Annotated in this window: 57 protein-coding genes (2 of these 57 running past the window's edge); 31 read left to right on the top strand and 26 right to left on the bottom strand. The window is 62.5% G+C overall.

All coding sequences use genetic code 11. The annotated features are described in order from the left end of the window. The 11 genes from AC4GY7_RS09530 to AC4GY7_RS09480 all read left to right on the top strand — a co-directional run. Positions 1 to 549: the final stretch of a PAS domain S-box protein gene (locus tag AC4GY7_RS09530; RefSeq protein WP_491113250.1), read on the top strand. The gene continues 963 nt to the left of window position 1, outside the view; only the last 549 of its 1,512 coding nucleotides appear in the window; its start codon lies off the left edge, out of view; the stop codon is at positions 547 to 549. 142 nt (positions 550 to 691) lie between these two features. Next, positions 692 to 841 (top strand): hypothetical protein, encoded by a 150-nt coding sequence (locus tag AC4GY7_RS09525; RefSeq protein ID WP_491113248.1) that lies wholly within the window; start codon positions 692 to 694, stop codon positions 839 to 841. Positions 842 to 858: 17 nt separating this feature from the next. Continuing rightward, positions 859 to 1,314, top strand: a complete 456-nt coding sequence (locus AC4GY7_RS09520) for a PA2169 family four-helix-bundle protein (protein WP_491113246.1) — start codon at positions 859 to 861, stop codon at positions 1,312 to 1,314. A 48-nt stretch (positions 1,315 to 1,362) separates the two neighbouring features. Then, on the top strand, positions 1,363 to 1,713 hold the full coding sequence (locus AC4GY7_RS09515) for a hypothetical protein (RefSeq protein ID WP_491113244.1): 351 nt from the start codon (positions 1,363 to 1,365) through the stop codon (positions 1,711 to 1,713). After that, a complete protein-coding gene (locus AC4GY7_RS09510; RefSeq protein ID WP_491113242.1) occupies positions 1,710 to 2,975 on the top strand; it encodes a YihY/virulence factor BrkB family protein in 1,266 nt (421 codons plus the stop codon). The genes AC4GY7_RS09515 and AC4GY7_RS09510 overlap by 4 nt, the downstream gene beginning before the upstream one ends. A gap of 31 nt (positions 2,976 to 3,006) precedes the next feature. Then, positions 3,007 to 4,890 (top strand): AI-2E family transporter, encoded by a 1,884-nt coding sequence (locus AC4GY7_RS09505; RefSeq protein ID WP_491113240.1) that lies wholly within the window; start codon positions 3,007 to 3,009, stop codon positions 4,888 to 4,890. 50 nt (positions 4,891 to 4,940) lie between these two features. After that, positions 4,941 to 5,264 (top strand): hypothetical protein, encoded by a 324-nt coding sequence (locus AC4GY7_RS09500; protein WP_491113238.1) that lies wholly within the window; start codon positions 4,941 to 4,943, stop codon positions 5,262 to 5,264. 153 nt (positions 5,265 to 5,417) lie between these two features. Beyond that, positions 5,418 to 5,660, top strand: a complete 243-nt coding sequence (locus AC4GY7_RS09495) for an alpha/beta fold hydrolase (RefSeq protein WP_491113236.1) — start codon at positions 5,418 to 5,420, stop codon at positions 5,658 to 5,660. A gap of 212 nt (positions 5,661 to 5,872) precedes the next feature. Continuing rightward, entirely contained in the window at positions 5,873 to 7,927 is a 2,055-nt protein-coding gene (locus tag AC4GY7_RS09490) for a hybrid sensor histidine kinase/response regulator (RefSeq protein WP_491113234.1), read from the top strand. 137 nt (positions 7,928 to 8,064) lie between these two features. After that, entirely contained in the window at positions 8,065 to 10,395 is a 2,331-nt protein-coding gene (locus tag AC4GY7_RS09485) for a PAS domain-containing protein (protein WP_491113232.1), read from the top strand. A 16-nt stretch (positions 10,396 to 10,411) separates the two neighbouring features. Beyond that, positions 10,412 to 10,822, top strand: a complete 411-nt coding sequence (locus AC4GY7_RS09480) for a response regulator (protein ID WP_491113230.1) — start codon at positions 10,412 to 10,414, stop codon at positions 10,820 to 10,822. A 212-nt stretch (positions 10,823 to 11,034) separates the two neighbouring features. On the opposite strand, the gene AC4GY7_RS09475 is transcribed toward AC4GY7_RS09480, so the two are convergent. The 3 genes from AC4GY7_RS09475 to AC4GY7_RS09465 all read right to left on the bottom strand — a co-directional run bounded on the left by AC4GY7_RS09475 (position 11,035) and on the right by AC4GY7_RS09465 (position 13,600). Next, positions 11,035 to 11,613, bottom strand: a complete 579-nt coding sequence (locus AC4GY7_RS09475) for a sigma-70 family RNA polymerase sigma factor (protein ID WP_491113228.1) — start codon at positions 11,611 to 11,613, stop codon at positions 11,035 to 11,037. Between the two features lie 214 nt (positions 11,614 to 11,827). Then, positions 11,828 to 12,952, bottom strand: a complete 1,125-nt coding sequence (locus AC4GY7_RS09470; RefSeq protein WP_491113227.1) for a catalase family protein — start codon at positions 12,950 to 12,952, stop codon at positions 11,828 to 11,830. A gap of 249 nt (positions 12,953 to 13,201) precedes the next feature. Next, positions 13,202 to 13,600: a VOC family protein gene (locus AC4GY7_RS09465; protein WP_491113226.1), complete on the bottom strand. Its 399-nt coding sequence runs from the start codon at positions 13,598 to 13,600 to the stop codon at positions 13,202 to 13,204. A gap of 103 nt (positions 13,601 to 13,703) precedes the next feature. Here AC4GY7_RS09465 and AC4GY7_RS09460 point away from each other — a divergent pair, with 103 nt between their 5' ends. Next, positions 13,704 to 13,811: a hypothetical protein gene (locus AC4GY7_RS09460; RefSeq protein ID WP_491113225.1), complete on the top strand. Its 108-nt coding sequence runs from the start codon at positions 13,704 to 13,706 to the stop codon at positions 13,809 to 13,811. A 131-nt stretch (positions 13,812 to 13,942) separates the two neighbouring features. Here the strand turns inward: AC4GY7_RS09460 and AC4GY7_RS09455 are convergent, their stop codons facing one another. Further along, positions 13,943 to 15,661, bottom strand: a complete 1,719-nt coding sequence (locus AC4GY7_RS09455) for an ATP-binding protein (protein WP_491113223.1) — start codon at positions 15,659 to 15,661, stop codon at positions 13,943 to 13,945. Positions 15,662 to 15,963: 302 nt separating this feature from the next. On the opposite strand from AC4GY7_RS09455, the gene AC4GY7_RS09450 reads away from it, so the two are divergent. Further along, complete coding sequence (locus AC4GY7_RS09450) at positions 15,964 to 17,337, top strand: transposase (protein WP_491113221.1); 1,374 nt, start codon at positions 15,964 to 15,966, stop codon at positions 17,335 to 17,337. Between the two features lie 23 nt (positions 17,338 to 17,360). Here the strand turns inward: AC4GY7_RS09450 and AC4GY7_RS09445 are convergent, their stop codons facing one another. After that, positions 17,361 to 18,005 (bottom strand): recombinase family protein, encoded by a 645-nt coding sequence (locus AC4GY7_RS09445; RefSeq protein ID WP_491113736.1) that lies wholly within the window; start codon positions 18,003 to 18,005, stop codon positions 17,361 to 17,363. A 266-nt stretch (positions 18,006 to 18,271) separates the two neighbouring features. Between AC4GY7_RS09445 and AC4GY7_RS09440 the strand changes: the two genes are divergently transcribed. Further along, on the top strand, positions 18,272 to 20,923 hold the full coding sequence (locus AC4GY7_RS09440) for a TonB-dependent receptor plug domain-containing protein (RefSeq protein ID WP_491113219.1): 2,652 nt from the start codon (positions 18,272 to 18,274) through the stop codon (positions 20,921 to 20,923). Positions 20,924 to 21,010: 87 nt separating this feature from the next. Here AC4GY7_RS09440 and argH read toward each other — a convergent pair whose 3' ends face one another. From argH to AC4GY7_RS09415, 5 genes are all read right to left on the bottom strand, one after another. Next, positions 21,011 to 22,567: an argininosuccinate lyase gene (gene argH / locus AC4GY7_RS09435; protein ID WP_491113217.1), complete on the bottom strand. Its 1,557-nt coding sequence runs from the start codon at positions 22,565 to 22,567 to the stop codon at positions 21,011 to 21,013. Between the two features lie 139 nt (positions 22,568 to 22,706). Continuing rightward, positions 22,707 to 23,639, bottom strand: a complete 933-nt coding sequence (locus AC4GY7_RS09430; protein ID WP_491113215.1) for an EthD domain-containing protein — start codon at positions 23,637 to 23,639, stop codon at positions 22,707 to 22,709. 25 nt (positions 23,640 to 23,664) lie between these two features. Continuing rightward, complete coding sequence (locus AC4GY7_RS09425) at positions 23,665 to 24,360, bottom strand: DUF1349 domain-containing protein (protein ID WP_491113213.1); 696 nt, start codon at positions 24,358 to 24,360, stop codon at positions 23,665 to 23,667. After that, positions 24,357 to 25,547 (bottom strand): MFS transporter, encoded by a 1,191-nt coding sequence (locus AC4GY7_RS09420; RefSeq protein WP_491113211.1) that lies wholly within the window; start codon positions 25,545 to 25,547, stop codon positions 24,357 to 24,359. Before AC4GY7_RS09420 ends, AC4GY7_RS09425 begins: the two co-directional genes overlap by 4 nt. Continuing rightward, positions 25,544 to 25,933, bottom strand: a complete 390-nt coding sequence (locus AC4GY7_RS09415; protein ID WP_491113209.1) for a hypothetical protein — start codon at positions 25,931 to 25,933, stop codon at positions 25,544 to 25,546. The genes AC4GY7_RS09420 and AC4GY7_RS09415 overlap by 4 nt, the downstream gene beginning before the upstream one ends. Between AC4GY7_RS09415 and AC4GY7_RS09410 the strand changes: the two genes are divergently transcribed. Continuing rightward, entirely contained in the window at positions 25,932 to 26,522 is a 591-nt protein-coding gene (locus AC4GY7_RS09410) for a TetR/AcrR family transcriptional regulator (protein ID WP_491113207.1), read from the top strand. The genes AC4GY7_RS09415 and AC4GY7_RS09410 overlap by 2 nt on opposite strands. Before the next feature lie 126 nt (positions 26,523 to 26,648). On the opposite strand, the gene AC4GY7_RS09405 is transcribed toward AC4GY7_RS09410, so the two are convergent. Then, positions 26,649 to 27,026 (bottom strand): winged helix-turn-helix transcriptional regulator, encoded by a 378-nt coding sequence (locus tag AC4GY7_RS09405; protein ID WP_491113734.1) that lies wholly within the window; start codon positions 27,024 to 27,026, stop codon positions 26,649 to 26,651. A 102-nt stretch (positions 27,027 to 27,128) separates the two neighbouring features. Between AC4GY7_RS09405 and AC4GY7_RS09400 the strand changes: the two genes are divergently transcribed. Next, positions 27,129 to 28,013 (top strand): MBL fold metallo-hydrolase, encoded by an 885-nt coding sequence (locus AC4GY7_RS09400; protein WP_491113205.1) that lies wholly within the window; start codon positions 27,129 to 27,131, stop codon positions 28,011 to 28,013. Here AC4GY7_RS09400 and AC4GY7_RS09395 read toward each other — a convergent pair. Next, entirely contained in the window at positions 28,004 to 28,942 is a 939-nt protein-coding gene (locus AC4GY7_RS09395; RefSeq protein ID WP_491113203.1) for a LysR family transcriptional regulator, read from the bottom strand. The two genes, AC4GY7_RS09400 and AC4GY7_RS09395, sit on opposite strands and share 10 nt — an antisense overlap. Before the next feature lie 106 nt (positions 28,943 to 29,048). On the opposite strand from AC4GY7_RS09395, the gene AC4GY7_RS09390 reads away from it, so the two are divergent. The 5 genes from AC4GY7_RS09390 (at position 29,049) to AC4GY7_RS09370 (ending at position 33,229) form a co-directional block, all read left to right on the top strand. After that, on the top strand, positions 29,049 to 29,792 hold the full coding sequence (locus AC4GY7_RS09390; protein WP_491113201.1) for an SDR family NAD(P)-dependent oxidoreductase: 744 nt from the start codon (positions 29,049 to 29,051) through the stop codon (positions 29,790 to 29,792). An 11-nt stretch (positions 29,793 to 29,803) separates the two neighbouring features. Continuing rightward, entirely contained in the window at positions 29,804 to 30,646 is an 843-nt protein-coding gene (locus AC4GY7_RS09385; RefSeq protein WP_491113199.1) for an alpha/beta fold hydrolase, read from the top strand. A 113-nt stretch (positions 30,647 to 30,759) separates the two neighbouring features. Then, entirely contained in the window at positions 30,760 to 31,650 is an 891-nt protein-coding gene (locus tag AC4GY7_RS09380) for an alpha/beta fold hydrolase (RefSeq protein WP_491113197.1), read from the top strand. 149 nt (positions 31,651 to 31,799) lie between these two features. Next, positions 31,800 to 32,852, top strand: coding sequence for a sensor histidine kinase (locus AC4GY7_RS09375; RefSeq protein WP_491113195.1), 1,053 nt, complete (start codon positions 31,800 to 31,802; stop codon positions 32,850 to 32,852). An 11-nt stretch (positions 32,853 to 32,863) separates the two neighbouring features. Further along, on the top strand, positions 32,864 to 33,229 hold the full coding sequence (locus AC4GY7_RS09370) for a response regulator (RefSeq protein WP_491113193.1): 366 nt from the start codon (positions 32,864 to 32,866) through the stop codon (positions 33,227 to 33,229). A gap of 3 nt (positions 33,230 to 33,232) precedes the next feature. Here AC4GY7_RS09370 and AC4GY7_RS09365 read toward each other — a convergent pair whose 3' ends face one another. From AC4GY7_RS09365 to AC4GY7_RS09345, 5 genes are all read right to left on the bottom strand, one after another. After that, entirely contained in the window at positions 33,233 to 35,698 is a 2,466-nt protein-coding gene (locus AC4GY7_RS09365) for a PAS domain-containing hybrid sensor histidine kinase/response regulator (RefSeq protein ID WP_491113191.1), read from the bottom strand. A gap of 268 nt (positions 35,699 to 35,966) precedes the next feature. Then, entirely contained in the window at positions 35,967 to 36,809 is an 843-nt protein-coding gene (locus AC4GY7_RS09360) for an Abi family protein (protein ID WP_491113189.1), read from the bottom strand. 779 nt (positions 36,810 to 37,588) lie between these two features. Then, positions 37,589 to 38,152, bottom strand: a complete 564-nt coding sequence (locus AC4GY7_RS09355) for a recombinase family protein (protein ID WP_491113187.1) — start codon at positions 38,150 to 38,152, stop codon at positions 37,589 to 37,591. Between the two features lie 123 nt (positions 38,153 to 38,275). Next, on the bottom strand, positions 38,276 to 38,974 hold the full coding sequence (locus tag AC4GY7_RS09350) for a VC0807 family protein (RefSeq protein WP_491113185.1): 699 nt from the start codon (positions 38,972 to 38,974) through the stop codon (positions 38,276 to 38,278). Beyond that, the gene (locus AC4GY7_RS09345) at positions 38,971 to 40,392 is read right to left on the bottom strand and encodes an 8'-apo-carotenoid 13,14-cleaving dioxygenase (RefSeq protein ID WP_491113183.1); all 1,422 of its coding nucleotides are present in this window, start codon (positions 40,390 to 40,392) and stop codon (positions 38,971 to 38,973) included. The genes AC4GY7_RS09350 and AC4GY7_RS09345 overlap by 4 nt, the downstream gene beginning before the upstream one ends. Before the next feature lie 42 nt (positions 40,393 to 40,434). Here AC4GY7_RS09345 and AC4GY7_RS09340 point away from each other — a divergent pair, with 42 nt between their 5' ends. Continuing rightward, a complete protein-coding gene (locus AC4GY7_RS09340) occupies positions 40,435 to 40,971 on the top strand; it encodes a TetR/AcrR family transcriptional regulator (protein WP_491113182.1) in 537 nt (178 codons plus the stop codon). Positions 40,972 to 41,113: 142 nt separating this feature from the next. Here the strand turns inward: AC4GY7_RS09340 and AC4GY7_RS09335 are convergent, their stop codons facing one another. Beyond that, on the bottom strand, positions 41,114 to 41,875 hold the full coding sequence (locus tag AC4GY7_RS09335; RefSeq protein ID WP_491113180.1) for a CPBP family intramembrane glutamic endopeptidase: 762 nt from the start codon (positions 41,873 to 41,875) through the stop codon (positions 41,114 to 41,116). Positions 41,876 to 41,984: 109 nt separating this feature from the next. Here AC4GY7_RS09335 and AC4GY7_RS09330 point away from each other — a divergent pair, with 109 nt between their 5' ends. Together AC4GY7_RS09330 and AC4GY7_RS09325 are read left to right on the top strand one after the other, a co-directional pair. Continuing rightward, on the top strand, positions 41,985 to 42,437 hold the full coding sequence (locus AC4GY7_RS09330; protein WP_491113178.1) for a hypothetical protein: 453 nt from the start codon (positions 41,985 to 41,987) through the stop codon (positions 42,435 to 42,437). Further along, positions 42,427 to 42,729 (top strand): transcriptional regulator, encoded by a 303-nt coding sequence (locus AC4GY7_RS09325; RefSeq protein WP_163956667.1) that lies wholly within the window; start codon positions 42,427 to 42,429, stop codon positions 42,727 to 42,729. The genes AC4GY7_RS09330 and AC4GY7_RS09325 overlap by 11 nt, the downstream gene beginning before the upstream one ends. 412 nt (positions 42,730 to 43,141) lie before the next feature. Here the strand turns inward: AC4GY7_RS09325 and AC4GY7_RS09320 are convergent, their stop codons facing one another. Beyond that, entirely contained in the window at positions 43,142 to 43,312 is a 171-nt protein-coding gene (locus tag AC4GY7_RS09320) for a hypothetical protein (protein WP_491113176.1), read from the bottom strand. A gap of 119 nt (positions 43,313 to 43,431) precedes the next feature. On the opposite strand from AC4GY7_RS09320, the gene AC4GY7_RS09315 reads away from it, so the two are divergent. Both AC4GY7_RS09315 and AC4GY7_RS09310 read left to right on the top strand, forming a co-directional pair. Then, on the top strand, positions 43,432 to 43,830 hold the full coding sequence (locus tag AC4GY7_RS09315) for a hypothetical protein (protein ID WP_491113174.1): 399 nt from the start codon (positions 43,432 to 43,434) through the stop codon (positions 43,828 to 43,830). A 198-nt stretch (positions 43,831 to 44,028) separates the two neighbouring features. Further along, a complete protein-coding gene (locus AC4GY7_RS09310) occupies positions 44,029 to 45,504 on the top strand; it encodes a diguanylate cyclase domain-containing protein (protein ID WP_491113172.1) in 1,476 nt (491 codons plus the stop codon). A gap of 8 nt (positions 45,505 to 45,512) precedes the next feature. Here the strand turns inward: AC4GY7_RS09310 and AC4GY7_RS09305 are convergent, their stop codons facing one another. After that, positions 45,513 to 45,881 (bottom strand): hypothetical protein, encoded by a 369-nt coding sequence (locus tag AC4GY7_RS09305; RefSeq protein ID WP_491113170.1) that lies wholly within the window; start codon positions 45,879 to 45,881, stop codon positions 45,513 to 45,515. A gap of 273 nt (positions 45,882 to 46,154) precedes the next feature. On the opposite strand from AC4GY7_RS09305, the gene AC4GY7_RS09300 reads away from it, so the two are divergent. From AC4GY7_RS09300 to AC4GY7_RS09290, 3 genes are all read left to right on the top strand, one after another. Next, positions 46,155 to 46,298 (top strand): hypothetical protein, encoded by a 144-nt coding sequence (locus AC4GY7_RS09300; protein ID WP_491113168.1) that lies wholly within the window; start codon positions 46,155 to 46,157, stop codon positions 46,296 to 46,298. Between the two features lie 180 nt (positions 46,299 to 46,478). Continuing rightward, entirely contained in the window at positions 46,479 to 46,739 is a 261-nt protein-coding gene (locus tag AC4GY7_RS09295; protein ID WP_491113166.1) for a hypothetical protein, read from the top strand. A gap of 57 nt (positions 46,740 to 46,796) precedes the next feature. Next, positions 46,797 to 46,940, top strand: a complete 144-nt coding sequence (locus AC4GY7_RS09290; protein ID WP_491113164.1) for a hypothetical protein — start codon at positions 46,797 to 46,799, stop codon at positions 46,938 to 46,940. Between the two features lie 90 nt (positions 46,941 to 47,030). Here AC4GY7_RS09290 and AC4GY7_RS09285 read toward each other — a convergent pair whose 3' ends face one another. Beyond that, positions 47,031 to 49,091 carry a putative bifunctional diguanylate cyclase/phosphodiesterase gene (locus AC4GY7_RS09285; protein WP_491113162.1) on the bottom strand — a complete coding sequence of 687 codons (2,061 nt, stop codon included), beginning with the start codon at positions 49,089 to 49,091 and terminating at the stop codon, positions 47,031 to 47,033. After that, a complete protein-coding gene (locus AC4GY7_RS09280; protein ID WP_491113159.1) occupies positions 49,088 to 49,597 on the bottom strand; it encodes a GAF domain-containing protein in 510 nt (169 codons plus the stop codon). Before AC4GY7_RS09280 ends, AC4GY7_RS09285 begins: the two co-directional genes overlap by 4 nt. Before the next feature lie 136 nt (positions 49,598 to 49,733). Between AC4GY7_RS09280 and AC4GY7_RS09275 the strand changes: the two genes are divergently transcribed. Next, positions 49,734 to 50,993: a methyl-accepting chemotaxis protein gene (locus AC4GY7_RS09275; RefSeq protein ID WP_491113157.1), complete on the top strand. Its 1,260-nt coding sequence runs from the start codon at positions 49,734 to 49,736 to the stop codon at positions 50,991 to 50,993. Positions 50,994 to 51,417: 424 nt separating this feature from the next. Here AC4GY7_RS09275 and AC4GY7_RS09270 read toward each other — a convergent pair whose 3' ends face one another. Next, entirely contained in the window at positions 51,418 to 52,431 is a 1,014-nt protein-coding gene (locus AC4GY7_RS09270; protein WP_491113155.1) for a GGDEF domain-containing protein, read from the bottom strand. Positions 52,432 to 52,756: 325 nt separating this feature from the next. Continuing rightward, a complete protein-coding gene (locus AC4GY7_RS09265; RefSeq protein ID WP_491113153.1) occupies positions 52,757 to 54,061 on the bottom strand; it encodes a cyclic di-GMP phosphodiesterase in 1,305 nt (434 codons plus the stop codon). 417 nt (positions 54,062 to 54,478) lie between these two features. On the opposite strand from AC4GY7_RS09265, the gene AC4GY7_RS09260 reads away from it, so the two are divergent. Next, positions 54,479 to 55,042: a hypothetical protein gene (locus AC4GY7_RS09260; RefSeq protein WP_491113151.1), complete on the top strand. Its 564-nt coding sequence runs from the start codon at positions 54,479 to 54,481 to the stop codon at positions 55,040 to 55,042. Between the two features lie 9 nt (positions 55,043 to 55,051). Here the strand turns inward: AC4GY7_RS09260 and AC4GY7_RS09255 are convergent, their stop codons facing one another. Together AC4GY7_RS09255 and AC4GY7_RS09250 are read right to left on the bottom strand one after the other, a co-directional pair. After that, a complete protein-coding gene (locus AC4GY7_RS09255; protein WP_491113732.1) occupies positions 55,052 to 55,762 on the bottom strand; it encodes a Crp/Fnr family transcriptional regulator in 711 nt (236 codons plus the stop codon). A gap of 83 nt (positions 55,763 to 55,845) precedes the next feature. After that, positions 55,846 to 56,352 carry the 3' portion of a Crp/Fnr family transcriptional regulator gene (locus AC4GY7_RS09250; RefSeq protein ID WP_491113149.1) on the bottom strand. 183 nt of this gene lie beyond the right edge of the window, so 507 of the gene's 690 nt are visible here — the last part of the coding sequence; its start codon lies off the right edge, out of view — the gene reads right to left on this strand; its stop codon occupies positions 55,846 to 55,848.

Here is a 56,352-nt window from a genome sequence, read left to right as displayed (position 1 = left end):
ATCATGCTGTGGGACACGGCCGCGACCCGGCGCCGGCTCGAGGAACAGGTCGAGACGACCGGCAGCTTTCGCAACGTCGACGCCAAGGTGCGAACCTGTGACGGCGGTTTGCTCGACTGCTTAGTTTCCGCCGCGACCGTCGACATGGCTGGTGACGCCAGCGTGCTCTGGGTCATTCAGGACATCACCGAGCGCCGCCAAACGGAGCTCGAGCTGGTCACCGCGATCGAGACGGTGATGGCCGACGCGAGCTGGTTCAGCCGCAACGTCGTCGAGAAGCTCGCCAACCTGCGCGCACAGCAGTCGGGTGCTCCGACCAAGGAGATCACCGAGCTGACCGCCCGCGAGAAGGAGGTGCTGAGCCTTGTCTGCCAGGGCGAGGACGACGCCACGATCGCCGAGACGCTGGTTATGTCGCGCACCACCGTGCGCAACCACGTTGCGCGCATCTACGGCAAGATCGGGGTCAACAAGCGCGGCGCGGCGATCGTCTGGGCGCGCGAACGCGGGTTGGCTAAGGCGCCAGTCAGGCCGGCGCGGCGAACCTGACCGGCATTTCGGCCGACTGATGCAGATGGCCCGCCTCGCCTGAAGCACCTGTTTCTTTCGGCGTGCTCCACCGTTTCCTAGCTTCAGTCATGTGGGATCGGGCGCGTATCTGCCCGGTCCCGCACCTTCAGGAGCCGATGCGATGCCCGATCAGCCGCCCAAGTCCGACGCCGACCGCACGCGCGGCTCGATCAAGGAAGCGATCGGCAAGATCACCGGCGACCGCAAGGCGATCCGCGAAGGCGCGGCCGAGAAGATCGCGGCCGCACCCGACACCCCCACAGTTCCATGAACACAGGAGCCTATCCCATGGCCGACACCAAGCACGACATCAGCGTACTCAACGGCCTGATCGCTACCACCCTCGACAGCGTCGACGGCTATACCGAAGCCGCCCAGGATGCCGACAACAATCGTTTCGGCGCGATGTTCACGGCGCGCGCCGGTGAGCGCCAGCAGGTCGCCCGCCAACTCCAGAGCGTCGTCACCAGCCTTGGCGGCAACGCGGAAGACGACGGTACGGTCCTGGCTAAGGCCCATCGCATGTTCACCGGGCTGCGCAACAGCATCAGCGGCGGTGACACGGTCGTCGTCGACGAGGTCGAGCGCGGCGAAGATCACATCAAGGCGAAGTTCGAGGATGCCATGCAGGACCGTGATCTATCGCAGTCGACACGCAATGCCATCGAGCAGGCCTATGCCTCGGTCCGCGCAGGTCACGACCAGATGCGCGACCTGAAGCACAGCCTCCACGGCTCCAACTGATCGGCTCGGGGCGGCTATGGCCGCCCCGACCTCACGAGGCGACACGATATGAAACGCACTCTCCTCTCCGCAACCGCGGTGCTATCGCTTGCCGCCTGCGACGGCCCTGCCGAGAAGGCGGGCAAGGAGCGCGATCAGGCTGCCGCCGCGGCAGCGGGCCAGCCCTACAAGGGCGAGGGATCGAACGAGAAGCTGGGCGAAGCCCAGGACCGCGCCAACAAGGCCGCGAACGACGCACGCGATGCGCAGGCCGACGAACTGAAGCAGCAGGGCAAGGCGATCCGCGAGGAAGCCGATGGCCGTGCCGACAAGCTCGAAGTGCAGGCGAAGCGGATCCGCGACGAGGTGGACAAGCGCGCCGACGTCTACGACGATCGCGCCAAGGCGGTCCGCCAGTGAACACTGCCGCGACCGTGGCACTCGACAACGGCGGGGCCGTGCCCCGTGCCGGGCGCGGTCGCCTCGCGCACCAGTTCTGGGAGATCCCCAAGGCCGGGTGGCGCGACATCGCGGTGCGTACCTGGCAGGAGACTAACGACGACAACATAAGCCTGCTCGCCGCAGGGGTCGCGTTCTACAGCTTCCTTGCCTTCGTGCCGATGCTGGCGGCGATCGTGCTCATATATGGGATTGTTGCCAATCCTGCTGACGTCGCAGGCCATCTTGACACGCTGACGCGCATCCTGCCGACCGACGCCGCCAAGATCGTAGCCGACCAGATGAAGAGCATGACCGAGACCCCGCCCACCCGCTCCACGGTCGGTCTGGTGATCGCCATCCTGCTCGCGATCTACGGCGCGATGCGCGGCGCGACCTCGGTGATCGGCGCGCTGAACGTCACCTACGATGAGCACGAGACGCGCAACTTCTTTCGCACCACCGGGCTCTCGTTCGCGTTCACGCTGGGCGCGGTTCTGGTGGCAATCGTAGCCATGCTCGCGATCAGCGCCATGAGCCTAATCGGCACGGTTATTCATCTGCCCGCCTTCGCGGCACCGCTCGTCACCGGCGGTCTCTGGTTCAGCACAGCGCTGGTCGCGAGCGCGCTCGTCGCCGTGGTCTATCGCTACGGCCCCGACCGCGAAGATGCTCGCTGGACGTGGCTCACCCCCGGCGCGGTGTTCGCCAGTGTCGTGGCGCTACTCGCGACCTTCCTGTTCGGGCTCTATGTCAGTCATTTCGCTGGCTACAATGCGACCTACGGCGCGCTCGGTGCCGTCGTGTCGTTTCTGATGTGGCTCTACGTCACCGCCTTCGTGGTGCTGCTCGGCGCCGAGCTCAATGCCGAGATAGAACGCCAGACTGCCCAGGATACCACCACCGGACCGGAAACGCAGATGGGCGAACGCGGTGCGACCATGGCGGACACGACCGCTGCGGGAGGCGAAACGCCTGCGAAGCTCGACAAGGCCGATGCCGCCTTAGCGACGGACGGTGTGCCGGTCCCCGGCAAGCCTTCGCTCGCGGCACCGGTGGTCGCCGGCATCGCCGCGTCGCGGATCAGCCGCCACGTCGGCGACGTGCCGCTCGGCGTCGTATCGATGACCCTGATCTCGACCGGGCTCACGCTTATCGGCCAGCGCGGCTCCGCGACACGCGGATTGCTATGTCTCGCGGGCGGTGGTCTGCTGACCTGGCGCGCTCACGTCCGTGCCCGCTGACACACATATCAAGACGAAAGCGCCCATCCCCATGAGCAATCTCGACAGTGTCGCCGGCTACAAGGATGTCGTTACCGGCAGCCGCGAGGCTCCCGAGGACACCCCCGGTGCCGCGCAAGTCAGGTCCGCCTCCGCGCCTGAACTGAAGACGCTCGCCGCGGTTGCGGTCGGTACGCTTGTCATCGCCGCGCTCTATTTTGGGCAGGAGGTGCTGATCCCGATCACGCTGGCGGTCATGCTGTCGTTCGTGCTGTCACCGGTGGTCAACTTCCTCCAGCGGCTGCGGCTGTGGCGCGCGCCAGCGGTTATCATCACCGTGCTCGCCGCACTCGGCGTGCTCGGTTTGGTCGGCACCCTCATCGGCAGCCAGGCCGCCTCGCTTACCGCCAATGCGCCGCAATACGCACAGACGATCGAAGCCAAGGTGCAGGGCGTCCAAGGCTTCGCGGTCGCGCGTCTTGCCTCCATCACCAAGCAGCTCAGCGGCAAACCCGCTCCGAGCGCCGCGCCGACACCGGCGAATGGCGCGGGCCTTGACGCTCGGCGATCCTCCGTGTCCGGAACGCAGAAGCCTGTTCCGGTTCAGGTCGTCTCCGAAGGCGCTTCGCCGTTCACGATCGCAAAGACGGTATTGGCACCGATCCTCGGACCGCTCGAAACGACGGTCATCGTCCTGATCGTCGCGATCTTCGTCCTTCTCCAGAAGGAGGATCTGCGCGATCGTTTCATCCGCGTGTTCGGCTCGACCGACCTGCACCGCACCACCCGTGCGATGGACGATGCCGGCCAGCGGCTGAGCAAATACTTTCTCTCGCAGCTCGCGGTGAACACCAGCTTCGGGGTCGTGATCGGGCTCGGCCTGTGGGCCATCGGGGTGCCCTCCCCCGCCATGTGGGGCATCATGGCCGGATTGCTGCGGTTCGTGCCGTACATCGGCTCGTTCCTCGCCGCGGTCGCGCCGGCCGCACTGGCCGCTGCGGTCGATCCGGGATGGACCATGGCGATCGAGGTGGTCGTGCTGTTCGTCGTCGTCGAGCCGATCGTTGGCTATGTCGTCGAGCCGCTCCTCTACGGTCACTCGACCGGACTCTCGCCCGTGTCGGTTATCGTGTCGGCGATCTTCTGGACGTGGCTGTGGGGCCCAATTGGCCTCATCATGTCGACCCCGCTCACCTTGTGCCTCGTCGTCATGGGCCGGCACGTAAAGAGCCTGGAGTTCTTCGACGTCCTGCTCGGCGACCGACCTGCGCTGACGCCGGTGGAGAGCTTCTACCAGCGCATCCTTGCCAACAACCCGGATGAGGCGCTGGCGCAGGCCGAGACGCTGCTTAGCGACCGCTCGCTGACCGACTATTATGACGGCGTCGTGCTGGAGGGGCTCAAGCTCGCCGTGGAGGATCAGGCGCGGGGCACCATCGACCAATCCGGCGCGGTCCGCATGACCCGCTCCATGCTGTCAGTCATCGATGACCTGCGTCCTTCGGCGGTGCCAACAGACACGGCCACCGCGACCGTCAACGCGATCTGCGTCGCCGGCCACGGCCCCTTCGACGATGCGGTCACCGCCATGTTGGTGCAACTGCTTGGGCAGCGGGGCGTCGAGGCCCGCCGCATCCCCAACGCGGCTGTCTCTCGCGAGACCATCACCACCCTCGACGTGACCGGCGTCGAGGTAATCGCAATCTCGTATCTGGAGGTGACCGGCTCGCCGGCGCAGCTCCGGTATCTCGTCCGTCGTCTCCGCGAGCGCGCACCTACCGCGCGGATCATCGTCGGCCTGTGGCCTCAAGGCGAGGCCGCACTGAGCGATCTCACGATCCAGCGCACGCTCGGGGCCGATCGCTATGTCGGCTCGCTTGCCGACGCCGTGACCCAGATCGCTGCCGAAACGAACACCGCGGCCAAAGCCGCCTGACCGTCACCGCCACCACGCCGCGACACCACGCCCCCCACGAAGGAACAGACATGACCAACCGCATCACTCTGGCGCTCGCCCTCGCCGCCGCGGCCTCGCTCGCCGCTTGTAGTCAGAACGCCCGCGATCAGAGCGCCCAAGCCGGCAACGCAATCGCGACGGACGTGAGCGCGACGACCGACAACGTCGCTGATGACACCGCTGCCGCGACGGATAGGGCAGCCGATCGGACTGGCGACCACCTGTCCAATGCCGGCGACAGCATCGGGGCGACAGCCGACAAGGCAGGCAATGCAATCTCGAACGGGGCCGACCGCGCGGCGGATGCGACCGGCAATCTCCTCGAAAAGGCCGGCAAAGAGCTCAAGGACTGAAGCATTGTGGCCGCTTAGCAAGCGTCGGGTGCCTCGACGAGCCGAAACGCGGCGTCGCGCACAGCACTGCTTGCTCAGCTCTCCGCCCATCCCTGGGCGCTTGACGGCGACATCGTCTCCACTGAACTGGAGGGGCTGAGCAGAACGCCGACATTGGACGCGCTCGTTCATAGCCTTGCCACGGGACCTGAACAGACCGGCCCCGCGGCCCCCGGCACCGGCCGAGTTGTCATCGGGTGGGGAACACACGATCGGCTTTGCCTGCCAAGACAGGCAGCGCGAGCACAGGCGGCCTTTCCTGAGGCAGAACTGCACTGGTTCAAAAACAGTGGCCACTTTCCAATGTGGGACATGCCGGAGGAAACGATCGCGGTGATCCTCAATGCCGCCAGGTAGGGCCCAAACTACCAGCCTGTACGACTGACCCAAATTCGGTCGTTCAGGAAGTTCGAGGCAGCGCCCGAAACCGATCGTTCGTTCAGCGTTACCGCCGGCCGGTAGACCATACTTCCAGACCACCGGTTTACCGCACCTGCAAAAGGGCTACAGATCCTCTTCTTGGTAATCGGCCGCTCTGGTCCTGAAACTAGGTGAGGCCGAGAATGGTTATGAACGATCAGGGCAATAGCGGCAGAGGTTCCGATCTCCGTAGCCTGACGGCCGCTTGTGACTGGTCGGCGACGTGTCTGGGCGCACGCGAAAGTTGGCCGCGCTCGCTCGAAACCATCCTCGACATGATGCTGTCGTCGCAATTCGCCATGTGCGTCGGCTGGGGGCCGGAGCTGACGCTGTTCTACAATGACGCCTATGTGCCGTTCCTCGGTTCGCGGCACCCCGCCGCTCTGGGGAAGCCCTTGAGCGAGGTTTGGGCGGAAGTCTGGGACGACATCAAGCCATCGATCGCGTCGGCCATGGCCGGCACGCCGGTCGGGCATGAAGACCTGCCCCTCACCATGACACGGCACGGCCATCCGGAAGAAACGTGGTGGACGTTCGCCTACAGTCCGCTGCGCGATGACCAGGGCGCAATCGCCGGCTTCCTCAACATCGCGACCGAGACCACCGCGAAGATCGTCCACGAGCGCGAACTGGCGGCGCGCGAGGCCGAGCTGCGGGCGCTCAACAGCGACCTTGAAGCACAGATCGTCGCGCGCGCACGCGAGCGGGCGACGACGTGGACAGTCACGTCGGAACTGCTGTCGGTGATCGATCTGCGCACGGGCTGCTTCGACCGCGTCAATCCAGCCTGGACGGTAGTCCTCGGTTGGACCGCACAGGAGCTGGAAGGATCGCCGTTCTCCGACTTTCTGCTGCCTGACGATGAGCTTGCCAGTGCCGCGGCCTTCGAGGAGGTGCGCGACGGCAATCCGGTGATGCGGTTCGACAATCGCTACCGGACGAAGGACGGTGAAATTCGCTGGCTGTCGTGGGTCGCCGTGCCGTTCGAGGGAAAGCTATACTCCAGCGCCCGTGATATCACCGGTGAGCGCGCCCAGACGGACAGGCTGGCGCTGGCGGAAGATTCATTACGCCAGGCTCAAAAAATGGAAGCGGTCGGTCAGCTCACCGGCGGGGTTGCGCATGACTTCAACAACCTGCTGACCGTTATCCGTGGCTCGGTCGATCTCCTTCGCCGCCCCGACCTCAGCGACGATCGCCGTGCGAAATACATCGACGCGATCGGCGACACCGCGGACCGCGCGGCCAAACTGACGGGACAGCTGCTCGCCTTCGCGCGAAGGCAGGCCCTCAAACCCGAGACGTTCGACTGCGGTCAGAGTATCGCTGACCTGGTATCGATGGTCCGGACGCTCACCGGCTCGCGCATCGTCATCAACACGGTCGTGCCCGAAGAACCCTGCTACGTCCTCGCCGACAAGGGGCAGTTCGATACCGCCATCATCAACATGAGCATCAACGCGCGCGACGCGATGGATGGCGAGGGCGATCTCACCATCGTCGTCGGTCCTGTGTCGGGTATTCCGGAGATCCGGCTGCATCCGCCAATCGCCGGCGACTTTGTCGCGGTGACGATCAGCGACACCGGGAGCGGTATTTCGCCCGAGAACGTGGCGCGCATTTTCGAGCCGTTCTTCACCACCAAAGGCGTCGGCAAGGGCACGGGCCTGGGTCTTTCCCAGGTGATCGGCTTTGCCAAGCAGTCGGACGGAGACATTCGGGTCGAAAGCGGCGAGCACGGCGGCACCACCTTCACCCTCTACCTGCCCCGTGTCGCGGTCGATGGCAGTCGCGCGGCGGTGGAAGAGGACGAACCCGTCGCCGTCACGGGCGACGGCGTATGCGTGCTGGTAGTCGAGGACAACAGCAGCGTCGGCGAGTTCGCGACGCAGGCGCTGCGCGAACTGGGTTACGACACGATCCTGGCGCTCAACGCCGATGAGGCGCTGGCCGAACTGGAGAAGGATTGCAGCCGTTTCCACATCGTCTTCTCCGACGTTGTGATGCCCGGCATGTCGGGCCTGGAACTGGCGCAAGAGGTGCGCCGCCGCCATCCGAGGCTGCCCGTCATCCTGACCAGCGGCTATAGTCATGTGCTTGCGCAGAATGGCCGCCATGGTTTCGAACTGCTGCACAAACCCTACTCGATCGAGCAGTTGTCCCGCGTGTTCCGTAAATCGATCACTTGGCAGACGCGGCGGTAACGAGGCGCATGTCGGCCAGCGTCGTCAAACGACGCTGGCGCACCGGCCACGCCAAAACCTTGGTTTTGATCGGAATGGCCATTAATCTGGAGTGACAGGATGGCACGGGGCCATGCCGAGCATGGATAACGGCCAGCGTGACGACCCACGGATCAGATGCGAAAAGCCCGTACCTCGTCGATACGCCTTCTCTGATGCCAGACCTTACCCGAGCCACCGACTGGGCCTCGACACCGCTTGGTCCCGTCGACCATTGGCCGCAGAGCCTGCGCACGGCGGTCGACATGATGCTGGGGTCTGGCCATGCGATGTGCATCGTCTGGGGCAAGGACCGCACCCTGCTCTACAACGATGCCTATGCGCCGATCCTGGGGAGCCGCCACCCGCAGGCGCTTGGCAAGCCTTTCGCAGAGGTCTGGCCCGAGATCGAGCCGCTGGTCGAGCGTACGTTTGCGGGCGAGACATGCACATTCGAGGACTTGCCGCTGCTGATGACCCGCAACGGCTATGCGGAGGACACGTGGTGGTCGTTCTCCTATTCGCCGATCCATAATGAGCAGGGGCGTGTCGCCGGCCTGCTGAACGTGACGCTCGAGACAACCGGCCGGGTGCTGGTCGAACGACAGCGTGACGCCGCGATCGCTGACCTGCGGGCCAGCGAAGCACGGTACAGGGCCATCTTCGAGAACATCGATGCCGGCTTCTGCATCAGCGAGGTCAAGTTCGATGCGACCGGCGCACCGGTGGATCACCGGGTCGTCGAAGCCAATCCTGCGTTCGAGCGTCACACGGGACTGAGCGATGCCGTGGGACGCTGGGCCAACGAGGTCGCACCCGGCATCGAGCAGCATTGGCATGATGCCTATGGACATGTCGCCAAGACTGGTGAGCCGGTGCGGTTTGAAGGCGAGGCGAAGCCGCTCGGACGCTGGTACGACGCCCACCTGTTTCCCGTCGCCGATGGTCGTGTCGCTATGCTCATCGCCGACACGACCGAGCGTCGCCGAACCGAGGACGCCGTCGCCCGCAACGAGGCGAAGTGGCGCACCATTTTCGAGACGCTGCGCGAAGGCTTCATCCTCGGCGAGCTTGTCCGCGACGAGACAGGCCGGGTCGTCGACTGGCGATATGATGAGGTCAACAATGCCTGGTACGACCTTGTCGACATCGAGCGGGGTTGCGCGGTCGGGCGGACGATCCGGGAGGTCTTTCCTGGCATCGAAGACGCGTGGGTTTTCGAACCTGTGACTGCGGTCGAAACGGGCGAACCCGTCCGTTTCACGCGCCAGGTCGGGACGCTCGGCCGCTGGTATGACGGGGTAATGCAGCACGCCGGAGACGATCATTTCACGATCATCTTCACCGAAGTCACCGACCGTGTGCTGCGCGAACGGCGACAGGCGGCCCTGATCCGCCTCAGTGACCGTTTACTGGACGAGGAATCAACCGAGGATCTGGGCCCGTTGGCGAGTGCCGTGCTTGGGGAGGCGCTGGGCGTCGAGCTCGTCGGTTATGGCGACATCGACCCCGTGGTTGAAACGATTACGGTCGAGCGCGATTGGACAGCGGAACCTGCCCTCAGCCTCAGCGGAACGCTACGCCTTCGCGACTATGGTTCGTTCATTGATGATCTGAAAGCCGGAGAGACGGTTGTCGTTCGCGACTGTCGCTCCGATGCCCGCACCCGCCACCAAGCCGCTGCGATGGAGGCGCGCGGCGCGCGCGCCTTCGTCAATATTCCCATGATGCAGCAGGGCGTCTGCGTGGCGATGGTCTATGTCAGCACCGCCTCGCCCCGTGACTGGACCAGTGACGAGGTGCAGTTCGTCCGCGACGTCGCCTACCGCGTCCATGTCGCGATCGAACAGCGCCGGGCTCGGGCGCAGGAGGCGCTGCTCAACGGCGAGCTGGCGCACCGGGTCAAGAATACGCTCAGCGTGGTGCAGGCGATCGCCAATGCGACGCTGGCGCGTACCGCCAGCGATGCCGCAGCGACCGAGTTCGGCAACCGGATGAAGGCGCTGGCATCGGCGCACGATGTACTGCTGGCGCGATCCTGGTCCGCGGCGGGCTTCCGACAGATCGCCGAGGCGGCACTGGCGTCCTTCGACACCGCTCGCATCACCATCTCGGGACCGGAGGTCAGGATCGGCTCGCGCACCGCCATGTCATTGTCGCTGCTACTGCATGAGCTGTCGACTAATGCCGCCAAGCACGGTGCGCTGAGCGTGCCCGACGGCCGCGTCACGCTGAGTTGGACGATATCTCGAAGCGACGACGTCGAGATCCTCGACATGCGTTGGGCGGAACGAGGCGGTCCACCGGCGGTTGAACCATCCCACCGTGGTTTCGGATCACGCATCATCCGCATGGGTCTGACCGGGTCGGGGGGCGTTAAGCTTCACTATGATATCGAGGGGCTGACAGCAGATATGAGCGCACCGCTCCACCAGATCATCCAAGGTTAAGTCGATCAGCCACGTCATGGGTCAGTCACAACCGATCGGGCCTTTGCCTGTTCTCATCATCGAGGATCAGCCGGTGCTCCGCATCGAGGTCGCCGATATGGTCGAGCGGGCGGGTTTCATTCCCGTCGAGGCGACCAGCGTCGATGAGGCGATCGATATTCTCGAAACCCGCACGGACATCCGGATCGTCTATATAGACCTCGACATGCCAAGGGGCGTGAAGGGGATCGAGATCGCCGCTGCGATCCGCAATCGATGGCCGCCGATCGAGATCATCCTGACCGCCGCCACCTTCGCCAAGGCCGACCTCGACCTGCCGGTCCGCGCGGAGTTCTATTCCAAGCCCATCCATCATGGTGACGTGATCGCTGCCATGCGCCGTATGGCAGCCGACACGGATCACAAAGGCTCTGATCAACTGGCCTGACGTCGAATCGGCTCTTCCGACAGAAATTGCGACGGCCGACGCTCTCAAAAGCGATGGTGAAGAGGCGAAGCTAACGGTTTCTCGAAACCGAGGTTTCGCGTATTCTGAGAAGGATCATTGTACGAGCCCAGTGTCACAACCGTTAAGTTTGGACGCAAAGGTTTGTGCATTGCGAGCGGAGGGTTATGCGCCGGCTTTAAAGCCGCTGTCGCCTAATGACCCGCTACTTCGAGATTGTGGCGCATCTGTCGTAGACCGCGGCGTATCCAGCTCTTCATCGTGCCAATCGGCACACAATTGCGTTCGGCAAGCTCCGCATAGGTAAATCCATGGAAAAACGCGTTCCGGATCGCGTTACCCTGATGACTTTCCAGCGCGGCGAGGCAGGCGAAAACCCCCCGCGATGCTTCATCGAGCAGCATTCCCGCTTCGGCATCAACCGTTGGGTCAGGCAAGTCGGGTGCGTCGTCGAGCGGCACGGCAGCCTGTCTTGTCTGACTGCGGCGCCAGTCGATTGCACGGTTTCGAGCGATGGTCGCCAGCCAGCTGATCGGACTGCCGAGACACGGCTCATACGTTCCAGCGCGCTTCCAGACGATCATGTAGACATCGTGCAGCACGTCTTCGGCAGCGGCGCGGTCCCAGCAAATGCGAAGACATATGCCAAACAGCTTGGCCGAAGTCAGAACGTACAGAGTGCGGAACGCATCCTGCTCCCCCTGACCTGTTCGGGCCAACTGGTCGATCAGATGCAGACGCGCTTCGCTGACGGTCGATTGCGTCAGAACCAAAGCGGCCTTCGCTGAGAGCGATGTGTCGGAGGGAGAAGCTGAGATCGATCGCATCGATGTGACCGTCGTAGCGCTTTGTGTAGAAAAACAATCTGACGAACGCTCTGACGTTTGTGCCATTGCCCCCTCACGCGAACACAGGAGAGTGAAGCCCTCGGCACAAGATGCCGGCAAGTGCCGAGGGCGGCGGGGGAGCGCTGTTCTCCCGCACGTTTCAGTCGATCGTCATGGCCTTTGCGGGAACATCACCGAGCGAACGCGGCTCGTGCATCGGGCACCCATTAAATTCGCCGCGAAATTTTGCGGACGCTTCATAGGTCGGCTTGCGCGCCCGATTGACGCCCCCGATCGGCTGATGCGCAGCAAGGCCGTGCCATGGGCTGAACGCAATCGCCTTGTCCTGACCGTCGCTGGTCCCATGCTCCCAGCTGATCTGCGCAGGAACGGTAAGTCGGGCAATCGGGACAAACGGGCTTTTCTTCTCGTCCCAGACGACCGAAGCATCCTCGATCGGCATCTCTTCCAGGTCCGTGCAAAGCTGGACCCGCAGCTCCCAAACGCTGTCCTGCTCGATCAGCACCTCTCCCAGATCCTCGCGTAGGGCGTCGGGGCGACCCGAGGTTTCGACCTTGTCACCCGTCAGTGCCGTCATGTTTGACGACACCGGTGCCAGCGAGAGCTTGGCGATATAGTCGCCGTAGCGAAACGGCACCTGCGTATAATAGGTTTCGCCCAACGGGTGAGTGTTCGGCGCACCACCCAGCGTCTGGACCGTAGGGCTCTGGACCCCGATCGTTTCCAGTGCGGCGTCAACCACCTGCAACGTCGCTGACAGTGCCTTCTTCAGACCCTCGCCCGTATCGGTGGTCTTGGCCAGCATCTTCAGATTGGCAAGGAACGCCTTGGGCGTGGGGGCGGCAAAGGCAGGGCCGTTGACGAGAACGAAATCCTGCGTGCTGTCCGTCTCGGAACCCGGCAGGCGGTCGCCAGAAACGTCGAACAGTTTGATCGCTACGCCGCGCGGTACGCTGATGCTGTCGTCAAGGATATCGCCCGGCAACGTCGAGAACCGCATCAACACATCGTAGGAGCCCGACGTGGCGAAAAGCCCTTGCGCCAGCGGTGCCGTCAACCCGGGCAGAACTTCGATCCGGCCCTTCACGATCGCGTGCGCCTTGGCATGGACACCACGCACGGCCGAACCATAATCCTTGGCAGTCTGCTCCTGAATGAGATGGAACTGCTCGTTCAGGCCCTTGATGGTTTCCCCCTCATCGGGCTCCGGCTTTTCGATAGCCGGCGTGTAACGGATCGCGGAATGGGAGATCGCGTCGGCCATGAGGTTTCTTTCGCTGGAGATGCGCCCGGCCTGCATTGCTGACCGGGTCGTTACGCTCCAAACGCCTGAACGCCGATGTCGCCACATGAGATCGCAAATTTCTTTGGAACGTCGCTCCGAGGATAAGCTCGTTCTACTCGCGCTGGCTCTAATCCGGTCGGAAACGGTAAGACTGTTCCCGATAATCTGGTTTTGCCCGTCCACATCAAAGACGGGCGGCGCGTTCAGGCCATCGTCCGGCGGTTGCGTCTATTTTGGAAAATGGATTCCGCACAGCTTGTTGCCGTCGGGATCGCGAAAATAGGCCAATTCGATAGTTCCCATCGAGGCAGTTTCGCGCGGTCCAGGCGGAGCTTCGATCGAAGTGCCGCCAGCGGTAACGGCTGAATCGTGAAGCTTCTTTACCTGCTCGGGCGAGTCGCAGGAAAAGGCGACGGTGCTGCCGTTGGCGACGCTTGCCGGTTCGTCATTGATCGGCTGGCTGATGATGAAGTTGGTTCCGTTGCCATTATTGTAGATCAGACGGGTATGGCCGCTGTCGGCGATGTTCCGCGTCCCTTCCCCTACACCCAAGGTGCCGAGCACCGTGTCGTAGAAGCGCTTGGACCGTTCAATGTCGTTCGATCCGACCATGGTGTGAAACAGCACATTTTTTCTCCTGCTCAAGGGTCTAATACGAACGTGAACCGGAATCGGGTCATAGGGCGGTTATCCAGCTCGGCTACGCCGCTGCTGCGATCGGCGTGAACGGTTGGGCAAACCGGATGAAATTGTCGATGCCGCGCTTTGGATGAGCGCTGATCTGGGCGCGTTCGTCACCGGCGCGGCAATATCTGTTGATGGGGGTTGGTTACTCTGAGCTCTACTATTGGATCAGTCGCAGACAGTGTCACAACCGTTCGGTTTTAACACCAGTGCACCTCGAACTTCCTACTAGTTTTCTAGCTTCAAACAGTCAGCTGTAAGCCTCGGCATGACGAACGATCCCGATCAGCCGGCGGGCGTCGCCTTTGCCATTGTCCCCTTTTGCCAGCCGATCGCCTTATGAAGAACGCGTGACAGCTGCTCGACCGAATAGGGTTTGTGCAACAATTCGAAGCCGTGCTTGCCATTCCTCGCCAGCACGTGACTGTATCCGCTGGTGAGAACGATTGGTACACCGGGATACGACCGCCGTATTTTGTTTCCAAGATCGATGCCGTTCATGCCGGGCATCACCACATCGGAGAACACGATGTGAAAACGGTCGCAGCCCTCCTCCAATGCCGCTAGCGCTTTTTCCGCGTCTGTTGCGAGGATGCTGTCGTACCCCAGCTCTTTGAGCGCCTGGGTCGCAAATTCGCCGACCTGCGGATTGTCCTCTACGACGAGAACGCAATACCCTTCCCCGCTGATCGGGGCCTCAACCGCCGCCTCATTCTCCATCCCCGCTTCGTCGGTATAGGCGCGGGGCAGATAGAGGGTGAAGGTCGTGCCCTGTCCAACGACGCTCTCGACGCTAATATCTCCGCCCGATTGCTTCGCGAAGCCGATGACCTGCGAAAGGCCAAGGCCTGTGCCCTCGCCGACACCCTTGGTGGTAAAAAAGGGCTCGTAGATACGGTTGATCTGTGCGGGGTCGATGCCGGTGCCGGTATCGGTGACGGTGACCGCGATGAAATCGCCGACGACCGGCACGTGAGACCGGATCGCTGGTATGCCCGACACAGCACCGGCCGCGATAGTCAGCATTCCCTCACCGTCCATTGCGTCGCGTGCATTCACGGCAAGGTTGACGATCGCATTCTCGAATTGCGCCCGATCCGCCAGGGTATGAATGGTCTGGTCGGGGGTGTGTGTTTCCAGAACGATGCGCGATCCGATGAGCGTGCCGATCATATCGGACACGTTGTCGATACAGGCACCAAGGTCGAACAGTTCGGGCGTCAGAGCCTGTCGGCGTGAGAAGGCAAGAAGTTGGCCGGTCAGCTTGGCGGCGCGGTCGGCGGTGTCGCCGATCGCGTCGATGTAGCGTGCGCGTTTGTCATCGGCGATACCGGGCCTGCGCAACAGATCGACAGAACCGCGGATGACGGTTAGCAGATTATTGAAGTCGTGTGCGACACCGCCTGTCAATCGACCGATCGCTTCGAGCTTCTGTGCCTGTCGCAGCTGTTCTTCAGCGCGTGCCAGCTCCTCGCGCTGCTCGATGACTTCGGCGGCTAGGGTCTGATGGCGCTCCTCCATCTGGACCCGGTTGGTCTGCTCGTTGGTGACGCAGAACAGACCTGCTACCTGTCCCGCATCATCGTAAGCCGGTGAGTAGGTGAAGGTCCACCAGCTCCGTTCAGGCACGCCCTCACGGCTCAGGTCGAGGGGCATGTCCGTCATCTTGCGGCTCTCGCCAGCGAGCGTTGTAATGACCAACGGCTCAATATCGCTCCAGATGCTCGCCCAGACCACCTTGAAGGGCGTGCCCAGCGCGGTGGCGAGACGGTAGCCGAGGATCGGACGGTAGGCGTCGTTGTAAAAGCACAGGAGATCGTCGCCCCACGCCAGGAACATCGGCGTCGGACAGGCGAGCATTATTGCCAACGTCGTCTTCAGCGACGCAGGCCAAGTGTTAATCGGCCCGACCGACGTGCCCGTCCAATCCTTCGAAAGGATTTCCGCACCTGTGATGCTCTCTGCGCCGATATGGGGATCGATCGATGGAACGGCGTTCGTCATGGGTTCCGCTTATACAAGGGCGAGCGGTCATGATCGCCGTGCCAGCATCAGCCTAGCCGGTTCCATCGTGGGGCGACAACTCGCTTCGCCAAGCGAGGACTGCGAACCCAAACAGCGGCAGTGCTGATCGTTGTGCCGGCTTGGCAATAGCGGCTTGGTGTCAAAACCGTCCGGGCCTGTTGAAAAATACCGGACATGCCGGGTCGCTCCTTCGTTTCACCCCTGCCGAAAGGAGCGCCGCCATGATGGGACCAGCCTGTCGCGGTGGGCGGGGAGGGGCATCCCGCCGCACCATAGAAGCCATGTTGCCCGCAGACCACCTGCTGCGTCGCATCGACCGATGTCTCGATACGAGCGAGTTGAGGCAAGCACTGGTTGGTCACTACAGCGCGCGGGGGCGACCATCTGTCGATCCCGAACTCCTCATCCGCATGACCCTGATCGGCCGCATCTACGCCATCACGTCCGACCGGCGCCTGTGCGAGGAGCTGAGCTACAATCTGGCCTACCGCTGGTTCTGTCGTCTCTCGCCAGGAGACAGGGTTCCGCACCACTCGACGTTCAGCAAGAACCGGCATGGCCGCTTCCGCGACGCCGGCGCATTCCGGGTCCTGTTCGAGAGCACGGTCCGACGCTGCATCAGCGCAGGGCTGGTCGGAGGAAAAGACGCCGCGATCGACGCGTCGTTCATAGCGGCTGATGCAAGCTGGCAGCGTAAGACCATTCCTGGCTACCTGCCGTATGTCGCCAACGCATCGCGCGCGGTTCGGGAATGGGTGCAAGACAAAGGAGATGCCGTCTGGGAAATGGCGCGCTCGAAGAGCTGCCAAGGCGTCTCTCGAACGGATCCTGCCGCGGCCTGGTCGGCGCGAACGGTGCGGGGCCGGTTTGGCTATGCCCTCAACGCGCTGGTCGACACCCCGAGTGGCGTTGCGCTTGATGTCGAGGCGACGCCGGCTCGTTTCGCGGAGGAGGTCGATGCCGGCCGCGTCATGCTCGAGAGGTCGGCCGATCGGTTCGATTTCCACCCCAAGCGGGTTGCTGCCGATAAGGCCTACGGCAGCGCCGGCTTCCTCGGCTTCGTTCGGGATCACGGCGCAACCCCGCACATCCCCGTAATCGACCGGACGCAGCAGACCAAGGGCAAGCTGCCGCGAACGGCCTTTAGCTATGATCGTGGCACTGACAGCTTTACTTGCCCGACCGGCAAGACGCTCCGGCACCACGCCTTCCATTCGCCCACCGGAGTGCATCGCTATGCCGCCGACGTTCGGGACTGCGAGACGTGCGTGCTTCGGAAGAAATGCACCAAGGCGCGGCGTCGTACCCTTGTCCGACTGGACGAAGAGGATGTTCGTGATCTTGCCAGAGCCGAGGTGGAAACCGGGCTTTACAAACGGTCGATGCGGTTGCGGCGCGGGGTCGAACGGTTCTTCGCCGACGCCAAAGGCAAGCATGGCATGAGACGGCTTCACCTGCGCGGCATCCGCGGAGCGGAAGAAGAGTTCCTGATCGGCGCGGCAGTGATGAACCTGATGATCCTGGCACGACCTCAAAGGCTGACCGGCAAGCCGCGCCGCGGTGTCTGCGTTCCGGCAGCCCTGACCCCGGCTGCGATCTCGGCCCGTTCGATCGAACATGACGTGATCGTCTCGCCTGTTCGGCGATATGTCTGATCGTTGAAGCACCGCCCGGTTCATCACGCGGCGCGCAGTCGTTCTTTGCGGTACGGCACGCCGTCAAGCAGCGCTTGGCCCGGCGCCTTGGGCGTGCCGTCACCGTTCACATACATATAGAGCGTCGTCGTCGTCATCCCGAGGCGGCGCGCAACGTCGGCCGCGACCGCATTGCGATCGGCCATTGCGGCCATGGCCATCGCCAGCGTCGCCTTATCCATCTTGCGAGGTCGTCCACCCATCCGCCCCCGGGCGCGTGCCGCAGCAAGGCCCGCCTGTGTGCGCTCGGCTATCAACTCACGTTCGAACTCGGCGAAGGCTGCGAAGATGCCGAATGCGAGGCGGCCGTTGGCGGTAGTGGTGTCGATCTGCGCGCCGGCACCCGTCAGCACCTTCAACCCGATGCCACGCTCGCGCAGCGCCTCGGCGGTGATGACCAGATGCCGGAGGTCGCGCCCAAGACGATCCAGTTTCCAGAGGACCAGTGTATTGCCAGGCTGCAACGCCTTGAGGCAGGCAGTCAGGCCAGGACGCGCATCGTGGCGGCCCGAAGCGAGATCCTCATAGATACGTGAGGCATCGACGCCAGCGGCGAGCAGTGCATCGCGCTGCGGCGCCAGCGTCTGCGATCCGTCAGCCTTAGACACCCTCACATATCCGATGAGCATCATTACCCCGCCAGAAAAGATATTCACCACCCTGCAATGTGTCGGTGGTTTCCGCAACGGGTTTTCCGATCTGAATGGAGCGTCGTCGAGGCAGAAATTGCTATTGCCAGAAAACCGGTCGTTTTTCTTGTTTGGATCGGCATGGATCATGACCTACCAATAGAATTGCATGCTATGAGATAACGTATCCCTTGAGCGTTGGCGATCTCCTGCGTAGGTGACATCGTAACGCGGCTCGGGAGGAGCCGCTTACGAGGGGTTAGTACGTGCTGATTTCAATCAAGGCACGGCTGCGCGCAGCCGCGGCCGGCGCAGTCATAACGATCGCAACGCCGGCGCTCGCCCAGGTACAAGGGAAATCGCCTGGGCTCGGCGATGCTACGACCGATCAAACGCAGCAGGAGGACGGCAGCGACATCGTCGTCACCGGCAGCCGCTTCGGCGGTCGCACCGCCACCCAGTCGCCGACGCCCGTCGACGCGATCTCGCGCGAGCAGTTGCAGCAGAGCGGGCGCGTCGACCTGCTCCAGCAGTTGAAGGTTCAGGTGCCGAGCTTCAACATCCCGCGCCCGCTAGGCTCGGGCGTGGGCGACTATCTCCAGCCACCGTCGCTGCGTGGGCTCGGCCCCGGCGAGGTGCTGGTGCTGGTCAACGGCAAGCGACGCCACACTTCGAGCGATCTGAACGCCAGCAACGGCGTCGGACGCGGCGACGTGTCGGTCGACTTCAACGCGATCCCGTCGTTCGCGCTCGCACGCGCGGAGGTGCTGCGCGACGGCGCATCGGCGCAATACGGGTCGGACGCAATTTCAGGTGTCATCAACCTGATCCTCGATCGCTCGGTCGGCACGCGCGCGCAGGCGACGTTCGGCACCACGACGGAAGGGGACGGCGAAACCTACGAGGCCAGCGTCTCGTCCGGCGTCCGCGTCGGCGAGGACGGCGTTTTCCGACTAACCGCGTCAATCCAGAAGCATCAGGGTACCGACCGCTCGCGGCCCGACACGCGACAGCAGTATTTCGGCACCAACGCCGCGGGGCGCCCGGTCGCGATCTCGGGCAATTACGGCTCGGGCACGGGTCTGACCCCATCGAACGGCACGCTCGACCCGCGCGAGGCGACGATCGACCGCAACGTGTTCCGCTTCGGTGACCAACCGAACACCAACAAGCAGCTGTTCTACAATTTCGTCGCACCCGCGTCGGACAGCGTCGAGGTCTACTCGTTCGGCGGCTACAATCGCCTCGACGGTGACATCGAGTATTTCTTCCGTCGCGCCGGCCAGGACGAGACGATCCGCGCGATCAATCCCGACGGCTACCGACCTACGCTCGACTCTCGGATCGAGAATCTGTCTGTCGCGCTCGGCCTGCGCGGCAGCAACCTTGCCGGCTTCGGCTGGGACCTGTCGAGCGTCTACGGCCTCAATACGCAGGACCTCTTCTACGACAACAGCGTCAACGTGTCCTACGGGCTGGCGACGCCGCGCCGCTTCTACCGGCTGGGATCCGATTTCTACCAGTGGACCAACAACCTCGACCTGACCCGCGAGGTCGCGCTGGGCGGCGGTGATCCATTGAAGCTGGCGGCGGGTGTCGAATATCGCGAGGAGACCTATCGCCTCTTCTCGGGCAGTCCGGCGGGCTATCTGAACGGCGGCGTGCCGATCCTCGACGGCCCCAACGCCGGCAGGCCCGCGATCGTGGGTGCGCAGCCGGGTCCAAGCAACGGGCTCGACGACCGCGCGTCGATCAACCGACACAATTGGGCAGTCTACGCAGAGGCGCAGAAGACCATCTTCGACCGGCTGCTGCTCGATGCAGCGGTGCGGCACGAGAACTATTCGGATTTCGGCACCACCACCAACTTCAAGGTTGCGGGGCGCGCCGAGCTGTTCGGCGGCTTGGCGGCACGCGCGTCGTACAACACCGGCTTTCGCGCGCCCGCCTTGGCGCAATCGGGTTACAACGCGTCCAACACGTTGATCCTGGCGGGCGGGCAGCAGGCGATCACACGCGTTGCGGCGGTCAGCAGCGCGGCCGCGCGGCTCGCCGGCGCGACCGACCTGAAGCCGGAAGAATCGCGCAACGTCTCAGCCGGGCTCGTCTTCAAGCAGGGCGGGATCACCGCCACGCTCGATGCCTATCAGATCAAGGTGCGCGATCGCATCGCCATCTCCTCCACCTTCCAGGATGCGCGCATCACCAACTATCTCGCCGCGAACGGACAGGCGGGGTTCAGTGCGCTCAGCTTCATCACCAACGCGGTCGACACCACGACGCGCGGCGTTGATCTGGTCATCAACGCGCGGCATCGTTTCGGCGACGGCAGCTCGCTTACAGCGACGCTGGCGGGCAATTACAACAAGACGAAGTTCGACCGGATCGCAGGCACGCCGGCGCCGCTCGCGGCACTCGGCATCACCACCGCACTGTTCGACCTAACGCAGCAGCTCCGCTTTTCGGACAGCCTGCCGCGCGACAAGGTGACGCTCGACCTGAACTATGCACGTGGGCCGTTCTCGATCTCGCTCACCAACACGCGCTACGGCGAGGTATCGACGGTCGCGCTCACCAACGTCACGCCCGCGCGCATCGCGGTGCTGACCCCCGGCTACGACACGCGGCTGGTCACGTCGCCGACCAACGCCGCCAACTCGGACATCGTGCAGACGTTCGGTGCCAAGGTGCTGACTGACATCGAGCTGGCGTGGCAGGCGACGCCGGTCCTGCGGCTGAGTGCGGGCGCGCAGAACCTGTTCGACGTCTATCCGGACAGGAACATCGCCTCGACGGTCGCCAGCGTCGCGGCCGGCACCAATGGATCGGACAATGCCGGGACACAGCCCTACAACGCGATCTCGCCGTTCGGCTTCAACGGTCGATCGGTGTTTGTCCGGGCGGGGGTGAGCTTCTGACCGGATCAATATCGTCGAGGCGGGCAGCCCTGCGTAGAAGCAGAGCAGCCGCCGCGGCCGCTTCACTTCTACGCCGGTTGGGTCGGCTTACCCGGTGAGCATGCCCGCAACCGCCTGATCGAGCATCCGGGAAGCCGCGTCGATCTTTCGCTGGCGCTCCGTCAGCCTAGTCTGTTCGCTTACCAACTCGCCACGGGTGTCGGCGATCATCTTCGCCACCGACGACGACGCAGGCCCCCCGATGCCATTACGACGGGCGACGTTGCGGATTGGGTCGAGCGCCTCGTGCACCGCCGCGGCGGAGATAGGCAGCGTGTGGCCTAGTTGCGCCTTGGCCGCCGTCTGGATCATGCCCACGGTGATCTGGTCGGCTGTCTTGTTCCGGTCGATCGCGGCGTTGACCACGCGTGCGATCACCTCGTGCGCCTCGCGGAAATCGATCCCACTCTCGCGCACCAGCGCGTCGGCTAGGTCGGTCATGGTGGAGAAGTTTTGTGCGGCGTAGCGCAGCATCTGCGGCTTGTTGGGGTGCAGCGTGCCTACCACGCCGGTCATCGCGTGGGTGGCGGCGATCATCGCGTCGATCGAGCGCGGCTCCAGCGGCACGCGCGAGACGCTGTGCTGATATTCAATCGAGTTCAACGAGGTCAGGATCGACACGAGTTGCCCAACCGCGTTCGACGCGATCGCGCGGCTACGCTCGATCGAGTCCGGGTTCTTCTTCTGCGGCATAATGCTGCTCGTGCCCGCGAACGCCGGGTCGAGCTCTGCCGAGCGATATTCGTCGGTGGTCCACAGCTGGATCTCTGACCCGAGCCGCGACAGACCGCTGAGATAGATCGCGTTGTCGGAGGCAAATTCGGCGATGTGGTCCCAGCCGGCCGTGCCCTCGATTGTATCGATGACGAGGCCGTCGAACCCGAGCAGCGCTGCGGTGCGCTCGCGATCGAGCGGCCAGCCTGTCCCCGCCGACGCTGCGGCACCGAGCGGGCTCTGATTCATGCGCACATACAGCTCCTCGTAGCGGTCGATGCTCTTTCCCACGCTCTCAGAGATCGCCATCAGATAGTGGCCGAGCGTTATCGGCTGTGCCTCCTTGCGATGGGTGTAGACCACCATCACCGTGTCGAGATTGTCCGCCGCTTTGTTCACCACGGCGGTACGCAGGTCGATCAGTGCCTGAACCGTGCGGTTGATCTGGTCGCGGTAAAACATGCGATTGACGGTGTTGGCGAGGTCGTTACGGCTACGACCGGTATGCATGCGTCCTGCGACGGGCCCGATCGTCTTAATGAGCGCGGCTTCGTAGGGAAGGTAGGTACGCAGTTCCGCGTCCGTCTTCGCCCGCGCGTCCACCTGATCCAGGCCGCGCAGGATGGCGGCGGCATCGGTGCGCGTGACGATGCCCCGCTCCGCCAGCATCACGACATGGGCGCGGTGTAGGCGGCTCTCATACGGGAAGGTCGCGTCGCTGAGCGGCTTCGCTGCGGCATCGAAGTCGTAGAGCTCCTGAAACGCGGGCGCTTTTGGCACGGCGCTACGGCCGATGCGTGTTGCATCCTGCGTTTGCGCCGTCGCTGAGCCTGCCAGCAATGCAACGGTCAGGCAAAATCGCGCTGGCGCGCGCACGTTGCTGAAAAACATGAGGTCTCCCCAGACTGAAGGAAAGACTTAACGTCCGCGACGGCATGATACAATGTTTCATCGTAGGCAAGGCTATGATACGTACGTCCTCGTTCAGCCGGCGCCGACGCGTAGCGGACAGGTATTCCACGCTGTAAAGCTAGGTGACAGGGGACCCAGGCGCGACCGACATACCGGTCAGGAAAAGATGCCGAACGTCGTCTGCTACTTGGTTCACCGCTCCCAATTGCTCGATCAGCTGCGCAGGACGGCTGCCGCGCAGACCGGCGGTGGTGAGACGCTTGTCCCGGACATAGGTGTACATGCCGCTGACCGCGAAGGCGGTAACCCGGCCGATATGCGCCTTCTGGCCTGCAACCGTGTCCAGGAACCGGTCGCTGCCGAAAAAGCGACGCCGCGCCAGCGGTGTCTCGAACGTGAGATCGAGGACGGCGATCAGCTCCCGCTCCGGCGGCACCTCGTGCGCGACGTCAGGCGCTGGTGGCGCGGGCTCAGCGTTGTCGTACCGCTCGGGCAGATGCAGCCGAACGCGCAGGAGCGCGGGATCGCTGGCCAGCGTCTTCGCCAGCTCCGTCATGAAGCGGGCAAAGGCGTCCGGATTGGTGTCGCCGATCCCGAAATGTACGTGCATGCGATCGAAAGCGTCGGTGCCGTTCGGGCTGGGCTCGGCGATCCGGTCGACCAGCGTCCGCGATCCGTTAGGAAGTGCGTAGGCGACGGTTGCCGCAAACATGTTCTGCTCGTCGGAGAAGAGGATCGAGGAGGCCTCGTTGAAGGTCGCCTGATCCTCGGCACTGGCGAAGCCGATCTCGACGCCGCCATCGAGGACATAGTCCGCGAACGGCTCGATCCCCTCCTGCACCGGCCAGAGGTGCGCGTCCTGCTCGCGATCGAGATGATATTGGACGTACCAAGCCAGACCGGGCACGCGTGAGCCGAGCGGCCCATGTACGTCGCGCCAGTAGGTGGCGAACAGCTCATGCGGCACCTGGGGGCGCCGCAGAACGGTGGTGTACGTGTTGATTGCAATCGCCGCGTCGCGCGCGGCATAGTCGGGCAGGTCGGTCGACATGGCAGGTCCTTGAAGCGCCGGCGGATCAACTCAGATCGTGCAGATCCTTGCCGAGCGGCGCGGTGATGCGAAGATCGGAGAAGCGCACGCTGAGGCCCTCGCGTTCCGGGGTACAGGCCATCGGCCCCACGAGATACGATGGCGCGACCGGGAAGGGAGCGAGCCGGCTGAGCGGCCACAGCTTACCATCGGCCGATACCTGGAGGCGAAGCACGCCCTTGGCGACGGTCGCACGCATCCAGAAGTCCTTTGCGTCATGCTCATAGGGACCGGTCGCCCAGTCTGAGCGACCATCGGTCAGCACGCTCGACAGCATGGCGCGGCCGTCCGAGAGTTCAATGCCGGCCTTCACCCAGCGTTTCTCATCGACGCGCACCATGATTCCCGCCTGGTCGTAGAGCTTCTGATAGTTGCCGCGGACGCGCACCTGCGCGGTGAAGGCGGCGCCCGTGGGGAAACCCAGAAAGTGCCCGCTGTCGCGCGTGAAGCCGTAATGCGTCTCACGCCAGAAATCGGTTCCCTTGTCGGTGGTCAGCTCGATCCCATCGGCGGTCGCGTTCCAACGCTTCGGTTCGTTCAGCCACACGCCGTCGTGCCGACCGAATGCCGTCACTTTCCTGGCAGGTTGCGCGCTACTGATCGTTGGCATGACGGCAGTCGCAACGGCGCCACCCAGCATCGTTCGGCGGTTCACGCCGGCATCGTTCGTAGCGTCGGTCATGCGACGTCCTTTCCATCCTGTGAGGCGGTAACCAATCGTGCGCTGAGCGGAACGAGGCATAGCAGTGCCACGAGCATCCAGAAGGCAGTGTGCAGCCCGACCAGATGCGAGACGAAGCCGATCGCCGCGGGTCCCGCCAGGATGCCGGCATAGCCGAGCGTCGTGATGGCGCCGACCGCGAGGGCCGTCGGCATCACCTTCTGCGTGCCCGCCTTGCGGAACAAGACCGGTACGATGTTCGACGCGCCCAGTCCGATCAGCAGGAACCCCGCCATGGCGATAACGGTAACCGGCGAGACGAGCAGCACGACGAAGCCGGCAATGGTGACGATACCGCCCCATAGCAGCGTTGCACGATCGCCGATCCGGGCCACCAGCCGGTCGCCGGTCAGCCGTCCCACCGTCATGGCGATGGCGAAGAGCATGTAGCCGAGCCCACCCTGGCTGGCGGAGACCAGTTTCGCTTCGGTGATGAGCAGCGCACTCCAGTCGAGAATCGCGCCTTCTGCCAGGAAGCCGATGAACGCGAGGATCGCGAGCAGCAGCACGATGCCACGGGGCAGGACGAAGAGCGGATCGTCGCTGCCGCCCTGCCGACCGGTCAGGAAGCGGGGCCATGCCACCAGCAACGTGACGATCATCATCGCCGATGACGCGAGCGTTGCGGCGAGTGGAGACAATTGCGCGGAAAGAAGGAAGGTCATGAGCGTCGCCCCGGCAAAGCCGCCGATGCTGAACAGGCCGTGGAATCCGGACATCAGCGGCTTGCCGGCGACACGCTCGACCTCCACCGCATGGATGTTCATCGCGACATCGATCGAGCCCAGCGCCGCACCCATGACGAGGAGCGCGGCCGCCAATGTCGCCGGCGTGGTCGCGATCGCCAGGAACGGCAGCACCAGCGCCATGAAGAAGCCGGCGACGAGGATCACCGGCTTGGTACCGAACCGGGCACTGAGCGGACCGGTAGCGGCCATCGATGCAACCGAGCCTATGCCGATGCACAGAAGGAGAAGGCCAAGTGTACCGTCGTCGACGCCGAGCCGTGTCTTGGCGAACGGCACCAGCGGCGCCCATGACGCGATGCCAAAGCCGGCCACGAGGAAGGCCAGGCGGGTCGCGAGCCGGGTCGCGCCGTGCGACACGGGCCGGGAGGCACCGGTTCGGGCTTGCTCGACCACGCTCATCGGCTGCCGTCCTGAACATGCGTGGTGCCATCCGGCTCGACGGACAGGACGCCAGGCAAGCTGCGGAAGCGAGCAATCGTCGGCTGAAGCGCAGCCGCCGGTATATCACCGACGACGACCATGTTCATCCGGTCAAGCGCGTAGATTACCGAGAGCTTGGCCGCGCGTGCCTGCTCCAGCACGCTCTGCTTTGCCTCGGGTGCCGTCGCATCATAGCTGACGATGATGCGCTGCCGATCGGAAGCGACGCTCGTATCCGCGACCGGCGGCTTGCCCGCAGGAGCCTGACACCCACTCATCACCGCGATCAGCGGCAGCCACACGAGCAACCTCATTCGAACCTCTTTCTTCACAACCGAGGCGTCGATATGTACATCTGTACGCATGATGCAAGCGGTGGATGAGATGAGTGACCAGCCGAAGCTCCGCCGATACGATCCCGATCGACGACAACGCATAATTGATGCGGCCGTGGACGTAATCGCCGACGTCGGGGTTGCCGGGACGACGCATCGGAAAGTCGCCGTGCAAGCCGGCGTGCCGTTGGGGTCGCTCACCTACCATTTCACCGGTCTCGACGAACTTCTGCACGCCGCTTTCGAGCGGGTGGCGGAACTGGGCTTTCGCGACACGCTGGACCGGCTATCCGTGGCAAGTAGCCAGGACGAGGCGATCGAGGCCGCAGTCGACGTGATCAGCGGCAACCTCTGGTCGTCCCCTCGCATGCTGCTGCTGAGCTACGAGCTGTACCTCTATGCGGCGCGACACCCGAAGACCACGGCGATCATGCGAGGCTGGATGGATCGAAGTCGCGCCGCGCTCGGGCGGCACTTCGATCCGCTGACTGCTCGCGCCATCGATGCCCTGATCGAGGGCATCGGCATCCATAATTCAGTTGATGGTGATCCACTCGACCGGGGCGAGATCAAGATAGTCCTCGAACGTTTGATTCCACGCCAGAACGACGCGTTGTAGGAGCGCAGATTAGTGTCAGAAAGATCAACAATCATCGTACGGCGCGTCTCTAAACAGCGTTGCTAACCGCTGCTTCAAGGCACCCCATGGACATCGTAATCAGGAATTGCGACTTTACCTGCTTTATTAAGCATCCGCATCATCGCTTTGCGCTCGATCAAACCTACTGCGTGCCTCTTCAATCAAGGGCAGTTGCTCCTGCGTCCAATCGTATAGCGCAGCGAAGGGGGCAGATAGCGACCAGCCCAGCGGCGTGATCGCGTACTCGACCGCGACGGGCGACAAGGCCCTGACGTGGCGCGAAACGAGCCCGTTGCGTTCCAAGCGGCGCAGCACGGCGGTCAGCGACTTTTTGGAGATGCCGTCGAGTGTCCGCACGAGTGCGTTGAAGCGCATGGGACCATCGGCCAGCGCCGCGAAGATCAACACCGACCATTTGTCAGCCACCTCGTCGAGCAGCAGACGCGACGGACAGTCGGCGTAGAAGGATGGAGCGGGTGTCACGGGCAAGCAGGTTACTCGGCAGATATCTGGTGAATACCAGGTAACTAATTGTAACCGATATGGCAAACATCGATGTGCAGGACGATCAACGAGGAGATCGTCATGAGCGAGAAGAGCAAACCCATTATCAGTGCCGTCCACTGGTCGATCGGCGACCTGGAAGTGACGGCCTTGAGTGACGGATACTTCGAAACACCGATGCCCGACATCGTCCGCCGCGTGCCCGTCGAGCGTGCAGAGGAGTTACAGCGGAAGGCGCTGCGCTGCGGCGACCGGCCTCGCGTTACCCACATCATGTATCTCGTCCGAGCGCCAAATCGACCACCCGTGCTGATCGATGCGGGGATGGGCGATGCATGGGGGCCGACGATGGGGTGGATGCCCGAAGCGTTGCGCGCACTATCCATCTCGCCGGCGGACATCGGCACGATCCTGCTCACCCACCTTCATCTCGATCATGCGGCTGGACTGACGAATGATGCCGGTACGCCGCTCTACCCCAACGCCGAGATCGTGGTCGCCAAGAGCGAGACGGACTACTGGCTAGACGATGCGACAGCGAGCCGGGCCGCGGCGGACCAGAAGATGTGGTTCGACGGCGCGCGCAAGGCGATGGCGCCCTACCGCGACCGGACGCGGACGTTCGAGGGCGGCGAGGTGCTGCCGGGCATCACTGCGGTTCCGCTGCCAGGCCATACGCCGGGCCACACCGGCTACCGTCTCGATGGTGGAAGCCGGTCGCTGCTGATCTGGGGTGACATCGTCCATCTGCCTCAGGTGCAGGCGCCCGAGCCCGAGGCGGGCGTGGTGTTCGACGTCGACGGCGCCATGGCCGTCCAGACGCGTCGTCGGATGCTAGACCAGGCGGCCACCGACCGGCTGCTTATTGCGGGCATGCACACCGAATTTCCGGGGCTCGCCAACGTGATCCGCGAGGGTGCCGGCTATCGCATCGTTCCCGAACTCTGGGTGGCGCTTCAGCCCTGAGGCCGATCGAAGGTCGCGTTCCTGCTATCTCCGCGTTGCCGTTGCTCCGCGACGATCATGTCGCGGAGCGCCTGGAGCGCAGTGCTGGCGCGGTGCCGATGCGGATAATAGAGGTGGTAGCCCGGCAGCACGCGGCTCCAGTCCTGAAGCACCGGTTCAAGGCGCCTCGCTGCCACTGCGTCACGGGTCAGTTCGGCGACGAACTCGACGATGCCGAGCCCGTCCTCGGCGAGCGGCACCAACATTTCGGACTGGTTGACGACGAACGGACCGGCCGGCGTGAAGCGGAACTCCTCGCCACCGCGGGCCATGCGCCACGTCTCGATCGTGCCGGTGGTCGCGGAGCGGAAGCCGACGCAGCTGTGCGCGGCGAGGTCGCGCGGGTGGTCAGGACGGCCGCGACGGTCGAGATAGGCCGGAGAGGCCAGCATGGCGATCCGCATGTCGGGACCGAGCCGGACGGCCACCATGTCCTGCTGCACCAGATGCCCAAAACGGATGCCGGCATCGAAGCCCTCGCGCACGACGTCGATCAGCGTGTTCTCCATCGACAGCTCCAGCGTCACGAGCGGGTAGCGGCGGTGGAACGCGGGGAGGACTGGACGGAGCAGTTCGTGGAAGGCCGTGCGCGGGATCGTCAGGCGGAGTGGCCCACGCGGCTCGCCGTCGGCGAGGTGGCGGGCGGCCTCGCGGATCGTGTCCACCGCCCCCTCGATCCCGCCACGATATCGCTCGCCTGCATCGGTCAGGCTGACGCTGCGGGTGGTGCGATGAAGCAGTGCCGCTCCGAGATGGCGTTCGAGCGCGCGCACCTGTTGGCTGACCGCCGACGGCGATATGCCGAGCCGTACCGCGGCTGCTGTGAAGCTGCAGGCATCCGCCACCGCCAGAAAGGCGGGCAGGCCGGGCGGAAGGTCGCGTTCGATCATGATCGTGAAGCTATGCTTCAAGGCGCATCGCGGGTCGAGCAGCTAAAAGCCGGGCGTCGTCATCAGCATATCGTAAACATCGATCGGCTCCACAGGAGGCTCAGGCATGAATGACGAAACAGGTTTGGCGCTGGTGACCGGCGGCTCGCGCGGAATCGGGCGGGCCACATGCCTGCGGCTGGCACGTGACGGCTATGCGGTCGGTGTCGGCTATGCGCATGGCGCCGACGGCGCGCGCGACGTCGTCGACACCATCCGCAGCGAGGGGGGGCGTGCTGAGGCGTTCCAGGTCGATGTCGCCGAGCCCGCGGCGGTGTCGGCGTTCTTCGCCGATGCCGAGGCCGCACTCGGCCCGCTGCGCGTTCTGGTCGCCAATGCGGGCATCCTCGGGGACGAGCGGCGCATCGACGAGCAGGAACCGGACGCGCTGCGTCGCCTGCTCGACGTCAATGTGCTGGGGACGATGTTGTGCGCGCAAGGAGCGATCCGGCGCCTGTCGAGCCGGCACGGCGGCTCGGGCGGCACGATCGTGTTGCTGACGTCGGTCGCCGCGCGTCTCGGCGGTCTGAACGGCCTCGTCGCCTACGCCGCCAGCAAGGGCGCGATCCAGACGCTGGCGCACGGCCTGTCGAACGAAGTCGCGGGCGAGGGCGTCCGCGTCGTCGGCGTCGCGCCAGGCGTGATCCGCACCGACATGACCTCCGCCGATGCCGAGGAAGCCGCCCGCTCGGGCACGCCGCTGGCGCGCGTCGGAACACCCGAGGAGGTGGCCGAGGCGATCGCCTGGCTCGCCTCGCCCGCCGCATCCTACGTGTCGGGCACAGTGCTGACCGTGTCCGGCGGCCGCTGAGGAGAACCACCATGCCCCATCTGACGACCCGCGACGGTACCGACCTGTTCTACACCGATTGGGGCAACGGGCGCCCCGTCGTGCTGATCCACGGCTGGCCGCTCTCCTCCGCTTTCTGGGAGTATCAGGCGCGCGAGCTGGCTGAGGCGGGCTACCGCGTCGTCGCCTACGACCGGCGCGGCTTCGGCCGCTCTGATCAGCCGTGGAGCGGCTACGACTACGACACGCTCGCCGATGATCTGGCGACCGTCATGTCGGCGCTCGACCTGACCGATGCGACCATAGTGGGCTTCTCAATGGGCGGCGGAGAGGTCGCGCGCTACCTGTCGCGCCACGGCATCGATCGCGTAGCGCAGGCGGTGCTGGTCGCTGCGGTGACGCCGTTCCTGCTGAAGACCGACGATCATCCCGAGGGCGTCGACAAGGCCGTCTACGACGAAATGGTGGACGCGCTGGAACACGACCGGCCGGCGTACCTCGAAGGCTTCGCGCGCAGCTTCTTCGGCATTGACCGGCCGAACTCGACCATCTCGGAAGGCATCATCCGCTGGTACATGCACCTGGCGCTCCAGGCCGCGCCGCACGCGACCATCCTGACGGCGCGGGCCTGGTCGGAAACGGACTTCCGCCCGGACATGGCGAGCTTCACCATTCCAACGCTGGTCCTGCATGGCGGTGGCGACGAGAACGTTCCGGCCGCGATCACCGGCCGAGCGGCTGCGGCTGCAATCCCGGACGCCCGCTACGTCGAGTATGAGGACGCTCAGCACGCCGTCATTATCGACAGCGCCGCGCGCGTGAACGCCGACCTGATCGCCTTTTTGGAGGAGGTGCCAGGGGGCGCGAGAGCGTGATCGCCCCTTCACGCCGCGACATGCTGGCTGCCGGCCTTGCCGCCACGCTGGGTAAAAGCGCATCACGTGCCGGCACGAACCCCGATCGACGATGGGTCGAAGGAGCCTTTTGCATGAAGCAGGTACAGACCGATCTCCTCGACATCGGCTATCTGGAGGGCGGGCCGCCAAGGGGCTGGCCGGTGTTGATGCTGCACGGCTGGCCCGACGATCCACACGGGCTGACCGACCTTACCGCACTGCTTCAGGCGCGGGGATTTCGCACGATCGTGCCGTGGCTGCGCGGCTTCGGTGCGACCCGGTTCCGATCAGCCGAGACACTTCGCGACGGGCGGGCGTTGGTGCTGGCGCAGGATGCGATCGACCTTCTCGACGCGCTTGGCATCGAGCGCTGCACCGTCGTCGGCCACGATTGGGGTGGACGTGCCGCCTACAATCTCGCCGCGCTTATTCCCGATCGGGTCGACATGATCGCAGCACTGGCGATCGGCTACGCGCCAAACGGCCGTTTCGTGACGCCGGGCTTCCAGCAGGCGCGCCGCTGGTGGTACCAATGGTACATGAACCACGAGGGTGGCGCGGAGAAGGTGCACGCCGATCCCGTTGGCTTCGCACGCATTCAATGGGACAGCTGGTCACCGAAGGGCTGGTACAATGAGACGGCGTTCGCGCGGACGGCCGAGAGCTTCCGCAATCCTGATTGGGCGGCGATCACGCTGCACGGGTATCGCTCGCGCTGGCTGCCAGAGCCGGTCGACCCGCGCTATGATCGCGTAGCGAAAGCCATTGCCGGTACGGCTCGCCTTCGTGTTCCCACGCTGATGGTTCAGGGCGCGGAGGACGGCTGCGATCCGCCGGCCGAGTCAGCTGGGGATGCCGCCTGGTTCGACGGCCGGTACGAACGTGTCGTCCTGCCCGGCATCGGTCACTTCCCGGCTCGCGAGGCCGCTACAAGAACTCTCGATGCGCTTCTAGAATTTAGGAACGGCAGCGCAGGAACATGAAAAAATCACGAGTCAGACTGCCTTTTTCAACAGCCACGGTCGGTTCTGACACAGCGATTGGTTCGACATGCATAATGGCATTAGCCTATCGACATGATACTCGAACGGAACGAGCCGGGGGCTCGCGTTCAATCTGCCCTGACGCACCTATGGAACACGCCAAAGCATTGCCTGCTATCGATTATCTTCTCACCTGGTCGCTCAAGCGCACCCTGCCGCCTGTGCCGCGATATCTGGCCGCAACCCTGCTGGTGGCGGTTGCCGCGGCCATCCGGGTGCTGCTCATCACCAACCTGCTGCCGTGGTTAATCTTCATGCCCGTCGTGCTGCTGATCGGGCTAACGATGGGCAAGCGGACCGGCTTCTATGCGGTGGTCCTATCGGCCGTTCTGGCGGCAGTCACGATCGCGCGTCCGGGAGCATCGTTGTGGCTGACCGGTCCGCAATGGATCGCAAGCGCCCTGTTCATCATCATCGCCGCCAGCCAGGTCATCGTCGCGGCCGAGCTGCGCGCCTCCTTCGTCCGTGCGCGACATCTGGTCGCCGAGCGTGAGGAGGCGAATGCCCGATTGTTGGAGAAGGATGAGCAGAGCCAGCTCCTCAACCACGAACTGGGCCATCGGCTGAAGAACCTGCTGACGATCGTACAGGCGATTGTCAGTCAGACCGTCCGGCAGTCACCAGACCTGGCAACCGCGGGCGATGCACTGGCTTTCCGACTGGCGGCTTTTGGGCGGGCGGCGGACGTTCTGACGGCTTCGAGCTGGGAGACGGCCGACATCCATGCGTTGGCTCAGGCGGCGCTCGCCCCTCACGACAGCATCGAGACCCGCTTCAACCTGTCGGGGCCAGTCATTCATTTCCAGTCTCAGGTGGCGCTCGCCTTGGCGCTGGCCTTCCACGAGCTGGCGACTAACGCGATCAAATACGGCGCGCTCTCGAACGACAGCGGCCACGTCGAGCTGAAATGGTCGATCGAGCCCGGACCCAATCTAGCCGAACCTCGTTTTTGTCTGACTTGGCAGGAGCTTGGCGGCCCTGCCGTGCAGCCTCCGGCGCATCGCGGTTTCGGGTCGCTCATGATCGAACGATCGCTCCGATCGTACTTTCGCGGGGCAACCTTGATGAGCTTCGAGCCCGAAGGGCTGATATTCAGGATCGACGCTCCGCTTGCCGGTGCGCAAGCGAGCGACGGTGCGTAATAATGGACGATATGGCGGCGATCAAGCGATCCATCCTAGTGGTGGACGACGAGGCCCTTATCCGGATCAACCTGGCAGTATTCTTCGAGGACGAGGGTTTCCGGGTGTTCGAGGCTGGTGACGCTGACGAGGCGATCGGGATCCTTGATGCTAATCCCTCGATCCAGGTCGTGCTGACCGACGTACAAATGCCGGGCTCAATGGACGGGGTGAAACTCGCCCACTACGTTCGCAACCGCTTCCCGCCGACGCTTCTTCTCGTGGCGTCGGGCGCAGTGAAGCTCACCGCGGCCGATCTCCCGGCGCATACCATGTTTCTCGCCAAGCCGTTCGATCCCAAATTCGTTCTGAGCGAAATCGACCGCCTCAGCGCCTGACGCCTACTCCTGCTGTTCGGCCGCCCATGCGATCCGGCGCTTCAAGGCGGCCGAAAGCTGATTGGCGGAATACGGCTTGCGTAGCAGCTCCAAGCCCTCGACGCCTTCTCGGGCAAGCACGTGGCTGTACCCGCTGGCGAGAATAACGGGCAGGAACGGCAGCTCGTGCGCAAGCCGTCTTGCCAGCTCGACGCCTCCCATTCCGGGCATCACCACGTCCGAGAACACGATGTCGAATCCGTCACCGTCCGGTCCCAATCGCTCCAACGCCTCCTCGGCGCTCGTCACCCAGGCGGTACGGTAGCCGAGATCGTCGAGAAGCTGGGTGGCGAACTGTCCGACGCTGATGTTGTCCTCGACGACCAGCACGCATCGCCCCTCGCCGTCCATGCTCTGCTGCTGCTCGGCTGGCTTTGCATCCTTGACCGACGTGTGATCGGCCTGCGGAAGGTAGAGCGTAAAGGTCGAACCCTTACCCTGTACGCTTTCGACATCGACATCGCCACCTGACTGCTTGGCGAAGCCGAATACCTGGCTGAGACCAAGACCGGTTCCCTTGCCAATATCCTTGGTTGTGAAGAACGGCTCGAAGATGCGCTCCAGATCATCGGCGGCAATGCCGATGCCGGTGTCGGAAAGCGACACGGCGACGAACTCGCCGGTTCCGGGGCCATGTCCCCGGATCGACGGCATCTTAGCATGGCAGCGGAGACAGATCGTCACCGTACCCTCGCCATCCATCGCATCACGCGCGTTGACCGCAAGGTTGACCATCGCGGTCTCGAACTGGCTGACATCGGCACGCACACGGCAGACGACTTCAGGCACCTCAAACCGGACCAGCACACGGGTACCGGTGATGCTGTCGAGCATGTCGGCGATGGCATCGAGCCGCTGCGCGACCTCGAACACTTCCGGCTCCAGTGTCTGGCGCCTAGCGAAGGCAAGGAGCTGACCCGTCAGCTTGGCGGCGCGGTCAGCGGTGTCGCCGATCGCGTCGAGGTAGCGCTGACGTTTCTCGGGCGCGATATTCTCACGGCGGAGCAGATCTACCGAACCGCGGATCACGGTCAGCAGATTGTTGAAGTCGTGTGCGACCCCCCCGGTGAGCTGGCCGATCGCCTCCATCTTCTGGCTCTGGCGCAACCGCTCCTCGGCCTGCATCAGGTCGGCAGTGCGCTCGGCGACGCGTTGCTCCAGAGTCTCGTTCAGCGTGCGCAACTCGGCAGTCGCGCGATCGCGCTCTCCCTCGACCTTGCGGCGCTCCTCCACGTCGATAAGGACGCCTGGAAAACTCTGCGGCGTACCGTCCGGTCCGCGATCGACGCGGCCGTTCGCCTCGATCCAGTAATAGCGACCATCCGCCCGAAGCACGCGATACTGATGCGCATAGGGACCGCACCTTTCGATCGCATCATTGATCGCCTCTGCCAGTCCCGCCTGATCGTCGGGGTGGACCGTCTCGACGATCTGCGCGAGCGGGATGCCCTCGCGCCCGAGCGCAGGGTCGAGACCAAAGGCCCGGGCGAATGCGTCATCGATGGTGAAACGGTCGGTAGGAATGTCCCAATGCCAGGTACCGATAATCGCGCCTGCCTCCAGCGCGAGCTGGACTCGCTCGATGTTCTCGCGGGCGACCGCTTCGCTCGCCCGCAAACGCTCCTGCGCTTCGCGGCGCGCAGTCACGTCGTTGAACAGGATGGCGATTTGCCGGTCGTCCGGATCGCCCACACGCACAGCCCGCACGTCGAACCAGCGTCCGAACGCTTCGGCATAGCTTTCGAAATTGGCGGGCTCACCCGTCTTGGCGACGTGGCCGTAGGTCTCGAACCAGAAGCGCTCCAGATCGGGTGCGAACTCGGTCACCCACTTGCCGTGCAGATCAACGCCGGCCTGCTGCTCGAACGCAGGATTGGCTTCTAGGAAGCGATAGTTGATCGGCCGATCATCGCCGTCGAACTTGACCTCTACGATCGCAAAGGCGGCATCAATGGTTTCGATGATCGTCTGGAAACGGTCCTGTGCGTGCCGAAGCGCCACGCCGTCCAGATGCTCGCGCGTGCGGTCGCGCAATATCTTCACGAAACCGAGATGCCGGTCATCGTCGTCGAACAGCGGCAGCATCTCGCCGGACGCCCAGAAACGCTCGCCGCCCTCACGCAGATGCCAACGCTCGTCGGAGGCGCGGCCGTCCTGAAGCGCGCCCGCCATTTCGTATTCGACGCGGTCGTTCGCCCGGTCTTCCGGGGTAAAGAACCGCTCGGCGTTCTGACCTCGCATTTGCTCGGCGGTCCAGCCCAGCACATTCTCCGCGCCCGGGTTCCAATCGGTGATGATGCCGCCCGGATCGGTGACGATCATCGCGATGTCGGCAGCGTTCTCGAAGATCGCGCGCTGCCGGGATTCGCTGGTGGCGACGCGCTGCGCATGGAGCCTCGCATCCGCCAGCGCGGTGCGAAGGCGCGACACCTCCGCCTCAAGCTCTTCTCTAGTCATGGTAGTTAAAAACCGCCCTGTTCCGCATCGTCCGTTCGTACCGGCTAACTCCTATCGCCCGGCGCATCCGGCCCGCAACGGGATTGGGCTCCATGATCCCGGTAAGCAGACTTTGTAGTTCAGAGACGGTAAGGCTGCCGAAGCTGACATAGAGCCGATTACGGATGTTCGCAGGCGCCAAGGCCATGTTACAGGTGGTGTCACAACCGAACGGTTTTGACCGCCGAGGGCAGGGGAAGCATCAAAGCCACAAGGGCCTAGCTGCCCAGCCTTGAGGAAACCCCATTGCGGTCAGATCGCCCGTTGGGTGTTGGGCGAGCAGTGCCGTCAGCTCGCCCCGCCATGCCGATGCCGGAGCGACCTGCCTCAACAGGTAAACGATAAGGACCAAGGCGTTGTAGAGCTGAGCTGGAGCATGGGCTGCGGGCGGTTCAAGCGTGCTGACGAGGGCAGCCGGCTTGAAGGGCACCCGCATGCGCAGCAAAAAACCGCGGTTCCAGAGCCGGGCATGATGCGCGCAGCTGTTCCGGATTGTGGATAGATGCTTCAGGAGCGGCACCAGCACTGTCTCGTGAAGACCAAGAGGCTTGGCTATGGCGTTGCGCAGCGCCCGGTCGTCGAGCAGCGCGTACCATCGGGAGAGCTGCCCGAACGACATCATCTCCGCCACCATCCATACGGGCGGCATTGCCGGCGTGCTGTAGGTTCGACGGTAATGATCGATGTACGTCTCGGGCGAGTTTGCCACGTCGTTGGCCAAGCGGGTCAGGTTGTCGTGGTACTTACCCGGATGATGGTAGAGCGCCGCATCGAGATAGCCATGGGGCCCAAACCGCTGCGCCAACTCATACGCCCAGCTACCCCGTACAGCGACCTCGATCCGTTCGATCGCATCGAGCACTAGCAGTCGCAGGCGACGGTCGAAATCGTATAAGGCAGTGACGGTATCGAAGCTGGTGCCCGGTAGGAAACGGGGGCCAGGATTGCCTTTGGGATATTCGAAAGGCAGCCAGTAGGCGCTCAGACGATAGTAGCTGACATGGCGTAACCAGTGCTCGGCCCGCGCCACATCGGGGATCGCCATGCCTTGAGCCTGGAGATGTTGGAGCTGCTGCGCGATCGTCGTCGCGGGTTTTGTGAAAGGGCGTGGCACCCATCCTGCTTAGCAGGGCAAAAAAAGACCCGCCAAGTGTGCATGCCCTTGCGGGCAGAGGCCTGGCGGGTTCGATTGCCCCCGAGATATGAGCGAAAACCCAACAAAGCAATAAGGGCCAGTTCGTTTTCGGCGGACTGGGCAGCAGCTACGATCTAGCCGATCTTCACCGAAGCCAAGTATGAAGCGCAGGGCCGCTATCGAGCATGCTGAGTGGGGTGGGTGTGATCCATCCAGCCCCCAGCAGGGGATATGGACCGTAGAACAGGTCGCCGAGAGCGCGTCGGTAGTGCGCGTTCCTCCAGCGTCGGCGCCGATGCTCCGGACCGTCATGGATCATGTGACAGCGCTGGCACAGCGCGGCCAGCTGATGGAGTGCGCTGTCACTGGGGTCATGGTTCAGGTGCGCGCAAGCCAGCACCACCGGCGTCCAGGCACCGTGCTCCAGGATGTTCTCGGTCGGCCGTCGCACGCGTCGACCCTGGCCGTTGCGCCAGCAGCGCCGGTTCCGGTCCCACCATCTTCCATCCCGGAGATGAAACACCCGTTGCCCATGCGGGCGCCCGCAATGCTCGCAAGCGCCTCCTGCCCGCACGAAGCGTACGTGATGGGAGAGCTGCTGCCAGTCGATGGGGTATAGGAACACATGCTCGGGGCGGATCGGCATCAGGCCTTCCCCTCCGGCGCGTTGGGCTGCGGAGTGGCCGGCATTACGGGGCCAATGCCGCGGCGGTCAGCGCCCGGTAGAGCGTGGCATGGTGGCACTTGAGCAGCTTGGCGGCTTCGCGCACCGACGTGCCTTCGCTCACCAACCGCTCGCCTAGCGCGATCTGATCGGGGGTGAGCTTGGGTGGGCGGCCGAAGCGGACCCCCCTCGACTTTGCTGCCACTCGCCCGCTGCTGGTGCGCTGGTGGATCAGTTCGCGCTCGAACTCGGCGATGCCGGCGAATACGGTCAGCACCATGCGACCAGCTGGCGAAGTCGTGTCCGCCCAAGGCTCGGCCAGCGAGCGCAGGCCGGCGCCGGCCTCCTTCAGCTTCTCGGCAATGTCGAGCAGGTCGCGGGTGGAGCGTGCTAATCGATCGAGCCGCGTCACCACGACCGTGTCATTGTCGCGCAGCTGCTCGATCATCTTGGACAGCTCGGGCCGGTCGCGCTTCGCGCCTGACACCTTCTCCTCGAACGTCCGCTTGCACCCGGCCTCCTTCAAAGCGGCGCGTTGAAGTCGGAGGTCCTGGTCGTCGGTGGACACACGGGCGTAGCCTATCAGCATGTCGCAAAACTGTATCATAACAACAACGTTGTGCAACCGACTTTTGCGACATCAGGACGCTTGGAAATGCGTCGGCCGTCTCACTGTCGCGAAACTTAGCACTTCCGCGACAAGGCGGGGCAGTCAGCGAACTGACACGGTTGGCGAGCTCTCGGCGAGCTGCGCTGCCCGGTGCTGCGCGCGGCGCCGGTACCAGACGGTCCATAATCCGAGCGCCCCCATGGACCCGTAGCCAACGAACGGACTGACCATCATGTAATCGTGGATGCTGAGTGCGAATACGAGCACGCAGGCGAGGGCTGACGAAGCGAGCAGGCCGATGCCCCAGACCAAAGTCATGATCGTCATGACGCGTCGGAAATGCGGCTTGTCCCGCTTGGCCTCGAACGCGGCGACCTCATCGGGCGACTTGCGGGCGAGACCGGCACGGGCGAGCTGATAGATCAGCGGTCTGCGAACCGCAGCCGAACCGAGAAACACCAGCCCGATCAGCGCCGACACGAGGTTTTCGCGCAGCTGGAGGAAGCGGGCAGATCCGCCGCCCAGCATGGCAAGCAGCGACAGGGCGATGCCGGCCAGCACCAGGACCGACAGAGCATCGACGCGGCGCCGGCGGCCAAACTCGGCCAGCGACCACAGGAGAGGCGGTAGCGAGGACGCCATGAGTGCAACTACGTCACCCGAATGTGGTGCAACGCGGTCGTAGATCAGGATCGGCAGCCCGAAGTTGATTCCGGCCTCGATGGCAAGGAAGCCGACACGGCTGCCCAGCTGACGGTTCATTGCAGTGCTGTCCTTCATGTCCGTGACGATCGCGTTCACTGTGCCCCTCCCCCATTGATCCAGTTGCCGTGGAAGCCAGGTGGTATGCGGTGAGGCAAGCGCACCGTTGCGACCGGGCTTCCGTCAAAGTTGCCTGCGTCAAGGATAACCAGCGCGGTGGTGTCGCTCGCCTCATCGATGACGAAGCCGATCAGCCACCCCTCATCCTCATCCTCATCCTCACCCGCATCCGCGTGCGCCGGCACAAAGACGAACTCGCCCGGATGGCGGCCAGCACCGAAGTCGTGAACCTGCCGAACGCCCTCGACAAGATCATGCTTGTAGAGGCGCCCGGCGCTCTGGAAGCGCCGATCGGCCTGCACAGCCATCGTGTATGAATAGCGATAAGCCTGGCCGAACCGGCGCTCGTCGATGCGCGGAAACTCCTGTGGGGCAGCGTCAATGGTTCGGATTGTCGTTGTGCCGGTAGCCGGATCGAGCGTCCACCGTTCCAGCCCGCGCGAGGTCGCGTCCGGCCCACCGGGCGTGCCGGCGAACATCGTCGGATAGGCGCACACGTCGAGCACCACCCGGCCATCGGGCAGGTCATGGGCGTTGGCGACGTGGAAGACGTAAGCCGGATCGACATCGCACCAGATGATCGCCTGCTGATCGCCGTCCCGCGGCATCAAACCCACGCGAGCGTGATGCGCCGGGTTCCAGGCATAGGGAAGCGGCTGCCCGGCGAGATGTGTCGCCAGCGAGAACGTCACCGGCAGGTCGAGAATGACGACATAGCTCGCGGTGATCGCGCAATCGTGGATCATCGGGCCGTGCTCGACCGCGATCGGCTCCTCACGCACTACCTTGCCCAAAGAGTCGAGGACGACATGGCGGATCTCGTTGGGGCGGCGCCCTTCGTAGCAGATGCCGTGATACTCGCCGGTCAGCGGGTCGCGGTGCGGATGCGCCGTGAACGATCCGGCGAGCGAGCCGCCGAAGTTGTCATAGCGCTGGATGTCGAACGTGTCGGACAGCTCGACCGGGTAGCTTCCACCCTCCACCAGCGCGAAGGTACGGCCGGCGAGATCGACTACGTTGGTGTTCACCGTGTCGCTTGGGCCATGGCGCGGTCCCGGTGCCGGTATCGTGCCGCGTGCAGCCGCATTGGCCTGCGACGCGATCCAGCGATTGCGATACCAGTGCGCCTTGCCGTCGCTGAGCGCCAGGCCATGCACCATGCCGTCGCCGGTGAACCAGTGATAGCTGGCGGGATCGGCGTCCACCGGGTTCGGGCCGATCCGCAGGTAACGGCCGCTGAGCGCCGATGGGATCGTACCGCGTACCTCCAGCTGCGTCAGCGTCAGCTCCGCTTCCATGGGACGATGAATACCGGACAGGAAACGAGTGGCCGGACCTGCCTGCCCAAGCTCTTCATCATCGATCCGCGCCAGAACGCTAGCCATGCCCGCCTCCAATGTTTACACCGTGAGCATAGGCGGTAAGGTAACGGTGTCAACATGGAAAAGCGCTACCATCATGGCGACCTACGCGCGGCCTTGCTGGAGGTCGGATTACGGCTTCTCGCCGAGCGCGACGTTGAAGGCGTGTCGCTACGCGAGATGGCGCGCGAGGTCGGGGTCAGCGCGACTTCGGTTTATCGCCACTTCCCCGACAAGGCGGCGCTGATGCGGGCACTCGCTCGTGAGGGGTTGGATCGGCTCGCCATCGCTCAGCGAGATGCCGCCAGCGGTAAGGAAGGCGCCGCGTCCTTCGCAGCGACCGGCCGGGCTTATGTGCGGTTCGCGCTTGCCAACCCTGCCCTCTTTCGCCTGATCTTCACCTCGTCCGCGCAGCTACAGGCGACAGGCGAGGTTGAAGCGTTGCGGATGCTGCGGGTTAACGCGGCAGAAGCGCTGCCGAGCGGCGTGGCGGCCGACGAAGCTGAGACAAGCGCGCTACGGGGATGGTCACTCGTTCACGGCCTTGCCATGCTGATGCTCGATGGCCAGCTACCGGCTGACGACCATCTTATTGAGGCCCTCATCAAGGGGTAGCGGCAATACCGTTCTGCTTCATTGAACAGCAGTCTGTCGCATAATCGACGACATGCGAGACATCCAAAACTCAGCAAATTCACGACAAAAGGCTGCGGTGCGCAGCAGCCGGAAGGCTGGCACAACACCAGCGCTGCCGTTTTCACGCTGCTAGGAAAGCCCATCGCGGCGGCTTGCGCGCGATGATCCAGTCAGCGATCGCGGGCCGGATGAAGAAGGCCAGCACGTCGATCACCGCATGCGCAATCATGACTCGCAGCAACGATCCATGGTGAAGATAGTAGAACGTCAGCAACGCACCGGCGGCCATGGTAGCGAGGACGCCCTTCCAGCCATAGTGCGCGTGCGCCAACCCGAAGCATAGCATCGACACTACCAGTGAGGTCGCCAGCGAGCCGGTGAGATGGAAAAGGAGCAGCGGCAGCGCCAGGCGGAAGAACAGTTCTTCGCTGAACCCCGCATTGAGGCTCAGCAACAGGACAAGCACGGCTTCGCGGCGGTTGCGGGGGATCAACGCTGCATCGGGACCGGGCCGCGGAGAGAGCGCCGTCTTTAGGCGACGCCACTGGATCGCGATCGACACTGCAATCCCGGCCGAGAGGCCCGCGGCCATGGGCACCCAATGGTCGCCGGACGGGTGACCTCGGGACTGCAACACGTGGTTCGCGGGCGCGAATGCCTGAGGAAAAGCGCTGAAGGGTGAGAGTGCGTCCACCAGCCAGAGGCTGACCACGCTTGCCCCCACCAGAACGGCAAAGCTCTCGACAAGCCATCGACTGTAAAATTGCTGCCGCTCAATCGTGCCGGACAGCGCCTCGAACCGCGCATAGGCCGTGACATCGCGCCGCACCCACCATGTACCGCCCGCGGCCATCATGGCCATCCACCCCCACAACAGCACCACGTCACTTCTCCGCTTTATGTTTCCATGACGGAAGTGACCGTTGCTTTCCACATCGTCAAGTCGTAAGTTGCCTATCTGGAAAACGGATGGTGGTGTTGGGAAATTGGATATGGACGAACAGGAGGCAGCGCGGACACTGGACATGATGCAAGCGACGCGCGGCGTGTTGGCCGCGCGGACTAGGTGGTCGCTTGCCCGGCATGCCGCGGTCGGAGTGCTGTTGGGCGGTCTGATCGCAGGCTATGCACTGCCCGGCTCTTGGCCGGTGGTGATGGTCGTGGTTTGTCTGGCCGTCACAGTTGCGATCGTCGCGCGGGACCGTTCGCGCGATGGGTTCTTCGTCAACGGCTATCGGCCAGGACGCACACAACGGATCACGTTCGCGCTCGTGGCGATCGCGGTCACCGCTCTGGCGAGCGCAATCGTCCTGAAGGAGCAATACGGCCTGGATTGGGCGCCCGTGGCGATTGGGATCGTACTGGCCGTCGTTGCCACGATCGTGAGCATCGTATGGGAGCGCGTGTACCGCCAGGAATTGAAGGAACCAAGTCGTGAGCGTTGAACGGCTTGATCCGCTGATCCACCCGCCGGCTCGGCTTCAGCTCATGGCACTGCTGGCGGATGTCAGCGAGATGGAGTTCGCGACCGCCCGCGAAATTCTGGGCGTGAGCGACTCCGTTTTGTCCAAGCACCTCGCCCAGCTCGGAGATGGCGGGTACGTTCAGCTACGTAAGGCGACGATCAACACCCGCCAGAGAACTTGGATCGTCGCGACCGCAGCGGGACGATCCGCCTTCAAGGGCCACGTCGCGGCGCTCCAGGCACTTGCATCGGGAAGAGCGCCTCTCGCATGAACAAGCCGATTCCTAGTCCAGGAGTCATTTTCGAGAGGCCAACTGGCGCCTTCACCCTCTAATCGCCCGGCGCTCAGCCACCACAGTGTCGCGAAGGCCGGGACAAACGCGACGTTCGAAAGTTAGGAGATTGGCGACAACGGCCTAATGTGACGGGATCAGCGAAGGCTGATCGCTCCGGTTTGCAGGGCGGTCGCATAGAATGCCTGAGTTTCCATCTGTACCCGCTCGCGCAAGCGGCCAAGGAGGTGGCCTGCCGCGTCTGCAAAGCCACGCCGGTTCTCGGCAATCGTACCGTGATCCCATGTGTCGATGAACGTGAGCCAGTCCTGTCGCAGTCGTGCAACTCCATGTTGGCCATCTTGCCAGGTCGCCGCGCAGGGTCCGAACAACATGCCATGGTCAGGCGCGATTATCGCGTCTTCGACGGCAATATAGTCGCGAACCTGACCAGCCAGCTTGTCGAGGTGTCCGCCAGCGCATCTGCATCATAGCTCTTGTCGGCGATGCGGGAGAGAAGGCGATTGACCGTGTCGATGATCCTCTCATGATTGTCGATAAGCTGCTGGTAGCTAGCGCTCATGTCCCCCCGCGATTTTTTGCGATAAAACCAAAACGGCTCAATGCCGAAGCCAAAACGGTTTTAATTTCGATTGGTGCTAAAAAATCCGATGTTAAGAAACTTACGATAGCTGAGTGATCATGCGCGCTGCTACGAACCCGCGACGGGCCGAACACGACGAATTGCGTATGAGCATGTCACGCTTCTCGGACCTGTTAAAAGCAGAAGGGGGCATAGATCATGCATGCTTGATCCGCGAACGCATGCTTTTCGCCCAGTTATTCCAGTCTCATCTTGCGCATGAGCAAGAAGAGGTCGCCCAGCTATCAAAAATTAATAGTGCTCTGGCGGATAAAGCTAAGGCCCGCCGTGTGATGACCGCAGATCTGCGCGGTGACTATAGCAGCCATGTACGACATTGGACGCCGATACGGATCAAGACCGAATGGGATACCTATCGGCGGGCTGTTTTAGATCTGCAAGCACGACTTCGTCGTTTCATGCTGTGGGAAGAGGAGAACCTTCCTCTGTATGCTTGATGTTGACAAAGAGATGTTACTGTTGCGGTATACCATGCAGGGTCCGCAGCCCGCGGCATTAGCACGATTAGGCGCTTGCCCAAATTAAGAAAGTGACGCGGTAGTCAGAGATGATCGCCGCAAGCCGACGAACTCGTGTCGGGTTTGGCAAATGGTTCAAATAGCCGATGTTTACCTTTGCAGCGTTAAGCGGCGTACATGCGCTACGCTCCGATACCCGCTTCCTTCGTTCCACTGAAACGCACTCAGCTTCACGCCGAGCTGCTCCACGGTTCCGGTTTGTGGAAGTGCCTCCCCGGCCCTGAGCTGACCGGGGTCGCAGACCTCGCCCAACATCTACTCGGCAGCGCCATGAGCGCCTTTTCCGTCCTCGACCGCGAATGGCAGTGGCTTACGGCCAAATGCGGTATCGATGGCGATCGAATGCCGAGGGAGCATAGCTTCTGCGGGCGGGTCGTCGACACCAACGAAGCGGTGATCATCCCGGATACCCGCTGCGACCTCGCCTATCACGATCATCCCATGGTCACCGGCGCCCCTCATATCGGGGCTTATGCCGGCATTCCGGTAGTCATGCACAATGAAGATGGCGAGGACATAACCGTCGGGTCACTGTGCGTGGTGTATCAGGAGCCTCACGCCTTCAGCGATGTGGACCTATGCCATCTCCGCAGACTTGCCGGTATTGCAGCCGCATTGGTCAGCAGTCGAGTCACGGCTCTGGAACTGGCCGAGCTCGCCAAGGAGCGAGAAGACGATCTACAGCGCTTGGCCCGCATGCACCGGCAGCTGGGACAGGCTGAGCGCATGGCCGGCATCGGTTCCTGGCGGCTCGATCTTGCCGACAATAGCATCCAATGGTCGGATCAGGTCTATGCGATCCACGATCTTGTACTGGGGCAAACGCCACCGCTCGAAGCAGCGATGACCTTCTATCCCGGGCGGTCGCGCGCGATGCTGTCCGATGCGATTTCCCTAGCCATCGAACAGGGACGGCCGTTCGACGAGGAGGTCGATTTCGTCTCGGCTGTCGGCACACCCAAGCGGGTGCGCAGCATGGGTGAACTCGAATTGCACGAGGGACGACCCGTGACACTTATTGGCGTTTTTCAGGACGTCACCCGGCGACACGAGATGGAACAGAGCCTGCGCCGGCTGGCGAACACGGATGAGCTGACCGGCCTCACCAACCGGGCTGGCTTCAACCGGGCGTTGAGCAGCGGCATGGCCGCGGCGCGCAAGGACGGTACCTCGCTTGCTTTGCTGCTGATCGACCTTGATGGCTTCAAGGCGGTGAACGACCGCTGCGGACATCTTAGAGGTGATCAAGTTCTTCAGGCCATCGCAAACACCCTGCACGCCGAATACCTTGCCGATCACGTTTGTGCCAGGCTTGGCGGAGACGAGTTCGCAGTCCTGACAGCTGGTCTGGATAGGCGACAAGTAGATAGGCTTGCAGTCCGGCTCGGCGAGGATTTGCGCCACGTGATCGAGACGGGAGACGCCACATCGTTGCACGTGTCGGGAACGATGGGCATCAGCTGGCTGGAAGACGGCCTTACCGAACGCGACCTACTGCGTCGCGCAGACCTTGCACTCTACCATGGCAAGGACACAAACCCTGGCGGAGCAGTCAGCTATTCGCAAGTGCTCGATCGTGAGGCACGCATTTGAGAGAAACATCATGAACTTTCCAACCAGTCCGACGCCTCTTCCAAATTTGAGAAAAATTGCACACCTTCACGCGATGTCAAACGACGCGCCTGTAGGCGGGCGAGTGTTGCACTGGTAACAAACGCGAGAAAACGCGATCGTACCGTCTCGCTACCGACCAATTGTTGAAATAACGTCACGCTTTCTTGACTCTGGATCTTCATCTCGCGGATGTCACAGAGAGTCTTGTGCTGGTTGGGCGCACAATGAAGTTCGGTAAGCGCGTGCAGTAAGCTGGCGCGCATGCGGACAATGTCGGGTTCTGCAAAAAACCCTCTCATCGTCAACCTGATTAGGTCCCTTGCAGGATCCGCTACAATATCGAAGCTGGCGTCCATTGCCCCCTCCACGATCAGGCTCCTGATTGGTTCTTTGCCACGCAGCTATCTAGAATCGCAGGTTCCGCACGGAACGGCAACGATTCATCGGATGATTTGCACTGCGCCATTAGGGTGTGAACTTGGTAGGCCTGGGCTGCCTCCGGGAGCAGCCCGGCGTTATGACGTGGCAGTTGCTGAAGATCTGCCCTGAATAACCGTTTACCAAGAATTGATTTGTTGGACTCATTACGATGATAGTCAGCCTATGTATTCTGCCTGATTAGAAGTCGCATGACCGCGGACGACATGCCAACCAGCTTGCTGTCGCAGATCGATGCTGCAATCGTTTTGGCAGATGCGACAGGTGAAACTCTGGTTGCTGCCCTACTCAGCCATGCCCGCGATGCGGTACAGCCTGACGACGTTGACGAGTAGGCACTTGTGACGTTGCAAATCCGGCGACCGCTTGCTCTTCTAAAGCAAAGGGGGAGCGGCATGCATCCAGCAGGTCATCGCATAGAGATCTATCCAGAGCAGACATTCATGCGTCTCACCCTATGAGGTGACTGGGCCAACGCGCAAACCGATGGTCTGGCGGTCGATCATGCCAAGGCCGTGCTGGAGATGAAAGCGGCCGGCGTCCGTCACGGTCATTTCCTGACGCTCGTCGACATGCGGGAGAAGCTGTTGACCGAAGAGGTGACGGTCGCCGAGTTCAAAAAATCTTTTGAGGCGAACTCTCCTTCGCGTCGGACCGCCATTATCGTTTCGCCACCGCTACCGACTTCTATGGCCGAGAGGATCGCACCACCAGGGCGGGTTCTAATCGCGTATACGGAAGAAGAAGCACTTGCCTGGCTTTTTCAGCAAGCGTGACGCATCAACACGTCGCTGGCGCTCGCCGATATCGCGATGGGGCAGGGCGACGCGAAGGTGACGCTATCGGTCTGGGCACGCAATCTGTTCGACGAACAGCACGTCTTCTACAAGACCTTGTCCGTCACCACCGGCCTGCAGGGCTTCTACAACGAGCCGCGTACGCTGGGCGGCCAGGAATCCAACATGGTTGCCGCGTAAGGTTGCAGAATTTGAAATCATATTAGGGAAGTCATCTTCTAAAGATTACTGACGCATTCCCCTTTCAAAAATCAGAATGCGGCAACATGGCTATGCGACCAAGCTGACTTCTGCAATTCTGCTCATTGCTTTGTTCACGGTCGATTGCACGTGACTGTCATCGACTAACTCGCGCGCCGGTTTGCCAATCAGATAGCCTTGAATGGCTGAACACCCCGCCTGTGCCACCATGCGAAGCTGGATAGGTTCTTCGATACCTTCGGCAAGCACCGGAATGTCGAGGGTGGTACCCAGCGCTACAACGGAGCCGAGAAGGGCTATGGCCTGCCGGTTGCCGTCGATGCCGGCGACGAAGGAGGCATCGAGCTTGATGCGGTCGAACGAAAAGGACCGCAACACGTCGAGCGAGGAATAGCCGACCCCAAAATCGTCGAGGGCGAGCCCACACCCCATCGTTTTCAGGTCGCGGAGCTGATCGAGGGCATATTGGCGATCATGGATGATCGCACTCTCCGTCAGCTCCAGCGTCAGGCGTGCGGGCGCAAGGCCGCTGTCCGCCAAGGCCTGCCGAATGGTATCGACCAACTCCGGGTCGGATAGATGCAGCGGTGACAGGTTGACCGCAATCGGAACGCGGTTGGGCCAGAGGGCTGCCTCGAAACAAGCCTGGCGGATAATCCATTTGCTAAGCGGAATGATCTCACCCACCTCTTCCGCGAGCGGAATGAACGATCCCGGTGGTATTAGCCCGCGCTCAGGGTGACGCCAGCGAACCAGCACCTCATAGCCGCTGATATCGCCGGTCTCGATCGAGGCCTGCACCTGGTAGTGCAACTCGAAGTCCTCCCGGACGATCGCCTCACGAAGCTCGTTGGCCAACTCGCGACGATCACGCACAGTGTCGTCCATAGTGGCGTCGTAGAAGCATGGCAGTGTGGATCGCTCGCTCTTGGCGCGGTACATGGCGAGATCGGCCCGGGCGAGCAGCGTGTCGGCGTCGTTGCCATCTTGCGGAGCCAGGGCGAGGCCGATGTTTGCCCCGATCGAAGCCGAGAACCGTTCGAAGGAGAGCCGTTCGGTGAAGATGCCGGTAAGGCGCTCTAGAAAGCCTGCGAGTTCGCCGGGATCACTGTAGGAGATCAGAGCGCCAAACTCGTCCCCACCAAGCCGTGCAATGCATTCGCCTAGCTTCAGGATGCCGCGCATACGTGCGGCCAGCGCCATTAGCACCTGGTCGCCTGCCTGGTGTCCATAGGTGTCGTTGACTGCCTTGAAGCGCGACAGGTCAAGCATGATCACAGCAAGAAAGGGTGCGCCGCCCTTTCGCATTAGGCGCCCTGCCAGATCATCGCCGAAGCACAGGCGATTGGGCAGATCGGTCAGGCCGTCATGCAACGCCATACGCCGCATCCGACCAAAGGCTTCGCTCTGCGTCTGCCCGTCGATGAGCGCGCTGATCGCGGCACAGCCGATGAATAGCAGGCTTGCGCACGTCGTCGCGGCTGCCAGAGCGGTCATGGTCGCGTCGGAAAGGCCATCGCCGGGATGAAGCGATAAGGCACGAACCATCATGGCGGCCATGCCGGTAAAATGAAGCGCGGCGACGGCAATACCGAGGAGGAGGCCACCGGTGGCACGGAAGGCAAGCTTCGGCTTTCGCCCTATGCTGAATGCCAGCGCCGAGACGATTACCGACAGTGCTACCGAGGCGGCAACATAGCCCCAGCGCCACTCGACGATACCATCGACCCGGTATGCCGCCATACCGGTGTAGTGCATGATCGAAATGGCGACACCTACGATGGCACCGCCGGCAGGCGTTAAAATGCGTCGTTTCGAAGCTGCGAGCGCCAGGCCCGGTGCCGCGCATAGGATTGCTATACCTAGCGAGATCAGGGTCAGGGTGATGTCGAGCGTCACCGGCGCACCCGCTCGGAAGGCCATCATTGCCACAAAATGAGTGCACCAGACCATGGTGCCCGTCCCGACTGCTCCCAAAGCGATCCAGCCGGCGCGGCGTCCGCCTCGTGCGCCAATAATTTGGGCAAACAGCTGCATGGTTGCCGCCGAGCCCAACATGCAGACAAGCACCGCGACCGCGACGAGACGCAGATCGTGCTCCTGCACGAGACAGGTTGCAACTTCCATCATGCCGCAGCGCGGCCCCTGATGTCGGCCTGGCGCTCTAGAGCCTGAGCCGCCTGACGGGCGAGGCCTTCGAGGTAGGCGCGCTGATCACGCGATGCAGGCGGTCGCGACACGGTGTCCAAAACACACAACATGCCTACATCCAGATTACTCGCGAGCGTCAGAGGCGCTCCAAGGTAGTAGCGAACATGAGGCTCGCCGCTGACACAGGGCAACGTGCGAAAAAAAGGGTCAGCCTGTGCGTCGCAGACTTCCAGGAGGTCGTCGCGATCCACTGCATAGTGGCAGAAGCCATCTTCACGCGGCAGGCAGGCTACGTCGAGACCAGTGGTTGCCTTCACCCAGAGTTCCTGGTCGTGAAGAATGGTCAGCAGCGAAATTGGCGCGGCGAACGCGCTCGCCGCCTGCTTCGTGAAGCGATCGAGGCCCTGCTCCATCGGCACGCCGAGGACGCCAAGGTTGCGAACGGCGCGGGAGCGCGATCGCTCACGAAAAATCTTCCACAGCATCGACCGCTTTTCGCACGCAAAACTTAACCATTAACTGAGAAGCGACGAGCGAGTTGGTGCGCCCGATCTGTCTGGCCATCATCACGACGTTCGATATGAATGGGTCAAATTTGATCTTCGATCGGTGAGGAATCTTTTGGAGCAACGGCCCTTTCCAGTTCCCGGCAATGAAGCTGAACGTCTTGCCGAGTTGGCAGCTTATCAAATTCTCGACACCGCGTCGGAGCGGGTGTTCGATGACGTGGTCAGGCTGGCACAGAGCCTGTTTGAAGTTGCCACCAGCACGGTCTCGCTTATCGATGCCGAACGGCAGTGGTTCAAGGCTCGCGTCGGGCTTGAAGCCAGTGAAACTGGCCGGGATGCTGCTTTCTGCGGGCACGCCATTCTAGAGGACGAGGTCATGGTGGTGCCGGATGCCGCCGCAGACGCGCGCTTTGCCGACAATCCACTGGTCACAGGGCCACCACATATCCGGTTTTACGCCGGAGCACCGTTGACGACCCCGACTGGTTTTAACATCGGCACCTTGTGTATCTTTGATCCCACGCCGAGACCCGGTGGGTTTAGCGGGCAGGAACGCGCTCACCTGTCCATGCTTGCCGATATGGTGATGGAGCGCCTGATAGCTCGCCGGCTAAGGCTGGAACGGCAGCAGGAAGCAGAGCAGGTGCGATCGGTAGCCGAACGGCTAAGCAGCGCCGCATCGCAGCTTGAGCAACAGGCCAAGGAATTGTCCGCGCTGGCTGCCGACGGCGAACTGCGCGCTGATGCAGCGGGTCAGGGCGTCGGGCAGCTTGTCCTCATGGGCGGCGAGGTTGAGACGATATTGAATGGAGTTGCCCGCGACATTGAGCATGTCTCGGATGATACTGAAACCATGCGGGTGACTATCGCAGGTCTTGGATCTCATCTGGAGGGAATCGGTTCAGTTGCTGGTGAGATCTCTGCCATTGCGTCGCAGACCAAGATGCTAGCACTGAATGCGTCAATTGAAGCCGCGAGAGCCGGAGACAGCGGCAGAAGCTTTGCTGTGGTGGCCAACGAGGTTCGTCTATTGGCAGGAACGACTGCCGAGGCGACGGATCATATCCTGAGCGAACTGAGGGCGATCGAGCAAACGGTCACGCGCGCCGTCGAACGATGCGACAAACTCACTGAACGTGTCGAATCCATGCAAGCGAGCTCTGGCAGGATCAAGGCTACGGCAGGTCTACAGAGCGCAACCCGAGCGCATGTGGGCGAAGAGATCGGCGATGCAGTTTTCGCCGTCCGTCAGATCGGTGCCCGTGCCAGGATTGTGGATGAGCACGGTGAGGCTGTACTCAGCGAGGTCGTCGTTTTGAGACGGCATGCCGATAGTTTGATGCAACGTTACCTGCAGGCACCAACCCAATAATCTTTGCGTCTCTGATCCAGCCATATGTCGCAAAAGAGGCGATATATGAAATGTCCGAAAGTCAGGACATTTGCATTTCATCGCTCAGCACGCAGACCCACTGTGGGCGCCGAGCAAACCAGTGCCCTACGGAGCCGCGATCAAACCAAAACGGTTTGTTAACCACATAATGGTAGTTTGATCCGCCGGGAGAGCGACAGATCGAGGACCAACCTTTATGGCTCAAAGTGACATTCAGGCATATAGCCGCTCATCATTTCCAGGTTTTTCGAATGGGTCCCTATCGCTATTTATTCGTGGCGTTTTGACCAATGCTCTAGAAGCGATCGATGCCTCTTCAGATGCATCGCTCGCCTTGACGGCCTGCAGCATTTCTCTTGCTATTGAGCAAATGGATTCGCCCGTCTGAAGTTGCACCCCAACTTCACCCCGGAAGGTGGGTAACAATGCGGTTACGTCCCTGCCGCTTAGCCTCATAGAGCATGCGATCGGCAGCCTCGATTGCGTCATCGCGTTTAACGCCCGCCAGCGACGCTGCCCCGATTGAGATAGTGATCGTGCCGAGTGCTTCTTCGCTGTTTCGTATTTTGAACGATCGCGCTGCAAGGTCCCGTCGGGTACGTTCGAGAAGTCCTGCCGCAGTTTCGATGCCCACCCCATCGATGATGATCAGGAATTCCTCACCTCCCCATCTCGCGACCGTGTGGGCGCCCGCGCTGTCCGAGAGCGAACCGGCAACGGCCTTCAAGACGCGGTCGCCAACGCTATGACCAAACTGATCGTTCACGGCCTTGAAATGGTCTATATCGCATAAGGCGACCACCCCGGGAGCGGATTTTCGCCGGGCGGACAACTCCTGGGTCGCACCGCGACGGTTCAGGAGCCCCGTTAGCGCATCGCGCTGCGCGTCATCGCGCGTCACCTCAACCTGCTGGCGGAGATCTTCGATCTCTTTCGAGGCGGCAATTAGCTGAGCTTCGACGCCACGGGTCCGGTGCACCATGGCTTTGACGATCTGCTCGACGGGACTTCCGCCCTCACCAAGGTGGAGCAGGTCGGCTGACAGGTCGCGGCCGAAGTCGGACGATTGCGTGGCCGCGCCGGCAGCGAGGTCTGCCAAGCGCAGGGTTTGATGGCGTAGCGCATCTTGACGCGGATCAGCGGCGTCGACGGCATCTTTGTCGCGGCGCGCCTGGGCGATCATGATCCGATCAGCGTCCGCCTGCGTGAGCGATCGTCCTTCCATCAAGATTGCGTCGACTGCCATGGCGGTCATACCGCGACGATCAGTTTTAAGCTGCCACGCCAGCGCAAAATTACTGGGGGTATGCTCGAGTTCCTGCTGGCTTAGAAAGCGCAGCGCTTCATAGCCCACTCCCGTTGCCGCCTCGGCAAGGCTCGGCGTTGCCGCTACTATCGCCTTCTTTCGTGCAAACATAATAGCAGCCTATCAACCCTTTAGCGCCGCATGACCGGCATTTGATTCTTACAAAAAATTTATAGCTTATAGATGCGCGTTATCGATACTGTAACTATCATCGACGGGGCGTGTAGACATTTTAACGTAGTGCCCCTTGTCCATTATCCATCAGTTTATGCACAGCAGCGTGTATGAGATGAAGAGCGCCGACTAAATCGCGAAGCGGGTCGTTATCCGCCACAGGATTATCTAATCGTCCAGGTGCGAAGTTGGCTGTGTGATGCGCTTCGGTTATTGCTTAACCTTCAGTAGGGCACTTTGTCTTAATGGGGCTGACAAACTCTCACGCGACAGATGTCGACGGAAGCTGTATATGGCAAGGCTTGCCAGCCATTATACGCCGTGACATCGACGACCATTCGCTTAGGAACCATTTGGTAGGATCTTCGGGGCTGATGGCTTGCTCGTCACTTAAAGACTCGCTCAGCACGACATCTTCATAGTTGATAAATTCTGCTTCGATTGTCGAGTAGAAGGCGCGGGCGACAGGCAGTCGATCCGTCCTAATTGAGCGCAGAACCAAAGCCAATCGGTTCGACCTTAACCGCACCAGCTTTTCGGCTGGAAATACGCCGATGCTTCGCATGAACTGGAACAGGATCTGCGCGTCGAATTCGCCGGGGGCTCCGTCCATATGGGCAAGCGCAGCAACAGGAGGCATGCCCTTCCGGTAAGCGCGATCCGTCGTCATGGCTTCATAAACGTCGCAAATCGCTGCCATGCGAGCAGCCTGGCTAACCGCATCCCCGGCCAGGCCAAATGGGTACCCCGATCCGTCCAGGCGCTCATGATGATGCAGGCATACGTCCAGCGCCACCGGGGGAAGGCCGTCGGTAGCGAGCAGAGCATGCCCTAACTCCGGGTGACGCCTGATTTCCCGCATTTCATCCGGGGTAAGATCGCCCTTTTTCGTCAGAATGGCATCGTCGATCATGACCTTGCCGATATCATGAAGCAGCCCCGCCAAGCCCATCGCCTGGATCGTCGAAGCGGGCGCGCCGGTCGCACGCGCGAGGCTGATCATCAGTGCACACACTGCCACCGAATGCCTGTACGTCTCGTCATCCTTGTCCTTCAGGCGCGTCACGCTGATGAAAGCCGAGATGTTGTGCTCCAGTGTCCTGACGATATCGTCGACGACGGGCAGAATGAGCGAGGGGGGCACTTCTCGGCCGAGCCGGCGATCGTTGAACAATGCCTTGACCACCTTGGTCGAGCGTTCGGCCAAGGCAGTCGCGCGTGATTTATCGGCTCTGCCAAACGCCGGACGCGCCGGGAGAGCCAATTTTTTTGATGCGGTAGCTTGGGGCCTCCGATTAGCATGACTTGCGCTCAGCGCTGATTTCAACGGAATTGGCTGTTCGGCTCGTTGCGTAGGTAGTGGACTGCCATCATGGCTTTCCGCGACATCCAGCCCCTTTGCGGTATCAATGATGATCCCCACACCTGTATCTCGGAGGCTTTGGCGTTGGCTATGAGAGTCGACCAGGAAGCCGGCACGCCAAAAGGGATGGGCTAGCCAGCTGCCATCGAAACCATCGACGAACATGCCACGTTCGACTTGATCGGGCCGGATTCGTCTACGCATACGATCCTTGTCACCTCAGCGCCTTCCGATCGACGCATTTCCCATCATCGGCCGGCAAGCCGGTGCGGAGCTGGTACCGATTGGAAGGTAGCGCCGGCAGCGTTTACAAACTCCTATCGCAGGCCAATGCGACGTGGTCCGCCAGAGACATGATTGCCAGCACGTGGAGCCATTTGATGTCGCAAAATGGCCCAATTTCGAGACGTTCAAAACTCAGCGTTTTCGCGACAAAGGGTGCGACAATCCGAGCCCGGTATCGGACCTGCGTTCCCGCCGCTCAAGTTACGCTGCATCCAACGGCGCTTCCAGAAGTGCGACTAGTGTCGACCGTTTGACCCCGGTCAATGCCGCGCCCCCATTTGTGAGGCACATCGTCGCCTCTGCGCCACGCGCCCGACTTCTGAAGGATCGCCAATAATGAACATCCATCAGTCAGGTGGAATCGTCGTGCCGATCACGAGCTGCAGCCAGAATATTTGTGAGGAAGGTATTGCAAGCCTCGTTGCCGACCATCGGCGCTTGAAAAATTTGTGCGATCTACTGGAACACTGCGCAGATGAATTGCCTGTGATGCCAACTGCTTTTGTTGTTCAGCAGATATGCGACGCTCTGACAGGACTCATCGACAAAGACGTACCAGAATCCTCGCCATATCCAGACGTCGCAGATCTATATGATCCAAGCGATCCGCTGGCTCTTGTGCTGATGGAAGAAGTGCATGCCCGTCATACCGCCGACGCATTGCACGCTCAAGACCTTGTTGATGCCCTTCGTGGAACGCCCGAGATCGCACATCGCCTTTCACCTGATACGATTGGGTACATGCTACGCTGCTTTTTCGAGGGGTGCCGACAGGCCATGGACTGTGAGGAACTTGCCATTTTGGCGTTGGCGCGAAACCGCCTGACGCAGGGCACGCGCCGGTTGCTGATGGACAGTCTGCGGCTCAGGTCGCGTCGCAGACGCCCCGCTGTCGCTTGATGATACCGTTCAGGCCGCTTCTGCGCGAACAGCGAGCGCGGTGCGGTCACTGATCGTGATCGCCCGCGCTCCCGGCAAAGAAATGATGCCGAGATCCTTCATCTTGGTCAGCTGACGACTGACCGTTTCAATGGTCATACCTAGGACGTCTGCGATCTGCCCTCGCGTCAACGGTAGGTCAAACGTCACTGGCCCGTTTAGGCTGGCACGACATCCAGCCTCCCCCGCTCGCGCAGCCATGTCGAGGAGGAACCCTGCCATCTTCTCACTCGCAGACTTGCGCGCCAGCATCAGCATGCGTCCTCGCGCTTCATCCAACGATGCAAGCGTACGCTGAAGCAGCAATCGCTCCATACGCTGATGGTCGTCCAAAACGCGTTCGAACGCCGCCCGCGGAAAGACGCACAGCTCGGCATCGCTTAGCGCAACAATCGTGAAATCGTTCTGTCCCGCGTAGGGCTGGCCGAAGAAATCGGCGGGGTAGAGCAGGCCAACGATCTGTTCGCGTCCGTCAGCGGTTGCGGCGACGAGCTTGAGCACACCAGACAACAGGTTGCCGCAGATTACTGCCTCCTCGCCTGCCCAAGCTACCGTCTGGCCGGCGGCAGCTCGACGACGTTGGCCCAGCACGTTGAGCGCCTCCAATTCCCGATCGTCGAGACTGCCGCACAGAGCTCGGTCGCGTACGGCGCAATCAGCACAGATTGTTGTTGTGAGCATGACATGTCGAATAAACGGATAATGGCCGTATGTCGCCTTATCCAAGATACCCATCGGATCGTGTAGGCTGCGCAACAATCCGCTCAGCCTGCCAGCCGTGCCAGCGCGGGGCGATCGAGTAGTCGCACTCCGCGCAAGCCGACCAGCGAGATCAATCCGGCATCCTGAAAAGCTGACATGTTTCGACTCACAGTCTCGATCGCCAATCCCAATACTTCGCCCATCGCACCGCGCGACAGCGGCAGCATGACAACGCCATTGCCAGGCTCGCCGCAGCGGCGTGCTATATCGACCAGCAACGCTGCGATCCGCGCTTCAGCTCGGGCACGCGCCAACATCGGCAGCCAGCGACGTGCTTCGCTGAGTGAAGCTAGTGCGCGCTGCAGCAGCAAGCGCTCGGCTGCAGGATAACAGGCGAGCGTCCGCTCCAGTACCTCGCGGGGATACACGCATAGGTCCGCATCGGTGAGCGCTGCGATAGTGTCGGACGTCTGCGTAACGAACAACTCCCCCGCGAAATCACCCGGATAAAGCAACCCGACAATCTGCGACCGCTTGTCGAGTCCGGCGCGTGTGATTTTCAGGACGCC

This window comes from Sphingomonas sp. SP5, assembly GCF_058313455.1.
Note: the sequence above shows the minus strand (reverse complement) of the source record. Positions and strands in the feature narration are given on the sequence as shown.

Excerpts from the sequence above, each read along its gene's own strand:
- AC4GY7_RS09525 (WP_491113248.1), top strand. The coding sequence starts at position 692 with ATGCCCGATCAGCCGCCCAAGTCCGACGCCGACCGCACGCGCGGCTCG.
- AC4GY7_RS09520 (WP_491113246.1), top strand. The coding sequence starts at position 859 with ATGGCCGACACCAAGCACGACATCAGCGTACTCAACGGCCTGATCGCT.
- AC4GY7_RS09515 (WP_491113244.1), top strand. The coding sequence starts at position 1,363 with ATGAAACGCACTCTCCTCTCCGCAACCGCGGTGCTATCGCTTGCCGCC.
- AC4GY7_RS09505 (WP_491113240.1), top strand. The coding sequence starts at position 3,007 with ATGAGCAATCTCGACAGTGTCGCCGGCTACAAGGATGTCGTTACCGGC.
- AC4GY7_RS09500 (WP_491113238.1), top strand. The coding sequence starts at position 4,941 with ATGACCAACCGCATCACTCTGGCGCTCGCCCTCGCCGCCGCGGCCTCG.
- AC4GY7_RS09490 (WP_491113234.1), top strand. The coding sequence starts at position 5,873 with ATGAACGATCAGGGCAATAGCGGCAGAGGTTCCGATCTCCGTAGCCTG.
- AC4GY7_RS09480 (WP_491113230.1), top strand. The coding sequence starts at position 10,412 with ATGGGTCAGTCACAACCGATCGGGCCTTTGCCTGTTCTCATCATCGAG.
- AC4GY7_RS09470 (WP_491113227.1), bottom strand. The coding sequence starts at position 12,952 with ATGGCCGACGCGATCTCCCATTCCGCGATCCGTTACACGCCGGCTATC.
- AC4GY7_RS09455 (WP_491113223.1), bottom strand. The coding sequence starts at position 15,661 with ATGACGAACGCCGTTCCATCGATCGATCCCCATATCGGCGCAGAGAGC.
- AC4GY7_RS09450 (WP_491113221.1), top strand. The coding sequence starts at position 15,964 with ATGTTGCCCGCAGACCACCTGCTGCGTCGCATCGACCGATGTCTCGAT.
- AC4GY7_RS09445 (WP_491113736.1), bottom strand. The coding sequence starts at position 18,005 with ATGCTCATCGGATATGTGAGGGTGTCTAAGGCTGACGGATCGCAGACG.
- argH (WP_491113217.1), bottom strand. The coding sequence starts at position 22,567 with ATGTTTTTCAGCAACGTGCGCGCGCCAGCGCGATTTTGCCTGACCGTT.
- AC4GY7_RS09430 (WP_491113215.1), bottom strand. The coding sequence starts at position 23,639 with ATGTCGACCGACCTGCCCGACTATGCCGCGCGCGACGCGGCGATTGCA.
- AC4GY7_RS09425 (WP_491113213.1), bottom strand. The coding sequence starts at position 24,360 with ATGACCGACGCTACGAACGATGCCGGCGTGAACCGCCGAACGATGCTG.
- AC4GY7_RS09420 (WP_491113211.1), bottom strand. The coding sequence starts at position 25,547 with ATGAGCGTGGTCGAGCAAGCCCGAACCGGTGCCTCCCGGCCCGTGTCG.
- AC4GY7_RS09410 (WP_491113207.1), top strand. The coding sequence starts at position 25,932 with ATGATGCAAGCGGTGGATGAGATGAGTGACCAGCCGAAGCTCCGCCGA.
- AC4GY7_RS09415 (WP_491113209.1), bottom strand. The coding sequence starts at position 25,933 with ATGCGTACAGATGTACATATCGACGCCTCGGTTGTGAAGAAAGAGGTT.
- AC4GY7_RS09400 (WP_491113205.1), top strand. The coding sequence starts at position 27,129 with ATGAGCGAGAAGAGCAAACCCATTATCAGTGCCGTCCACTGGTCGATC.
- AC4GY7_RS09395 (WP_491113203.1), bottom strand. The coding sequence starts at position 28,942 with ATGATCGAACGCGACCTTCCGCCCGGCCTGCCCGCCTTTCTGGCGGTG.
- AC4GY7_RS09390 (WP_491113201.1), top strand. The coding sequence starts at position 29,049 with ATGAATGACGAAACAGGTTTGGCGCTGGTGACCGGCGGCTCGCGCGGA.
- AC4GY7_RS09385 (WP_491113199.1), top strand. The coding sequence starts at position 29,804 with ATGCCCCATCTGACGACCCGCGACGGTACCGACCTGTTCTACACCGAT.
- AC4GY7_RS09380 (WP_491113197.1), top strand. The coding sequence starts at position 30,760 with ATGAAGCAGGTACAGACCGATCTCCTCGACATCGGCTATCTGGAGGGC.
- AC4GY7_RS09375 (WP_491113195.1), top strand. The coding sequence starts at position 31,800 with ATGGAACACGCCAAAGCATTGCCTGCTATCGATTATCTTCTCACCTGG.
- AC4GY7_RS09370 (WP_491113193.1), top strand. The coding sequence starts at position 32,864 with ATGGCGGCGATCAAGCGATCCATCCTAGTGGTGGACGACGAGGCCCTT.
- AC4GY7_RS09360 (WP_491113189.1), bottom strand. The coding sequence starts at position 36,809 with ATGGCGATCCCCGATGTGGCGCGGGCCGAGCACTGGTTACGCCATGTC.
- AC4GY7_RS09355 (WP_491113187.1), bottom strand. The coding sequence starts at position 38,152 with ATGCTGATAGGCTACGCCCGTGTGTCCACCGACGACCAGGACCTCCGA.
- AC4GY7_RS09340 (WP_491113182.1), top strand. The coding sequence starts at position 40,435 with ATGGAAAAGCGCTACCATCATGGCGACCTACGCGCGGCCTTGCTGGAG.
- AC4GY7_RS09330 (WP_491113178.1), top strand. The coding sequence starts at position 41,985 with ATGGACGAACAGGAGGCAGCGCGGACACTGGACATGATGCAAGCGACG.
- AC4GY7_RS09320 (WP_491113176.1), bottom strand. The coding sequence starts at position 43,312 with ATGAGCGCTAGCTACCAGCAGCTTATCGACAATCATGAGAGGATCATC.
- AC4GY7_RS09315 (WP_491113174.1), top strand. The coding sequence starts at position 43,432 with ATGCGCGCTGCTACGAACCCGCGACGGGCCGAACACGACGAATTGCGT.
- AC4GY7_RS09310 (WP_491113172.1), top strand. The coding sequence starts at position 44,029 with ATGCGCTACGCTCCGATACCCGCTTCCTTCGTTCCACTGAAACGCACT.
- AC4GY7_RS09305 (WP_491113170.1), bottom strand. The coding sequence starts at position 45,881 with ATGGACGCCAGCTTCGATATTGTAGCGGATCCTGCAAGGGACCTAATC.
- AC4GY7_RS09300 (WP_491113168.1), top strand. The coding sequence starts at position 46,155 with ATGACCGCGGACGACATGCCAACCAGCTTGCTGTCGCAGATCGATGCT.
- AC4GY7_RS09285 (WP_491113162.1), bottom strand. The coding sequence starts at position 49,091 with ATGATGGAAGTTGCAACCTGTCTCGTGCAGGAGCACGATCTGCGTCTC.
- AC4GY7_RS09280 (WP_491113159.1), bottom strand. The coding sequence starts at position 49,597 with ATGCTGTGGAAGATTTTTCGTGAGCGATCGCGCTCCCGCGCCGTTCGC.
- AC4GY7_RS09270 (WP_491113155.1), bottom strand. The coding sequence starts at position 52,431 with ATGTTTGCACGAAAGAAGGCGATAGTAGCGGCAACGCCGAGCCTTGCC.
- AC4GY7_RS09265 (WP_491113153.1), bottom strand. The coding sequence starts at position 54,061 with ATGCGTAGACGAATCCGGCCCGATCAAGTCGAACGTGGCATGTTCGTC.
- AC4GY7_RS09260 (WP_491113151.1), top strand. The coding sequence starts at position 54,479 with ATGAACATCCATCAGTCAGGTGGAATCGTCGTGCCGATCACGAGCTGC.
- AC4GY7_RS09255 (WP_491113732.1), bottom strand. The coding sequence starts at position 55,762 with ATGCTCACAACAACAATCTGTGCTGATTGCGCCGTACGCGACCGAGCT.